The sequence below is a fragment of the Diaphorobacter sp. MNS-0 genome (assembly GCF_019602835.1).
GTDB lineage: Bacteria > Pseudomonadota > Gammaproteobacteria > Burkholderiales > Burkholderiaceae_C > Diaphorobacter > Diaphorobacter nitroreducens.
The window spans coordinates 2,281,797-2,336,326 of the sequence record NZ_CP080761.1 but is presented as its reverse complement, the minus strand read 5'-3'; the positions used below and the strand labels follow the sequence as shown (position 1 = coordinate 2,336,326).

General features: G+C 68.2%; 56 protein-coding genes and 1 tRNA gene (2 of these 57 cut by a window edge). 33 read left to right on the top strand and 24 right to left on the bottom strand.

Annotated elements, in window-relative coordinates:
* From K2L43_RS11120 to K2L43_RS11110, 3 genes are all read right to left on the bottom strand, one after another.
* On the bottom strand, window positions 1–34 hold the beginning of the coding sequence (locus K2L43_RS11120; RefSeq protein WP_011804964.1) for an ABC transporter substrate-binding protein. Its footprint begins 1,100 nt before the window's first position; only the first 34 of its 1,134 coding nucleotides appear in the window; the start codon lies at window positions 32–34; its stop codon lies off the left edge, out of view.
* A gap of 185 nt (window positions 35–219) precedes the next feature.
* Entirely contained in the window at window positions 220–417 is a 198-nt protein-coding gene (locus K2L43_RS11115) for a hypothetical protein (RefSeq protein ID WP_220637564.1), read from the bottom strand.
* Between the two features lie 187 nt (window positions 418–604).
* On the bottom strand, window positions 605–1,072 hold the full coding sequence (locus K2L43_RS11110) for a nucleoside deaminase (RefSeq protein WP_015913504.1): 468 nt from the start codon (window positions 1,070–1,072) through the stop codon (window positions 605–607).
* 215 nt (window positions 1,073–1,287) lie between these two features.
* Between K2L43_RS11110 and K2L43_RS11105 the strand changes: the two genes are divergently transcribed.
* From K2L43_RS11105 to K2L43_RS11080, 6 genes are all read left to right on the top strand, one after another.
* A complete protein-coding gene (locus tag K2L43_RS11105; RefSeq protein WP_011804965.1) occupies window positions 1,288–2,079 on the top strand; it encodes an SDR family oxidoreductase in 792 nt (263 codons plus the stop codon).
* 72 nt (window positions 2,080–2,151) lie between these two features.
* On the top strand, window positions 2,152–2,559 hold the full coding sequence (locus K2L43_RS11100) for a PaaI family thioesterase (RefSeq protein ID WP_015913503.1): 408 nt from the start codon (window positions 2,152–2,154) through the stop codon (window positions 2,557–2,559).
* 87 nt (window positions 2,560–2,646) lie between these two features.
* Window positions 2,647–3,663 carry an NADP-dependent oxidoreductase gene (locus K2L43_RS11095; protein WP_220637563.1) on the top strand — a complete coding sequence of 339 codons (1,017 nt, stop codon included), beginning with the start codon at window positions 2,647–2,649 and terminating at the stop codon, window positions 3,661–3,663.
* Window positions 3,660–4,124 carry a GNAT family N-acetyltransferase gene (locus K2L43_RS11090; RefSeq protein WP_220637562.1) on the top strand — a complete coding sequence of 155 codons (465 nt, stop codon included), beginning with the start codon at window positions 3,660–3,662 and terminating at the stop codon, window positions 4,122–4,124. The genes K2L43_RS11095 and K2L43_RS11090 overlap by 4 nt, the downstream gene beginning before the upstream one ends.
* A gap of 46 nt (window positions 4,125–4,170) precedes the next feature.
* Window positions 4,171–5,097, top strand: coding sequence for a glutathione S-transferase family protein (locus tag K2L43_RS11085; RefSeq protein ID WP_220637561.1), 927 nt, complete (start codon window positions 4,171–4,173; stop codon window positions 5,095–5,097).
* Between the two features lie 34 nt (window positions 5,098–5,131).
* Window positions 5,132–6,037, top strand: coding sequence for an SDR family oxidoreductase (locus tag K2L43_RS11080; RefSeq protein WP_088886548.1), 906 nt, complete (start codon window positions 5,132–5,134; stop codon window positions 6,035–6,037).
* A 110-nt stretch (window positions 6,038–6,147) separates the two neighbouring features.
* Here the strand turns inward: K2L43_RS11080 and K2L43_RS11075 are convergent, their stop codons facing one another.
* A complete protein-coding gene (locus tag K2L43_RS11075) occupies window positions 6,148–6,786 on the bottom strand; it encodes a DUF1566 domain-containing protein (protein WP_220637560.1) in 639 nt (212 codons plus the stop codon).
* Window positions 6,787–7,017: 231 nt separating this feature from the next.
* Here K2L43_RS11075 and K2L43_RS11070 point away from each other — a divergent pair, with 231 nt between their 5' ends.
* Together K2L43_RS11070 and K2L43_RS11065 are read left to right on the top strand one after the other, a co-directional pair.
* Window positions 7,018–8,256: a multidrug effflux MFS transporter gene (locus tag K2L43_RS11070; protein WP_047351372.1), complete on the top strand. Its 1,239-nt coding sequence runs from the start codon at window positions 7,018–7,020 to the stop codon at window positions 8,254–8,256.
* Window positions 8,253–9,659, top strand: coding sequence for an MFS transporter (locus tag K2L43_RS11065; protein WP_220637559.1), 1,407 nt, complete (start codon window positions 8,253–8,255; stop codon window positions 9,657–9,659). Before K2L43_RS11070 ends, K2L43_RS11065 begins: the two co-directional genes overlap by 4 nt.
* Window positions 9,660–9,804: 145 nt before the next feature.
* Here the strand turns inward: K2L43_RS11065 and K2L43_RS11060 are convergent, their stop codons facing one another.
* From K2L43_RS11060 to K2L43_RS11050, 3 genes are read right to left on the bottom strand one after another with little or no spacing between them, the layout of a single operon-like run.
* A complete protein-coding gene (locus K2L43_RS11060; RefSeq protein WP_220637558.1) occupies window positions 9,805–10,902 on the bottom strand; it encodes a DUF72 domain-containing protein in 1,098 nt (365 codons plus the stop codon).
* A 3-nt stretch (window positions 10,903–10,905) separates the two neighbouring features.
* Window positions 10,906–11,313 (bottom strand): hypothetical protein, encoded by a 408-nt coding sequence (locus K2L43_RS11055; protein WP_220637557.1) that lies wholly within the window; start codon window positions 11,311–11,313, stop codon window positions 10,906–10,908.
* Window positions 11,310–12,794: an NYN domain-containing protein gene (locus K2L43_RS11050; RefSeq protein WP_255580436.1), complete on the bottom strand. Its 1,485-nt coding sequence runs from the start codon at window positions 12,792–12,794 to the stop codon at window positions 11,310–11,312. Before K2L43_RS11050 ends, K2L43_RS11055 begins: the two co-directional genes overlap by 4 nt.
* A gap of 90 nt (window positions 12,795–12,884) precedes the next feature.
* On the opposite strand from K2L43_RS11050, the gene K2L43_RS11045 reads away from it, so the two are divergent.
* The 3 genes from K2L43_RS11045 (at window position 12,885) to K2L43_RS11035 (ending at window position 17,352) form a co-directional block, all read left to right on the top strand.
* The gene (locus tag K2L43_RS11045; protein ID WP_220637555.1) at window positions 12,885–15,281 is read left to right on the top strand and encodes a Tex family protein; all 2,397 of its coding nucleotides are present in this window, start codon (window positions 12,885–12,887) and stop codon (window positions 15,279–15,281) included.
* Between the two features lie 72 nt (window positions 15,282–15,353).
* Window positions 15,354–16,178 (top strand): HDOD domain-containing protein, encoded by an 825-nt coding sequence (locus K2L43_RS11040; RefSeq protein WP_047351366.1) that lies wholly within the window; start codon window positions 15,354–15,356, stop codon window positions 16,176–16,178.
* 28 nt (window positions 16,179–16,206) lie between these two features.
* Window positions 16,207–17,352, top strand: coding sequence for a phospholipase (locus K2L43_RS11035; protein ID WP_220638993.1), 1,146 nt, complete (start codon window positions 16,207–16,209; stop codon window positions 17,350–17,352).
* Between the two features lie 30 nt (window positions 17,353–17,382).
* Here the strand turns inward: K2L43_RS11035 and K2L43_RS11030 are convergent, their stop codons facing one another.
* The gene (locus K2L43_RS11030; RefSeq protein ID WP_220637554.1) at window positions 17,383–18,834 is read right to left on the bottom strand and encodes a PAS domain-containing protein; all 1,452 of its coding nucleotides are present in this window, start codon (window positions 18,832–18,834) and stop codon (window positions 17,383–17,385) included.
* Window positions 18,835–18,938: 104 nt separating this feature from the next.
* Window positions 18,939–20,075, bottom strand: coding sequence for an iron-containing alcohol dehydrogenase (locus tag K2L43_RS11025; protein ID WP_047351363.1), 1,137 nt, complete (start codon window positions 20,073–20,075; stop codon window positions 18,939–18,941).
* 62 nt (window positions 20,076–20,137) lie between these two features.
* Between K2L43_RS11025 and K2L43_RS11020 the strand changes: the two genes are divergently transcribed.
* From K2L43_RS11020 to K2L43_RS11010, 3 genes are all read left to right on the top strand, one after another.
* Window positions 20,138–21,013, top strand: coding sequence for a 2-keto-4-pentenoate hydratase (locus tag K2L43_RS11020; protein WP_047351362.1), 876 nt, complete (start codon window positions 20,138–20,140; stop codon window positions 21,011–21,013).
* 79 nt (window positions 21,014–21,092) lie between these two features.
* A complete protein-coding gene (locus K2L43_RS11015) occupies window positions 21,093–22,019 on the top strand; it encodes an alpha/beta hydrolase (protein WP_172209278.1) in 927 nt (308 codons plus the stop codon).
* 21 nt (window positions 22,020–22,040) lie between these two features.
* The gene (locus K2L43_RS11010; RefSeq protein WP_103737937.1) at window positions 22,041–22,904 is read left to right on the top strand and encodes a YbgC/FadM family acyl-CoA thioesterase; all 864 of its coding nucleotides are present in this window, start codon (window positions 22,041–22,043) and stop codon (window positions 22,902–22,904) included.
* 59 nt (window positions 22,905–22,963) lie between these two features.
* Here K2L43_RS11010 and K2L43_RS11005 read toward each other — a convergent pair whose 3' ends face one another.
* Window positions 22,964–23,899 (bottom strand): folate-binding protein YgfZ, encoded by a 936-nt coding sequence (locus K2L43_RS11005; protein WP_172207072.1) that lies wholly within the window; start codon window positions 23,897–23,899, stop codon window positions 22,964–22,966.
* A gap of 45 nt (window positions 23,900–23,944) precedes the next feature.
* Here K2L43_RS11005 and mltG point away from each other — a divergent pair, with 45 nt between their 5' ends.
* The 6 genes from mltG (at window position 23,945) to K2L43_RS10975 (ending at window position 28,530) form a co-directional block, all read left to right on the top strand.
* Entirely contained in the window at window positions 23,945–24,946 is a 1,002-nt protein-coding gene (gene mltG / locus K2L43_RS11000; protein ID WP_255580435.1) for an endolytic transglycosylase MltG, read from the top strand.
* Window positions 24,943–25,596, top strand: a complete 654-nt coding sequence (gene tmk / locus K2L43_RS10995) for a dTMP kinase (RefSeq protein WP_220637552.1) — start codon at window positions 24,943–24,945, stop codon at window positions 25,594–25,596. Before mltG ends, tmk begins: the two co-directional genes overlap by 4 nt.
* Window positions 25,593–26,588, top strand: a complete 996-nt coding sequence (locus K2L43_RS10990) for a DNA polymerase III subunit delta' (protein WP_220637551.1) — start codon at window positions 25,593–25,595, stop codon at window positions 26,586–26,588. The genes tmk and K2L43_RS10990 overlap by 4 nt, the downstream gene beginning before the upstream one ends.
* Before the next feature lie 16 nt (window positions 26,589–26,604).
* On the top strand, window positions 26,605–26,964 hold the full coding sequence (locus K2L43_RS10985) for a PilZ domain-containing protein (RefSeq protein WP_088886564.1): 360 nt from the start codon (window positions 26,605–26,607) through the stop codon (window positions 26,962–26,964).
* Between the two features lie 73 nt (window positions 26,965–27,037).
* Window positions 27,038–27,847, top strand: a complete 810-nt coding sequence (locus K2L43_RS10980) for a TatD family hydrolase (RefSeq protein WP_123675730.1) — start codon at window positions 27,038–27,040, stop codon at window positions 27,845–27,847.
* Entirely contained in the window at window positions 27,844–28,530 is a 687-nt protein-coding gene (locus K2L43_RS10975) for an ankyrin repeat domain-containing protein (RefSeq protein WP_103738948.1), read from the top strand. The genes K2L43_RS10980 and K2L43_RS10975 overlap by 4 nt, the downstream gene beginning before the upstream one ends.
* A gap of 124 nt (window positions 28,531–28,654) precedes the next feature.
* Here the strand turns inward: K2L43_RS10975 and msbA are convergent, their stop codons facing one another.
* Complete coding sequence (gene msbA, locus K2L43_RS10970) at window positions 28,655–30,439, bottom strand: lipid A export permease/ATP-binding protein MsbA (RefSeq protein WP_220637550.1); 1,785 nt, start codon at window positions 30,437–30,439, stop codon at window positions 28,655–28,657.
* A 121-nt stretch (window positions 30,440–30,560) separates the two neighbouring features.
* Here msbA and tolB point away from each other — a divergent pair, with 121 nt between their 5' ends.
* The 6 genes from tolB (at window position 30,561) to K2L43_RS10940 (ending at window position 34,954) form a co-directional block, all read left to right on the top strand.
* Entirely contained in the window at window positions 30,561–31,883 is a 1,323-nt protein-coding gene (gene tolB / locus K2L43_RS10965) for a Tol-Pal system beta propeller repeat protein TolB (protein ID WP_088886568.1), read from the top strand.
* Between the two features lie 39 nt (window positions 31,884–31,922).
* Window positions 31,923–32,465, top strand: a complete 543-nt coding sequence (gene pal, locus K2L43_RS10960) for a peptidoglycan-associated lipoprotein Pal (RefSeq protein WP_220637549.1) — start codon at window positions 31,923–31,925, stop codon at window positions 32,463–32,465.
* Window positions 32,465–33,250 (top strand): tol-pal system protein YbgF, encoded by a 786-nt coding sequence (gene ybgF / locus K2L43_RS10955; protein ID WP_011804995.1) that lies wholly within the window; start codon window positions 32,465–32,467, stop codon window positions 33,248–33,250. Before pal ends, ybgF begins: the two co-directional genes overlap by 1 nt.
* Window positions 33,247–34,029, top strand: coding sequence for a ThiF family adenylyltransferase (locus K2L43_RS10950; RefSeq protein WP_220637548.1), 783 nt, complete (start codon window positions 33,247–33,249; stop codon window positions 34,027–34,029). Before ybgF ends, K2L43_RS10950 begins: the two co-directional genes overlap by 4 nt.
* Window positions 34,030–34,077: 48 nt before the next feature.
* Window positions 34,078–34,153: transfer RNA gene (locus K2L43_RS10945), tRNA-Lys, on the top strand.
* 648 nt (window positions 34,154–34,801) lie between these two features.
* Entirely contained in the window at window positions 34,802–34,954 is a 153-nt protein-coding gene (locus K2L43_RS10940) for a DUF3096 domain-containing protein (RefSeq protein WP_011805007.1), read from the top strand.
* Window positions 34,955–34,960: 6 nt separating this feature from the next.
* Here the strand turns inward: K2L43_RS10940 and K2L43_RS10935 are convergent, their stop codons facing one another.
* Together K2L43_RS10935 and gloB are read right to left on the bottom strand one after the other, a co-directional pair.
* On the bottom strand, window positions 34,961–36,475 hold the full coding sequence (locus tag K2L43_RS10935; RefSeq protein WP_172207045.1) for a transglycosylase SLT domain-containing protein: 1,515 nt from the start codon (window positions 36,473–36,475) through the stop codon (window positions 34,961–34,963).
* On the bottom strand, window positions 36,472–37,251 hold the full coding sequence (gloB, locus tag K2L43_RS10930) for a hydroxyacylglutathione hydrolase (protein ID WP_220637547.1): 780 nt from the start codon (window positions 37,249–37,251) through the stop codon (window positions 36,472–36,474). The genes K2L43_RS10935 and gloB overlap by 4 nt, the downstream gene beginning before the upstream one ends.
* Here gloB and K2L43_RS10925 point away from each other — a divergent pair.
* Window positions 37,250–38,029, top strand: coding sequence for a class I SAM-dependent methyltransferase (locus tag K2L43_RS10925; RefSeq protein ID WP_011805010.1), 780 nt, complete (start codon window positions 37,250–37,252; stop codon window positions 38,027–38,029). The genes gloB and K2L43_RS10925 overlap by 2 nt on opposite strands.
* A gap of 36 nt (window positions 38,030–38,065) precedes the next feature.
* Complete coding sequence (gene rnhA, locus K2L43_RS10920; RefSeq protein WP_015913473.1) at window positions 38,066–38,512, top strand: ribonuclease HI; 447 nt, start codon at window positions 38,066–38,068, stop codon at window positions 38,510–38,512.
* A 26-nt stretch (window positions 38,513–38,538) separates the two neighbouring features.
* Here the strand turns inward: rnhA and K2L43_RS10915 are convergent, their stop codons facing one another.
* The 4 genes from K2L43_RS10915 to moaA all read right to left on the bottom strand — a co-directional run bounded on the left by K2L43_RS10915 (window position 38,539) and on the right by moaA (window position 42,173).
* Window positions 38,539–38,874: a thioredoxin family protein gene (locus K2L43_RS10915; RefSeq protein WP_011805012.1), complete on the bottom strand. Its 336-nt coding sequence runs from the start codon at window positions 38,872–38,874 to the stop codon at window positions 38,539–38,541.
* A gap of 82 nt (window positions 38,875–38,956) precedes the next feature.
* Window positions 38,957–40,315 carry a gephyrin-like molybdotransferase Glp gene (gene glp / locus K2L43_RS10910; RefSeq protein ID WP_220637546.1) on the bottom strand — a complete coding sequence of 453 codons (1,359 nt, stop codon included), beginning with the start codon at window positions 40,313–40,315 and terminating at the stop codon, window positions 38,957–38,959.
* 26 nt (window positions 40,316–40,341) lie between these two features.
* Window positions 40,342–40,977 carry a molybdenum cofactor guanylyltransferase MobA gene (gene mobA, locus K2L43_RS10905; protein ID WP_220637545.1) on the bottom strand — a complete coding sequence of 212 codons (636 nt, stop codon included), beginning with the start codon at window positions 40,975–40,977 and terminating at the stop codon, window positions 40,342–40,344.
* 59 nt (window positions 40,978–41,036) lie between these two features.
* Window positions 41,037–42,173 (bottom strand): GTP 3',8-cyclase MoaA, encoded by a 1,137-nt coding sequence (gene moaA, locus K2L43_RS10900; protein ID WP_220637544.1) that lies wholly within the window; start codon window positions 42,171–42,173, stop codon window positions 41,037–41,039.
* A gap of 146 nt (window positions 42,174–42,319) precedes the next feature.
* Here moaA and K2L43_RS10895 point away from each other — a divergent pair, with 146 nt between their 5' ends.
* Entirely contained in the window at window positions 42,320–43,162 is an 843-nt protein-coding gene (locus K2L43_RS10895) for a type IV pili methyl-accepting chemotaxis transducer N-terminal domain-containing protein (RefSeq protein ID WP_220637543.1), read from the top strand.
* A 411-nt stretch (window positions 43,163–43,573) separates the two neighbouring features.
* Here the strand turns inward: K2L43_RS10895 and K2L43_RS10890 are convergent, their stop codons facing one another.
* From K2L43_RS10890 to K2L43_RS10880, 3 genes are all read right to left on the bottom strand, one after another.
* The gene (locus K2L43_RS10890) at window positions 43,574–44,134 is read right to left on the bottom strand and encodes a DUF2889 domain-containing protein (RefSeq protein ID WP_220637542.1); all 561 of its coding nucleotides are present in this window, start codon (window positions 44,132–44,134) and stop codon (window positions 43,574–43,576) included.
* Window positions 44,135–44,209: 75 nt separating this feature from the next.
* Entirely contained in the window at window positions 44,210–45,643 is a 1,434-nt protein-coding gene (locus K2L43_RS10885) for an aldehyde dehydrogenase family protein (RefSeq protein WP_220637541.1), read from the bottom strand.
* 107 nt (window positions 45,644–45,750) lie between these two features.
* Window positions 45,751–47,835 carry a sodium-translocating pyrophosphatase gene (locus K2L43_RS10880; protein WP_220637540.1) on the bottom strand — a complete coding sequence of 695 codons (2,085 nt, stop codon included), beginning with the start codon at window positions 47,833–47,835 and terminating at the stop codon, window positions 45,751–45,753.
* A gap of 240 nt (window positions 47,836–48,075) precedes the next feature.
* Here K2L43_RS10880 and ppa point away from each other — a divergent pair, with 240 nt between their 5' ends.
* Together ppa and K2L43_RS10870 are read left to right on the top strand one after the other, a co-directional pair.
* A complete protein-coding gene (gene ppa / locus K2L43_RS10875; RefSeq protein WP_015913465.1) occupies window positions 48,076–48,606 on the top strand; it encodes an inorganic diphosphatase in 531 nt (176 codons plus the stop codon).
* A gap of 214 nt (window positions 48,607–48,820) precedes the next feature.
* Entirely contained in the window at window positions 48,821–49,327 is a 507-nt protein-coding gene (locus K2L43_RS10870) for a chemotaxis protein CheW (RefSeq protein WP_047351342.1), read from the top strand.
* Window positions 49,328–49,394: 67 nt separating this feature from the next.
* On the opposite strand, the gene K2L43_RS10865 is transcribed toward K2L43_RS10870, so the two are convergent.
* On the bottom strand, window positions 49,395–50,615 hold the full coding sequence (locus K2L43_RS10865) for a GNAT family N-acetyltransferase (protein ID WP_220637539.1): 1,221 nt from the start codon (window positions 50,613–50,615) through the stop codon (window positions 49,395–49,397).
* A 305-nt stretch (window positions 50,616–50,920) separates the two neighbouring features.
* Here K2L43_RS10865 and K2L43_RS10860 point away from each other — a divergent pair, with 305 nt between their 5' ends.
* The gene (locus K2L43_RS10860) at window positions 50,921–52,585 is read left to right on the top strand and encodes an NAD+ synthase (protein ID WP_220637538.1); all 1,665 of its coding nucleotides are present in this window, start codon (window positions 50,921–50,923) and stop codon (window positions 52,583–52,585) included.
* A gap of 69 nt (window positions 52,586–52,654) precedes the next feature.
* Entirely contained in the window at window positions 52,655–52,993 is a 339-nt protein-coding gene (locus K2L43_RS10855; protein ID WP_011805026.1) for a P-II family nitrogen regulator, read from the top strand.
* Window positions 52,994–53,043: 50 nt separating this feature from the next.
* Here K2L43_RS10855 and K2L43_RS10850 read toward each other — a convergent pair whose 3' ends face one another.
* The 3 genes from K2L43_RS10850 to K2L43_RS10840 all read right to left on the bottom strand — a co-directional run.
* A complete protein-coding gene (locus tag K2L43_RS10850; RefSeq protein WP_220637537.1) occupies window positions 53,044–53,637 on the bottom strand; it encodes a TIGR00730 family Rossman fold protein in 594 nt (197 codons plus the stop codon).
* Complete coding sequence (locus K2L43_RS10845) at window positions 53,630–54,031, bottom strand: diacylglycerol kinase (protein ID WP_220637536.1); 402 nt, start codon at window positions 54,029–54,031, stop codon at window positions 53,630–53,632. Before K2L43_RS10845 ends, K2L43_RS10850 begins: the two co-directional genes overlap by 8 nt.
* A 96-nt stretch (window positions 54,032–54,127) precedes the next feature.
* Window positions 54,128–54,530, bottom strand: partial view of an RDD family protein gene (locus tag K2L43_RS10840; protein WP_220637535.1) — the 3' portion only. The gene runs 158 nt beyond the window's last position; only the last 403 of its 561 coding nucleotides appear in the window; its start codon lies beyond the right edge, outside the window; the stop codon is at window positions 54,128–54,130.

Sequence of the window (54,530 nt, the reverse complement as noted above, 5' to 3'; positions counted from 1 at the left end):
AGGCGCGCAGGCGCCCATGGGGTTTCTGGTTCATGGTTCCTCCCTGTGCCCGCGTTGCACCAAGTGGGTGCATGGGCTGTGGTTTCGCACTGGCAGCGGGTGGCTGCAGTCCCTCAAAAGGTGCATGTTGTGACCGCGATGTGGCACGGCCGGCGTACGTGGTGCGCGTGCCGCGCCAGAAAGGTCACATACCGGAACGCACATCCCCGCATCACGCACCTACCGTTGTGAAGCCAGCGCGGCCGCCGGCGATGCTGCCAGCCGCACGGCGCGATAACCTGCGGCGGTGGCCAGGTGCAATGGGCGCGCCTGCACGGCGGCGAGCGCAGCCCGGCGACGCATGCCGGCGCGCCGGTGGCCGTGGCCGTGGCCGTGGCGCGCGCGCCCAGGCGCCGCAGCGCCGTGGGGGCCAGCCATGCCCCGCGCCCATCAGCGCCATGGGCCGCAGGGTGGGACATGCAGGCGCCGAGAATCCCCATGCCGGCCCGGCGATCCCATGGCCGTGAGGAAGTGCCCCCGGTTCAGCGTGGCCAGCGCCACCGTCGCCAGGCATTCCAATACGCAGGGGCCGGCACCGGCTTCAGCGGCGCTGTGGTCGGGGGTGTCAGGGGCCGTCCGTGGGCCAGGGCGCGTCGCCGTAGAGCTGCTCCACGCCAATGCCCGTGGCCAGGCGTTGCAGCGGCAGGGGCGGCGGGTCCAGCGGCAGCCGCAGGCGCTGGTAGGCGCCTTCGCTGGACAGGCCGTAGGGCGCGGCGTCGCGGTTGTCGAAGGCGTAGAACACCCTGTCCGCGCCGGCCATGACCAGCGCCGCCAGGCACATGGGGCAGGGGTGGCCGCTGGCGTAGACCGTGCAGCCCGCCAGGCTGGGGTTCGCCCGCTGGCGTGTTGCGGCGCGCAGGGCCTGCATCTCGGCGTGGGTACTGGGGTCGTGGCTGTGCACGATGTCGTTCACGCCGGTGGCGATCACCTCGCCGCCGCGCGCGATCACCGCGCCGAAGGGCCGGCCCCCGCGGGCCCGGTTGTCATGGGCCAGGTGCACGGCCCGGCGCAGCAGGGCGGTATCGGTGGACATGGGAACTCCTGAAAAATGAGCGGCCCCCGCTTTCCCCGCGGGCTCCGCGCCCGGATTGTCCTTTGGACACAAAAACCTTGCCCGCGAATCACGCATGTGACATGTGCGGCGCGGGCCGCTCGCCACAATAGCCGCTCAAAATCCTGCCGCCGCGCCTCCGTTGCCCACTGTGGGCGATGGCACGGCGTACCACAGACTCTTGGGGAGACACCTTCATGGCCCGTACCGCGCAACAACTCTTCGACCTCTCGGGCAAGACCGCCCTCGTCACCGGCGGCTCGCGCGGCTTGGGGCTGCAGATGGCGCACGCACTGGGCGAGGCGGGCGCGCGCATCATGCTCAGTTCGCGCAAGGCCGAAGACCTGGAGCAGGCCGCCGCCGAGCTGCAGGCCGCCGGCATCGACGCGCGCTGGGTCGCCGCCGACTGCGCGCGCGAGGAAGACATCCACCGCCTGGCCAGCGAGACGCTGCAGCGCATGGGCGACGTGGACATCCTGATCAACAACGCCGGCGCGAGCTGGGGCGCGCCGGCCGAGGACCACCCCGTGGCCGCATGGGACAAGGTCATGAACCTGAACGTGCGCGGCTACTTCCTGCTGTCGCAGGCGATCGGCAAGCACAGCATGATCCCGCGCAAGAGCGGTCGCATCATCAACGTGGCATCTATCGCGGGGCTGGCGGGCAACCCGATCGAGATGAAGACCATTGCCTACAACACATCCAAGGGCGCGGTGATCAACTTCACGCGCGCGCTGGCCTGCGAGTGGGGCGTGCACGGCATCGGCGTGAACGCGATCTGCCCGGGTTTCTTCAAGACCAAGATGGCCACCGTGCTCATCGAGACGCTGGGCGAGGAAAAGATGGCCGCGCACGCGCCGCTGCGCCGCCTGGGCGACGACGAAGACCTCAAGGGCATCACGCTGCTGTATGCCAGCGAGGCGGGCAAGCACATCACCGGCCAGTGGCTGGCCGTGGACGGGGGCGTGAGCGCGGTCATCGGCGGCTGACGGCAAGGGCGAACCACCGCGCCAGGGGCACTATCCTTTCGGTCTTTTTTTACCTTGAGCAAGGAGCTTCCCGTGCTGGATTTTGGTGCCGACATTCCCTTCGTCAAAGAGCTGGGCTTCACCCTGCATCACATGCAAGGCGGAACGTCCGAACTGCACTTTGAGGCGCGGCCCGAGCACATGAATTCCTACGCCGTCACCCATGGCGGCGCCACCATGACGCTGCTGGACGTGACCCTGGCCACGGCCGCGCGCAGCGATACGCCGGACATGGGCGTGGTCACCATCGAGATGAAGACCAGCTTCATGCACCCGGCGCGCGGCCCGCTGGTGGCCAAGGGGCGGCTGCTGCACCGCACGCGCTCGCTGGCCTTCGTCGAAGGGGCGGTGTACGACGCCGAAGGGCGCGTCTGCAGCCATGCCACGGGCACCTTCAAATACGTGCCCAAGGCCGTGCCCGGCGGCGTGTCCACCGACTGAATTTGAAATGAAAAGTGGCTCTGGCGCTTATGTATCAAGCGCTAGAAGCTATTGAAACAATAGCAAAATTTAACCTGGAGATTTCGCATGCCACGCAACCAACAGATCCTCCTCGACAACCGCCCCCAGGGTGAAGCCACGGTGGACAACTTCCGCCTGGTCACCACCGATACGCCTGCACTGCAGGACGGCCAGGTGCTGGTGCGCCACCATTACCTGAGCCTGGACCCCTACATGCGCGGGCGCATGAACGACAGCAAGAGCTACGCCGCCAGCCAGCCGCTGGGCGAGGTGATGATCGGCGGGACGGTGGGCGAGGTCGTCGAGAGCCGCCACCCGGCCTATGCCGTGGGCGACAAGGTGGTCGGCATGGGCGGCTGGCAGGAGTACAGCGTGGCCGACGGCAACACGCCCGGCATGCTGCGCAAGGTCGATACCACCCACGTGCCGCTGTCGGCCTACCTGGGGGCCGTGGGCATGCCCGGCGTGACCGCCTGGTACGGCCTGGTGAAGATCATCGCCCCGAAGGCGGGCGAGACCGTGGTGGTGAGCGCCGCCAGCGGCGCCGTGGGCAGTGCCTTCGGCGCGCTGGCCAAGGCGCGCGGCTGCCGCGTGGTGGGCATTGCCGGCGGCCCGGACAAATGCCGCTATGTGACTGAAGAGCTGGGCTTTGACGCCTGCATCGACCACCGTGCGAACGGCGATTTGAAGAGCATGGCCCGCGCGCTCAAGGAAGCCTGCCCGGACGGCATCGACGGCTACTTCGAGAACGTGGGCGGCTACATCCTGGACGCCGTTCTGCTGCGCGCCAACGCGTTCGCCCGCGTGGCCATGTGCGGCATGATCGCCGGCTACGACGGCCAGCCGCTGCCGCTGCAGAACCCCGCGCTCATCCTCATCAACCGCATGAGGGTCGAGGGCTTCATCGTCAGCGAACACATGGAGGTGTGGCCCGAGGCGCTCAAGGAACTGGGAGGCCTGGCGGCCAGCGGCAAGCTGCGCCCGCGCGAGACCATCGCCCAGGGCCTGGCCGCGGCGCCCGAGGCGTTCCTGGGCCTGCTCAAGGGCAAGAACTTCGGCAAGCAACTGGTGAAGCTGGTTTGACGGTGCAGTGGAGCTGGGCACGGTTTGACGACCTGGGCGTGCACGCGCTGCACGATGCCCTGGCCCTGCGCTGCCGGGTGTTCATCCTGGAGCAGGGCCCCTACCAGGACCCGGACGGTGCGGACAAGCACGCCTGGCACCTGCTGGGCCGCGCGCAGCCGCAGGGGCCGCTGCTGGCCACGCTGCGCGTGGTGGACCCCGGCGTGAACTACGCCGAGCCCTCGATCGGCCGCGTGGTCTGCGCGCCCGAGGCGCGCGGAAGCGGCCTGGGCCGCGCGCTGGTGGCTGAAGGGCTGGCGCAGTGCCAGCGGGTATGGCCGGGGCGCCCGGTGCGCATCAGCGCGCAGGCGCACCTGCAGCGCTTGTATGGCAGCCTGGGGTTTGCTACGGTGTCCGATCCCTATCTGGAAGACGACATCCCGCATGTCCAGATGCTGTGGAGCCCGCCGCCACAGGCCTGAAAGGGCGCAAGGCAGGGGCCGTCTTTCGCACCGCACCGGAGAGCGCATGACCGAACTCATCCTGCACCACTATCCCGCCTCGCCGTTCGCACACAAGGTGCGCTGCGTGCTCGGCTTCAAGCAACTGGCGTGGAAGTCGGTGATCGTGCCCAGCGTCATGCCCAAACCCGACGTGGCGGCACTCACCGGCGGCTACCGGCGCACGCCCTTCCTGCAGATCGGGGCTGACATCTATTGCGACACGGCGCTGATCTGCGATGTGCTGGAGCATCTGCAGCCCGAGCCCGTGCTGTACCCGCCGCACCTCAAAGGCGTCTCGCGCGTGTTCGCGCAGTGGGCGGACATGGTGCTGTTCGGGGCCGCCATGGCTTACTGCCTGCAGCCGCGCGGTGCACAGGCGCTGTTCGCCGGCCTGCCCGATGGTGCGGCCGAGGCTTTTCGCAACGACCGCCGCGCCATGGGCACGGCCCGCACCCACCCGGCGGACGCCACGGCGGCCTACCGCTCGTACCTGCGGCGCATCGCCAACATGGTGGAAGAGCACGACTTCCTCTTCGGCGCCGAGCCCTGCGTGGCCGACTTTGCCGCCTACCACCCGCTGTGGTTCACGCGCGAATGCGTGCCGGTGATGGCCGACATTCTCTCGGCCACGCCGGCGGTGCTGGAGTGGATGGATCGCATGGCCGCGCAGGGCCAGGGCCGCGCGGAGAAGTTCAGCGCCCAGGACGCCGTCACCGTTGCCGCAGGCGCGCTACCCCAGCCGCTGCCCGCCGAGGCCTTCCAGGACGAGCATGGCATCCCCCTGGGCAGCCGCGTGACGATCACCGCCGAGAGCTTTGGGCCCGAGCCCACCGAAGGCACGCTGATCGCTGCCACGCGCACGCGCTACACGCTGGCGCGCACCGATCCGCGCGCGGGCGACGTGCATGTGCACTTCCCACGCGTGGGCTATGTGCTGCGCCGCGCCGCATGAGATTTCCATTCATAGACCGCAGGAGACACACAGCATGATCGACAACTTCGCCGGCAAGACCGCCGTGCTCACGGGGGCGGGCTCGGGCTTTGGCCTGGAGTGCGCCCGCATCGGCGCGCGCCTGGGCATGAACCTGGTCCTGGTGGACGTGCAGCAGGACGCGCTGGAGCGCGCCGCCGTGGAGCTGGCCGCCGCTGGCGCCCCCGTGCTGGCGCGCCGGGTGGACGTGTCCAGCGCCGCGCAGATGGAGCAGCTGGCGCAGGACGTGGTGCAGCACTTCGGCGCGCCGCACCTGGTGTTCAACAACGCGGGCGTGGGGTCGGGCGGGCTGGTGTGGGAGAACTCGGCCCGCGACTGGGAATGGGTGCTGGGCGTGAACCTCATGGGCGTGGTGCACGGCGTGCGCCTGTTCACCCCGCTGATGCTGCAGGCCGCCAAGGACGACCCCGCCTGGCGCGGGCACATCGTCAACACCGCCAGCATGGCCGGCTTGCTGGCCCCGCCCAACATGGGCATCTACAACGTCAGCAAGCACGCCGTGGTGGCACTGAGCGAGACGCTGTACCAGGACCTGGCGCTGGTCACCGACCAGGTGGGCGCCAGCGTGCTGTGTCCGTATTTCGTGCCCACGGGCATCAGCCAGAGCGAGCGCAACCGCCCGCAGGTGCTGGCGGACGAGCGGCCCACCAAGAGCCAGCTCATCGGCCAGGCCATGATCGGCAAGGCCGTCACCAGCGGCAAGGTGACGGCCGCCGAGGTGGCGCAGAAGGTCTTCGATGCCGTGGCGGCGGGGCAGTTCTACATCTACAGCCACCCGCAGGCGCTGGGGGCCGTGCGCACGCGCATGGAAGACGTGGTGCAGGCTCGCAACCCCACCGACCCGTTCGCGGACAAACCCGAGCTGGGGGCGCAACTGCGGGCGGCGTTGCGCGCGCAGTGACCGGATTTTGAATCGAAATGGCTTCTGGCGCTTGCTGGATAAGTGCTAGCAGCTATTGAAAATGTAGCGTTTGCGCGTCCACCCAGGTGCAGGGTGCGCAGAGCGTCCGCTCAGGGCGCCGGGCGCACCAGCCGTATGGGCAGGCGCGTGCTGCGGCCCACGTCGCCGCGGGCCTCGCCGCTGGTCATGTCCACGGCCCAGCCCTGCTGCACCGACAGGCTGCTCTCGCCCGCGCCGCCGCGCGCCACATTGCCGTAGGCGTAGGGGTTCACGCTGAGGGTGTTGACGCTGGCGGTGCCGGTCCAGTGCCATTCCAGGGGCGCATTGGGAAAGAGTTGGGGGTCGACCGAGGGCGGCTGCGCGTTGCGGTTGACCAGTCGGCGCAGCTCGGGCACGCGCGGCAGGCGCCAGCGCAAGCCCTCGTCCTTCCAGCGCTGGCGCACCAGCGCCTGGGCCTCGCCGTAGGTGTAGCGCAGGGCCACGCCGGTGCAGGTGGCGCCTGTCCATTGCATGCCCTGCGCGCAGCGCGGCCAGGCCAGCCGTGCCTGCGTATCGATCACCAGCGCGCCGTCGGGCGACGGCACCAGCACCGGCTGGGCGGGCGCGACCGGAACGGGCGGGGCGTCGTCGGCCTCGTCCTCACGGTCCGTGGCGGCGAGGGCGGGCGCGGCCAGGAGCAGGGCGCCAGCGCACAGGGCCAGGGTGGCGGCCCAGCCGCGCAGGGCGGGGGCGATCGGGGGCAGGGGCATGCGGTGTCTCCGGGCGAGGCAGTACAGGACGGCAGGAACAGTGCGGCCGAGCCGCGCACGCGATTGTCGGGCGGCGGCAGGGCCAGGCAACCCCTGAACAGCGGGTTGGAAGGGCGGCTTTTGCGGCCATCGAACGCACGCGGGTGCCGGCCGCGGCGCTGCATGGGAGGCGATGTGGGCCTTCGCGCAGCGCGCCAGCACGATCCGGCCAGTGTGGCGACAATCGCCCGAATGCCCTTTTCCCCGTTCTTCCGCATGGCCCTGATCCTGGGCCTGCTCTCTGCCATCGGCCCATTTGCCATCGACATGTACCTGCCGGCGCTGCCGGCCATCGGCGCGGCGCTGCGGGCCGACGTGGGGGCGGTGCAGTGGAGCCTGACGGCCTTCTTCCTCGCACTGGGCGTGGGCCAGTTGGTCTACGGCCCGGTGTCCGACATGGTCGGGCGCAGGCCGCCACTGTTCTTCGGGCTGGGCCTGTTCACGCTGGCCAGCGTGGGCTGCGCGCTGGCGACAGACGTGCACACGCTCGTGCTGCTGCGCTTTGTGCAGGGGCTCGGTGCGGCGGCGGGCATGGTGATTCCGCGCGCGGTGGTGCGCGACCTGCACACGGGCACCGAGGCGGCCCGGCTCATGTCGCTGCTGATGCTGGTGTTCAGCGTGTCGCCCTTGTTGGCGCCATTGGTGGGCAGCGGCGTGATCGCGCTGGCCGGCTGGCGCGGCGTGTTCTGGGTGGTGGCGGTGGCGGCGCTGGCCGGGCTGGTGTTGGTCCAGCGGGCGCTGCACGAGACACGGCCCGCCGGCCAGCGGGTGCGCAGCTCCGTGGGCAGCGCGGCCGCGGCCTACACGACGCTGCTGCGCGACTGGCACTACCTGGGGCTGGTGGGCATCGGCGGCTGCTCCATGGCGGGTTTCTTCGTTTACCTGGCGGGCTCGCCTTTCGTGCTGATCAACCACTACGGGTTGTCGCCCGTGCAGTACAGCGTGGCGTTTTCGGTCAACGCGGCGGCCTTCTTCGCCAGCGCGCAGCTCACGGCGCGGCTGGGGCGGCGCTACGGCATGGCGCCGGTGGTGAAGGCGGCCGCCAGCGGCGCGGGCGCGGTCATGCTGGCCCTGCTGGCGCATTACCTGCTGGGCGGCGACCGGCTGGCCGTGCTGCTGGTGCTGTACTTCGTCGCCAGCGCGCTGATGGGGCTGGTGATCCCCACCACCTCCGTGCTGGCGCTGGAGGAGCACGGCACCATTGCGGGGACGGCGTCCGCCCTCATGGGCACGCTGCAGATGCTGATCGGCACCCTCGCCATGGCGGCGGTGGGCCTGTTTGCCAGCGACGCGCCCCTGCCCATGGTGGTGGGCATGGCCACAGGGGCGCTGACGGGGGTGGCGCTGACCTGGATCACGCTGGGGCCGGCGGGCGCGCAGCGCATCGCGCACGGCGCCGCGAAAGACATCGCCCCGGAGCGCCGGCCATGAGCGGCTTACCCGTGGGTGCGCCGCCCCTGGCCGACGGCCTGCCGCAGCCCGCACGCCGCCAGGCGATGCTGGTGATCGTTCTCGGGCTCACGCTGGCGGTGCTCGACAGCAGCATCGTCAACCTGGCGCTGCCCGACATCGCACGCCAGTTGCAGTCGGGCGCGGCGCAGAGCGTGTGGGTGGTCAACGCCTACCAGCTCGCCACGCTGGTCGTGCTGCTGCCGCTGGCCGCGCTGGGCGAGCGCGTGGGCTATCGGCGCGTGTACTTGGTGGGCATGGCGCTGTTCGCGCTGGCGTCGGTGGGCGCCATGCTGGCGGCCAGCATGCCCGCCTTGATTGCCGCGCGGGCGTTGCAGGGCCTGGGCGCCGCGGGCGTGATGGCCGTGAACGCGGCGCTGGTGCGCCTGATCTATCCGCGCGCGCAGCTGGGCCACGGCATGGCCATCAATTCGCTGGTGGTGGCCACCGCGTCCATGGCGGGGCCGTCGGTGGCGGCGGCCATCCTGTCGGTGGCGTCGTGGCCCTGGCTGTTTGCCATGAACCTGCCCTTGGGCGTGGGCGTCTGGTGGCTGGGGCGGCGCGCGCTGCCGGCCAATCCTCCATCCGCCAACCATGCGCCGCGCTTTTCCGCCATCGACGTGCTACTCAACGGCGCCATGTTCACGCTGCTGTTCCTGGGCGGGGAGCAACTGGGCGTGCGCAGCGCGGCGCAGGGCGGCAGCGCGGCCACGGGTGCGATCCTGCTGGCCGTGGGTGTGGCCGTGGGGGCGGTGTTCCTGTGGCGCCAGCGCGGCCTGGCGGCGCCGCTGTTTCCGGTGGACCTGCTGCGCATTCCGGTGTTCGCCCTGTCGATGGGCTCGTCCGTGGGGGCGTTCTGCGCGCAGATGCTGGGCTTTCTGTCGCTGCCCTTCCTGCTGTTGGAGGCGCAGGGCCGCACCCATCTGGAGGCCGGGATGCTCATCACGGCCTGGCCCCTGGCCACCGCCGTGGTGGCGCCGCTGGCGGGCCGGTTGATTGGCCGCTACCCGGACGGCCTGCTCGGCGGCATTGGCATGGCGGTGTTTGCTGCCGGCCTGGTCTCGCTGGGCCTGATGCCCGCGCAGCCCGCGGACTGGAACGTGGCCTGGCGCATGGCGCTGTGCGGTGCCGGCTTTGCGCTGTTCCAGTCGCCCAACAACCACACCATCGTCACCTCGGCCCCGCTGCACCGCAGCGGCGCGGCCAGCGGCATGCTGGGCACCGCGCGCCTGACGGGCCAGACACTGGGCGCCGTGTCGCTCGCGGCCATCTTCGCCCTGCGGCCTGGGCACGATGGAAGCGCGGAGTCGCTGGCACTGCTGGTGGCAAGGGCGTGCGCGGTGGTGGCGGGGGTGTGCAGCTCGCTGCGGGTGAGGCAGCGGTAACAGAGGCAGAGCCGTGGCGCTTGTGCGCCCCATCTGGGCGGTGTTCTTGGCCTCCCTTTGGCGCAAGAAGAACGTCGTGCGGGCGCGCAGTCCGTGATCGTCATATCGTCAGAAAAGATAGCTGCCAGCGCATGCCAGATAAGCGTTAGAGATGTTTTTGATCATAAAAAACCACCTGTTCCGCCAGCCGCTGTGCCGTCAGCGGCGCACAGCCTTCCGCGTGGTTGCTGATGGTCACGAAGGCGTTTTGGCCCCGTCCGCAGATGCCCGCCACCGTGCGCGCCAGCAGCGCCAGGTTGTCGGGATCGGGGTCGTGAATGCGGTCGTAGGGCGCGTAGCCCTTTTCAGCGGCTTCATACCCCTGCGGGCCGTGCACGGGGTTCAGGTTCCACCGGCAGACCAGTGGGCCGGGCCAGAGCAGGCGCAGCAGCGGTAGTTGCTCGGCCAGGGGCGACAGGCGCGCGTGCAGGCCCAGGCAGTAGGTAGCGCCGCTGCTGCGCAGTACGTCGGCGAAGTGGGGCAGGTGCGCGGGCGCCAGCCATTCGGGGTCGCGCACCTCGACGGCCAGCACGGCGTCGGGCGCCGTGGGGCATAGCGCCGGTTGGGCCTGCAAGAGCGTGCGCAGTCGCTCCAACACCTCGGGCAGGCGGTCCAGCAGGTTCCAGGGCAGCGGGCTCAGCTGAAACACCAGCGCGCCGGTGCGCTGGCCCAGCCCCTCCAGTGCGGGCGCCACGAACTCCTGGGCGGTCAACTGCGCATCCAGGAAGGCCGGGTTGGGCTCGCGTCCACGGCCGTCCTCGCTGCGCACCAGCGCGTCGGTGACCAGGCTGGGCGCCTTGACCACAAAGCGGAAGTCCGCCGGCACCTGGGCCGCGTAGCGCGCATAGTCGCTGGCCGTGAGCGGGCGGTAGAAGCTCCGGTCGATGCTCACGGTGCGCATCAGCGGATGCTGGGCCAGCACGGGCAGGCCTTTGCGGGCCAGCAGCTGTTCGGAATGCGCCCCCTCCCACACCAGGCCCTGCCATCCAGGGTAGCTCCAGGAGGAGGTGCCCAGGCGCAGCGTGGGCGGCAGCCGGTTGGCGAGTGCGTGCAGATCGTCGCCCCAGGCGGCGGGATGCACGCCGGTGCGGCGGGTGGGCGACTTTTCCCGTGGGCGGGCGGGGGTGTCTTCCGGTGGTCGTGGCGGTGCTGAGGGCGATGCTGAGGGCGATGGCGGCGCACCGCCAAACAGATCGTCCTGCATGGATCACAGGCCCTCGAACAGGCCGCCCGCGTTGAGCAGTGCGTAGACGATCTCGGGGTGCCGGTCCATGCTTTTCTTGATGGCCGCAGGGATGGCCTGGCGCGTCTTGCGGCACAGGCCCGGCTGGTCCTGGACCAGCACGGTGATGCCACGCAGGCTGCGCACCTCGTTGGGGCTGGTGCCGATGGTCAGGCGCACGCCGAGCTGCTCGAACAGGCGCTGCTCCATGTGGCGCAGGTCGGCCAGGCTGGTGAGGCTCTCCAGGCGCTGCACGAGGCGCTTTTCCTCGTCGCGCGTGAGGCGCAGGATACGCACATCACCGCCGGGCGTGCGCATCAGCGCGTCGCGCTCGCACACGCAGGCGCCGGGCGGGCATTCGGTGCGGAGTGGGAAGGGAGGGGCGGGAGTCACTGCGGTGGTGCGCCACGCGTGGCCCAGTCACGCAATTGCTCTTTCTGTGCGTCGTCCAGGGTCAGCTGCTCGGTCTGGCACAGATCGAGAATGCTGTTCACGAACCGTGTGCCCAGCGCATGCGCATCATTAGTGTGTTCTCCGAACATGTGGCCTCCGAGCAAGATGCCCTTGAGCACGAAGCTCACTGTGCTGCGGTTGATGGGCAGTCCAGCATCTCGGCAGCGGTCGCGCACACGCTTGCCGGTTTCGGTGAGGGAAAAGGGGTGGTGGGTGGCGTCGGCGGCAATCTGGGCCAGCAGGGCCTGGAAGGCGGGCGGTGGCAGAAGCGGCATGCCGGTGGCGGCGTTGACCTGCCTCAGCAGTGGCAATAGATCGCCATCGCGGCCCCACTCCACCAGCCCATTGTTCTGTTGTTGCGGGTGCAGAACGTGGCCGCCGCCATTGGTCCAGTCGACACGCAATGGTGCCAGCGAGAGCGCCTCCAGCAGCTTGCGAAACGATCCCTTGCCGCACCAGTCGGATGCAGCCACTCCATACTGGTCGATGATCGCCTGGGCCAGCCGCCCGCAGGGCACGGGCGCCTTCGCCTTGACCACTTCGGCGCGCACCAGTTGGGCGATGGCGGCCAGGGTGTTTTGGTCCGGGACGGGTAGGGCGCCCGTGGGTACAGAAGGGGTGTGGCGTGCGGGGTCGAGCACCACGCCTGATTCCCAGTCCACAACGAGTGGGGCCAGGCGCAGTGAATCCACCAGCTTACGAAAACTGCCCAGCCCAGCCCAGGTGACAGCATCCAGCCCGACCACTTGGATTGGCGCCTTGCTGGCCAGCCATGGCAGGGCGACAGGCCTGTCCGAATGGGCCACGGACTGGCTGATGAAACGGGCCGCAGCCTGGATGAGGCTGGCCTGCGATGGAGCGGGTGACATGGGTGGCGCTGATACGGCGGCGGGTGTTTCGGTCTCCTCGCGGCGCAGCGCTTCGCGCAAAAAGGCATCTTGGTCGATCAGCAGGTCAGCACTGGCCTGGTATGCCGCCGAGGGAAATCCGATTGCCAGCACAGTCGTGCGCCTGTCCCAGCGGCGCAGCTTGCGCAGCACGGGCGTGAAGTCGGCGTCCGCTGACAGCACGATGAACTCGTCGTAGTGCACCTGGTGCTGCAGCAGATCCACGATATCCAGCACCATGTGGATGTCGGTGCTGGTCTTGCCGCCGCTGGTCATTGCGGGGCAGTCGATGATCTCAAAGCCGGCGCGGTTGAACGCGGGGCGAAAACGTTGGTACACCTGCGGGTTCAAGTAGCAGCGGCGCACCAGCAGGCGCCGCGCGCCAGCTGTTGCGTGTGGTGGAGGCTCTAGCGATTGGGCAATCCAGTGCATCCATGACTGTGGTTGGGAGGCGAAATGGTCGGCCGCTATGGGATCCAGCCGGCGCAGGCCGGAGAAAACATTGTCGAAATCGACGAACAGGGCGCTTTTCATGCGTGGGACAACGAGTTGGACGCGGCCATTTTGGCCCATGGCCCTGTGGCAAACTGCGCGCTTCGTGTTTTGACCCGTCTCAGAAGGCACATGCAGCAGATCGTTCGGCAGTTGGCCGCAGAAATCAAAGTCACCGAATCCCAGGTCCGCGCAGCGGTGGAGTTGCTCGATGGCGGGGCCACCGTGCCCTTCATCGCGCGCTACCGCAAGGAGGTGACCGGCGGCCTGGACGATGTGCAACTGCGCGAGCTCGAAGCGCGCCTGGCCTACTTGCGCGAACTGGAAGACCGCCGCGTGGCCGTGTTGAAAAGCATCGACGAGCAGGGCAAGCTGACCGACGCATTGCGCGCTGCCATTGCTGCTGCTCCAACGAAGCAGGAGTTGGAAGACATCTACCTGCCGTTCAAGCAAAAGCGCCGCACCAAGGGCCAGATTGCCCGCGAGTTCGGCATCGAGCCCCTGGCCGACAAGCTGCTGGCCGACCCCACGCTGGACCCGCACGCCGAGGCCCAGGCCTTCTGCCAGCCCGCCACCACGCTCGATGACGGCAAGCCGGGGCCCGACTTCTCGACCACCTTCGCCGTGCTCGACGGCGTGCGCGACATCCTGTCCGAGCGCTGGGCCGAGGACGCCGTGCTGGTGCAGTCGCTGCGCGAATGGCTGTGGGCCGAGGGGCTCTTGCGCAGTAAGAAGGTGGATGGCAAGAACGAGAACGACCCCGAGGTGGCCAAGTTCCGCGACTACTTCGAGTACGACGAGCCCATCGGCCGCGTGCCCTCGCACCGCGCGCTGGCGGTGTTCCGCGGCCGCGCGCTGGAGATTCTGGAGGCCAAGCTGGTGCTGCCTGAGCCGCAGGTGAATTCCACGTTCAAGCCCGAGCCGGGCCAGCCCAGCCTCGCCGAGGGCAAGATCGCCCTGCACCTGGGCTGGAGCCACCAGGGCCGCAAGAGCGACGACCTGCTGCGCAAGTGCGTGGCCTGGACCTGGCGCGTGAAGCTCAGCCTGTCCACCGAGCGTGACCTGTTCTCGCGCCTGCGCGAGGAGGCCGAGAAGGTGGCCATCAAGGTGTTTGCCGACAACCTGCGCGACCTGCTGCTGGCCGCGCCCGCCGGCCCGCGCGCCGTGATGGGGCTGGACCCCGGCATCCGCACCGGCGTGAAGGTGGCCGTGGTGGACCGCACCGGCAAGCTGGTGGAGACCGCCACCGTCTACCCGCACGAGCCGCGCCGCGACTGGGACGGCAGCCTGGCCACGCTGGGCCGCCTGTGCATGAAGCACGGCGTGCAGCTCATCGCCATCGGCAACGGCACCGCCAGCCGCGAAACCGATAAGCTGGCGGCCGAGTTGATCAAATTAATGCAAGAACAGGCGGTAGACCAGGCGGGTCAGGCGCTACCAGCTATTGAAAAGATAGTGGTGAGCGAGGCCGGCGCCTCGGTGTATTCCGCCAGCGAGTACGCCAGCCAGGAAATGCCCGACGTGGACGTGAGCCTGCGCGGCGCCGCCAGCATTGCGCGCCGCCTACAGGACCCGCTGGCCGAGCTGGTGAAGATCGAGCCCAAGAGCATCGGCGTGGGCCAGTACCAGCACGACGTGAACCAGAGCGAGCTGGCGCGCACGCTGGACGCCGTGGTCGAGGACTGCGTGAACTCCGTGGGCGTGGATCTGAACACCGCCAGCGCGCCGCTGCTGGCGCGCGTGTCGGGCCTGTCGGGCAGCGTGGCCAAGGCCGTGGTGCGCTGGCGCGAGCAGCACGGCGCCTTCAAGAACCGCAAGCAGCTCATGGAGGTCAGCGGCCTGGGCGCCAAGACCTTTGAGCAGGCGGCGGGCTTCTTGCGCATCCGCGATGGCGACAACCCGCTGGACATTACCGGCGTGCACCCCGAGACCTACCCCGTGGTCGAGCAGATCATGGAAAAGACCGGCAAGCCGGTGGCCGAGCTCATGGGCCGCGCCGAGATGCTCAAGACGCTCAAGCCCGAGCTGTTCGCCAACGAGAAGTTCGGCGTGATCACCGTACGCGACATTCTGGGCGAGCTGGAAAAACCCGGCCGCGATCCGCGCCCCGACTTCAAGGTGGCGCGCTTCAACGAGGGTGTGGAAGACATTGCCGACCTGCGCGAGGGCATGGTGCTGGAGGGCACGGTGAGCAACGTGGCCCAGTTCGGCGCCTTCGTGGACCTGGGCGTGCACCAGGATGGGCTCGTGCACGTGAGCCAGCTCAGCCACAAGTTCGTTCAGGATGCGCGCGAGGTGGTCAAGACCGGCGACATCGTCAAAGTGAAGGTGCTGGAGGTGGATGCGGCGCGCAAGCGCATCAGCCTCAGCATGAAGCTGGACGCCGCACCCGCGCGCCGCGACGGCCCGCGCGACAACCGCTTCGAAGGCGCGGGCCGCGGCTACGCCGCGCCGCGCCGCGCGGCCGAGCCGGCGCAGCCCTCGGCCATGGCCTCGGCCTTCGCCAAGCTGCAGCAGGGCAAGCGCTGAAGCGCTGCCCGTAAACAACCGTAAGAGTTGCATGGATAATGGCCCGACTTTCCTGTCTGGGCGATCCGATCCATGGAGTTGAACGCACTGCTGGAGCAGCCCATCACGCTGCCCAGCCTGCCACGCGCGGTGGCGCTGCTGATGAACGAGCTGAGCGCGGTCGAGCCCAACCTGCGGCGCCTGAACCAGCTCTTCGGCACCGACCCTGCACTGGCCGCACGCCTGCTGGAAGAGGCGAACACGCCTCCATTCGCCGCGCAGCGCCAGATCGGCGGTATTCCTGAGGCGCTGGCGCTCCTGGGGGTGTCCCAACTGCGCGCGCTGGTGGCGTCCGCGCCGCTGGGGACCACGTCGCGCTCGGTGCCGGGGATGAACCTGCAGCACTTCTGGCGCTACAGCCTGCACACGGCCAAAGTGGCACGCGCGCTCGCCGGGCTGGTGCACCACAACCAGATCGCCGCCTACACGGCCGGCCTGCTGCACGGGGTGGGCGAGCTGGCCATGCACCTGGCCGACGCGGGCCGCATGCAGACCCTCAACAGCCTGGTGGGCCCGCTGGACCTGCGCCGCGCCCGGCTGGAGCAGCACCTGTGCGGCTACTGCTACGCCCATGTGAGCGCAGGGCTGGCCTGGCGCTGGCAGTTGCCCGAGACCGTGGTGGACGCGCTGCGCCACCACCATGCGCCGTTCGACAACGATGTGTACGAGCCGCTGGCGGGCGTGCTGCACCTGGCTGCGTGGCGCGCCCGCGCGCGCGAGGCAGGGCTGGATGCGCGCGAGCTGGCGGGGTCTTTCCCCGGCGAAGTCGGTATCGCGCTGGGGTTGGACATCGACATGGTGCTGCAGCAGGACCCGATTGACTGGAAGGTCCGCCCCGACGCGGGCGATTACGTGTGAGCCGGCGCATGCGTGGGGCGGGGGCGTGATGAAGGCGCTGTGCATCCATGCCGGTCCGCAGGCGCTGCAGCACATCGGGCGCCATGGCCTGGCGCCGAGCGACGTGGCCGTGATTCCCGCGGCCGCGGGCGGCCCGAAGGGACTCATCCTCGGCCCGCTGGACCGGTTTGTTTTTGGTGAATGGCTGCCGCAGTCGGCGCAGCCGGTGGACCTGATAGGTGCGTCGATCGGCGCGTGGCGCATGGCCACGGCTTGCCTGGACCACAGCCTGGCCGCCTTCGTGCGCCTGGAGCACGACTACATCCACCAGGAGTACGAGCTGCCCCCCGGCGCGCGCCGCCCGACGGCGGACGCGGTGAGCGCGCAGTTCGGGCAGAACCTGCAGGCCTTTTTTGGCGGCCGTGTGGACACGGTGCTGGGCCATGCGCGCTACCGGTTGCACATCGTCGCCGCGCGCGGGCGCCACCTGCTGGCGCGCGAGCACCGCTGGGGCACGCCGCTGGGCTACCTGGGCGCTTTCGCCAGTAATGCGCTGCACCGCCGCGCGCTGGCGCTGTGGCTGGACCGCGTGGTGTTCTCCACCGCTGCGCCGGGCGCACTGCCGTTTGACGTGCGCGACTTCCGCACCCACCAGGTGGCCTTGACCGCGCAGAACTTCATGCCCGCGCTGCAGGCCAGTTGCTCCATTCCCTTCGTGCTGCGCGCCGTGCACGACATCGCCGGCGCACCGCGCGGCGCCTACTGGGATGGGGGCATCACCGACTACCACCTGCACCTGCGTTATCAGGCGCCAATCGCTATTAAAAATATAGCTGATACCGCTTTACCCGCGGGTGTTGCAGGCCAAAACGGCTTAGAAAGTGCACCGGGGATCGTGCTCTACCCGCACTTCCAGCACCGCGTGGTACCCGGCTGGATGGACAAGGGGTTGCCCTGGCGCCACCGCGCCACGCCGGCGCTGGACCGCATGGTGCTGCTGTCGCCCCATCCCGACTGGGTGCGCAGCCTGCCCGGCGGCAAGCTGCCGGACCGCACCGATTTCACCCGCTACGGCACCGATACGGCCGCGCGCGCCCGTGCCTGGAGCACCGCGGCGGCGGCGGCGCAGCAGCTGGCGGACGAGTGGGCGCAGTGGCTGCGGCGGCCTGAGCCCGCCCGCGTCCAGCCGCTGTGAGCGTGTCCGCCGCGGCGTGCCGCGGCAACGTCACCGGGGGCGAAAGACCAGTACGTGGCCCGCGGCGGTGCCGTCGGGCGCGTGCACGGCCGCCACGGAGTAGTCCACCGTGCGCGGCGCACCCGAATGGCAGGCGAGGATCGCGGTGGCCGCGGCGCCCGCGCCGTGCGCAGCATGCCCCTGCGCTGCCGCGGCGGGGAGCACGGAGTGCGGTGGCTCCAGGCGAAAGACCTCATCGACGTGGCGGCCGACCGTCTGCCCCAGCGCGAGCCCGATGACCCGTTGGGCCGCGCCGTTGATCGTGCGCACGAGGCCCTGCGCGTCGATGGTGATGACGCCATCGGCCACGGCGTCCAGCGCGGCCTCCGCACACGCGCGGCCGGCGCGCTCTGCCTGCAGTGCCTGGGTGTGCTCCGTCATGTCCACCAGCACGCCGATGGTGCCGGCGGGTACGCCATCGGGCGCGGTGAAGGTGGCGTGGTAGCAGGTCATCTCGTGCGGCACGCCCTGCAGGGGGCGGACGGTGGCCTGCCATCCCGAGGGCCGGTCGGACAGCCGCTGGGCCAGGACGATGGAGGAGTCCACGCCGTCGGCCCAGAGCTGGTCCAGCGTGCCCGCGACGGTGGAAGGGCGGGAGGCATTGAGCAGTTCGCGCCAGGCTTTGTTGGTCTCCAGGTGCGCGCCATCCGCGCCCAGCACGAACAAAGGCAGGGGCAGGGCGTTCACCAGCTGGCGGCGAAAGTGCAGCTGCTCGTTCTGCTGCCGCTGGGTTTCCTGCAGGGACAGCACCAAGGACTGGACCTTGCCCGCCATGTCGTTGAAGGTGTCGGCGATTTCGCGCGCCTCCAGCGTGCCCGTGCGGCGTATGCGCGCGTCCAGGTGGCCTTGCTTGAAGCGCTCCGCTGCGTGCCGCATGCGGTCCAGCATGCGGTCGTTCGCGCGCAGGATCAGGGTCAGCAGGAGCAGGATGGTGAAGATGTTCAGCGCCGTGATGCGCAACTGTGTGGCCATAGCGCTCCAGGCGCGGTCCACGTAGTGCTGGGGCCACAGCGCCAGCGCCAGCTGCCCCGTGCGGCCGTCCGCCAGCCGGTGCGCCACCGTGTGGCGCGGCGTGGGCAGGTCCAGCAGCTGCACGAACCACGGCGGCGCCTTGGTGGGCGGCATCGCGTTGCGCAGGTCGACGGCCGGGCGGGAGGGCAGTTCCCAGCGGATGGACTGGATCGGTGCGTCCGCGACCTGCGCGGCCTGGCGCAGGCGCTCCTGCGCTGCGGCATTGCCGGCAGGCTCGTCCAGCACCTGTAGCACGGCGTACGAGGCTGCCTGCAGCTCCGCGCGCATGCGCAGCTGCGCCTCCTCACGCTCGGCGCCCACCAGCGCGTGGTAGCGCACCAGCGTGACCGCCACCATGATCAGCACAATGGGAACGTACAGGCGCGGGTAGGTGCCTTGCGTCAGCCATTTGGAAAGCGGGTGTGTGCGCATGCGGTACGCGGCCCCGCCGAACGGGCGGAATGCGTGTTAATAAATGTTAAGCGCACCAGTGTAGCGAGGCCGCCGGGCGCCTGCTCGGCGGACGCTGCCGCGGGTCAGAGCGACTGGACCAGCATCTCCCGGTAGTCGTCCGGCGTGGCCAGGCGGGGATTGGTCTTGTGGCAGTGGTCGGCCAGGGCGCCCTTGATCACGTCGTCGAACACGGCGTCGGTCACGCCCATGGCCGCCAGGCCCGTGGGCAGGCCCAGGCGTGCGCTCATGTCGCGGATGGCATCGGGGATGTCGCTGGCGGAGGCCAGGCCCATGGCATGGGCCATGCGCTCCAGGCGGCGCTCTTTGCGCACCGATTCGGCTTGCGCGTTGAAACGCACCACGGCGGGCAGGAACACGGCGTTCAGCGTGCCGTGGTGCAGGCGCGGGTTCAGCCCGCCCAGGCTGTGGCTCAGGGAGTGCACGCAGCCCAGGCCCTTCTGGAAGGCCATGGCGCCCTGCATGCTGGCGCTCATCATGGCCAGGCGCGCGTCGCGGTCCTGGCCGTCGCGCGTGGCGGCCTCGATATGGTGCCAGCCGCGCTCCAGACCATCGAGCGCAATACCGTCCGCCGGCGGGTTGAACGCGGCGGACATGAAGGTTTCCATGCAGTGCGCGACGGCGTCCATGCCTGTGGCGGCCGTCAGCAGGGGCGGCAGGCCCAGCGTGAGGCCGGGGTCGCAGATGGCGGCCTTGGGCACCAGGTGCCAGGAGTGAAAGCCCAGCTTGCGGTGGTCATCCACGATGATGATGGCGCCGCGCGCCACCTCGCTGCCGGTGCCGCTGGTGGTGGGCACGGCGATCAGCGGCGCGGCGCGCTCGGTGATGCGCGGCGAACCCCCCTCGATGGTGGCGTAGTGCGTGAGCGGGCCGTCGTGCGTGGCGGCGATGGCGATGCCCTTGGCGCAGTCGATGGCGCTGCCACCGCCCACGGCGATCAGGCCGTCGCAGCCCTGGGCCTTGTAGAGTTCCACGGCCGCGCGCACGGCCGCTTCGGTGGGGTTGGAGGGCGTCTGGTCGAACACGGCGACGTTCAGGCCGGGCAGGGCGTCCAGCGCCTGCTGCAGCACGCCGGCGGCCTTCACGCCGGGGTCGGTGACCACCAGGGGGCGGGTGATGCCGATGCGCTCGCATTCTGCTGCGAGCAGGCGCACGGCGCCGAATTCGAACTGGATCTGGGTGACGTAGTAGATGAAAGCCATGGTGTGCGAAAGAGAGGGAGTGCCAGTAGGATCGCCCGACACACTACAACCAGGAGACACGCATGACCATGAAGCAAACCCTCATCGCCCTGTGCGCGGGGGTCACCTTGGCGACCGGCCTGGGCGCCCAGGCCGAGTGCCTCAGCGACGCTGCGGTGGGAGCGATGGCCTCGCACTACGCCGCCAAGACCCCCGCGCCCAACTTCCCGGCGCTGTCTGACGCCGACGGCGCCTGCACCCGCGCCAAGTTCAATGCGCTGCTGGGCGCCCGCCTGGGCAAGGTGGTGGGCTACAAAGCCGGCCTCACCAACCCCGCGGTGCAAAAGCGCTTCAACACCGACAAGCCGGTGTGGGGCAAGCTGTACGAGGGCATGGTGCGCCCCGGCGGCAGCACCGTGCCCGCCGCGTTTGGGGCGCGCCCGCTGTACGAGGCCGACCTGCTGGTACGCGTGAAGGACGCCGCCGTCAACCACGCGCGTACGCCCGAGGAGGTGCTGCAGCACATCGACCAGGTGATCCCCTTCATCGAGCTACCCGACCTGGTGGTGCAGGCGCCGCCCCAGCTCAACGGCGCCGGCGTAGGCGCGATCAACGTGGGCGCGCGCCTGGGTATCGCCGGGCAGCCTATCGCCGTGCCAGCGACGCGCGGCGAGCGCTATGCGCTGCTGGACGCGCTGGAGCGCATGACCGTGCAGCTCACGGACCATTCCGGCGCGCTGCTCGCCAGCGGCAAGGGCAGCGATATCCTCGGGCATCCGCTCAACGCCGTGGTCTGGCTGGCCCAGGCGCTGCAGCAGGAGGAGATCACGCTGCAGCCCGGCGACCTGGTGAGCCTGGGGTCGTTTTCTCCGCTGCTGCCCCCGCGCGCCGGCCTGAGCGTCACGGCAACCTATCTGGGCCTGCCCGGCGCGCAGCCGGTGCAGGTGCACTTCCAATAACCCAAGGACTTTTCCGTTGACGACGCCCGGTTCCGCTTCCCATGTGCCTTCCCCCCACCACGCGCGGCTCACGCCGCAGATGCGCAACGTCATCGACGGCATGGCGCGCGCCGGGCGCCCCCCACTGCACACCCTGAGCCCTGCACAGGCCCGCGCTGCCTATGAACTGGGTGCCGGGGTGCTGGAGCTGCCCAAGGCGGCCTTGCCGCGCGTGGAAGACCTGCGCATCCCCGCACGCGACGGCACCCCGCTGCCCGCGCGCCTGTATGCACCCACGGCCTCTGACGCGCAGGCGCTGCCGTTGCTGCTGTACCTGCACGGTGGCGGCTTCACCATCGGCAGCATTGCCACCCACGACGTGCTGTGCCGCGAGTTGGCGCGGCTGGCCGGCTGCATGGTGGTGTCGCTGGAATACCGGCTCGCGCCCGAGCATCCGTTCCCCACGGCCAGCGACGATGCGTGGGACGCGCTGGCCTGGCTGGCGCAGCACGCCACCACGCTGGGCGCCGACCCGTCGCGCCTGGCGGTGGGCGGCGACAGCGCAGGCGGCACGTTGGCCGCGGTGTGCGCTCTGCAGGCGCGCGATGCCGGGCTGCCCCTGGCGCTGCAGTTGCTCATCTACCCCGGCACCACGGCGCACCAGGACACGCCCTCGCACACCGAGTTCGCGCACGGCCTGGTGCTCGAACGCGCGGCCATTGGCTGGTTTTTCGACCAGTACATCCCCAGCCGCGCCGAGCGCGAGGACTGGCGCTTCGCCCCCTTGCTCGCGCCCGACGCCGAGGGCGTGGCGCCGGCCTGGATCGGTCTGGCCGAGTACGACCCGCTGGTGGACGAGGGCGTGGAGTACGCGGACAAGCTGCGTGCCGCGGGCGTGCCGGTGCAGCTCGAGATCTACCGCGGCGTGACGCACGAATTCATCAAGATGGGTCGCGCCCTTCCCGAGGCGCGCCAGGCCCATGCCGATGCTGCCGCCGCGCTGCGCAGCGCCTTTCAACTCGACTGATCCCTTCGACGGAAACACGCCATGCAACGCTCTGACTTTCGCTGTTTTCACCGCCTGCGCGTGCGCTGGTCAGAGGTGGACATCCAGAAGATCGTCTTCAATGCCCACTACCTCACCTACGCTGATTGCGCCATGACCGAATACTGGCGCGCGCTGGCGTTGCCGTACGAAACCGGCATGCAGGCGCTGGGCGGCGAGGTGTACCTCAAGAAAGCCAGCGTCGAGTACCACGCCTCGGCCCGGCTCGACGACCTGCTGGACGTGGGCATGCGCTGCGCGCGCGTGGGCACCACGTCGCTGGTGTTCGAGGCCAGCATGTTCGCTGGCGATCGGCTGCTGGTGACCGTGGAACTGGTCTATGTGTTTGCCGACCCCGCTACGCAGACCAAGCGCGCGGTGCCGCCCGCGCTGCGCGCGATGATCGAGCACTTCGAGGCCGGCGGCGAGATGGTGGAGCTGCGCATGGGCGACTGGGCCACGCTGGGGCGCGACGCCACGGCGCTGCGCACGGCGGTGTTCGTGCAGGAGCAGGGGATTGCGCCCGAGATCGAGCTGGACGCGCTGGACGCCACCGCCGTGCACGCCGTCGCCTACAACCGCCTGGGTCTGCCCGTGGCGACGGGCCGACTGCTGCAGGATGCGCCGGGCGAGGCGCGCATTGGCCGTATGGCAGTGGACCGCGTGTTGCGCGGCCAGCGTTGGGGCCGCATGGTGCTGGACGCATTGGTGCAGGCGGCGCGCGCGCGCGGCGACGCGCAGGTCACGCTGCATGCCCAGTGCAGCGCCGAGGCGTTCTACCGCCGCGCAGGTTTTGAGGCCGTAGGCCAACCGTATGAGGAGGCGGGCATTGCCCACATCACCATGCGGCGCAGTCTGCAGGGCTGACTGCTTCTTTATTGATAGCTGCTAGCGCTTGTCAAATAAGCGCTAGCGCCTGTTTTTGCTTAAATGTCTTCCAGCAGCGCGTAGGGCAGCGGCAGCAGCGTGAGCGCCACGCCATCCGCTGCGCCCACCTGCAGGGCACCGCTGGTGGCTGCGATCTGCAGCGACACCAGCGCATCCACGCCGCCGGTGGGTGCGGCCGCAACCTGCACCACCGTGCCCACGGGCTGTTCGGCGTCACCGTCGGCAAACACTTCAGCACCCACGGCCACGGCCGACGGAGCGTGCGCCAGGTAAGTGCGCCGCTTGAGCGTGCCGCGGAACTGGCTGCGCGCCACGACCTCCTGGCCGGGGTAGCAGCCCTTCTTGAAGTTCACGCCGCCCACGGACTCATAGTTCAGCATCTGCGGCACGAAGGCCTCGACCACGGGCGCGGTCAGGGTGGCGATACCGCTGCGCACCTCGCTCCACAGCCACAGCGCTTCGGTCAGGGCTGCGCCGGCGGGCGCAGCGCTGCCAGCGGGCGCTACCCACAGCGCGCGCGGCTGCCCTTCGGCGGGGTAGAGCTGCACCACGCTGGCATCCCCCACATCGGCCTTGGCCCAGGGCTCGCCAGCGGGTAGCACGGCGCGGGCGGCGTCGCCCAGCAGGCCGTACAGCGCAAAGTCGCCGGTGGCATCGGTCAGCTTGGCCTTGGCGCGCATCACGAACATCGACAGGCGCTTGAGCGCGGGCGCCAGCAGGTCGCGGGCGCAGACCAGTAGTACCTCGGCCTCGCTGCGCTTGAAGGCGATGAAGCTGGCCTGCATGCGGCCTTTGACGGTCAGGAACGCCGCCAGGCGGGCGTGGTGCAGATCCAGCAGCGCGAAGTCCTGCGTCAGCTGGCCGTGCAGGAACTTGGCGGCGTCTTCACCGGCCACGCGGATCACGCCAAGGTGGGACAGGGGGACTACGCCGTCCGCAGGCAGGGACGGGGGCACTGGCATGGAGTCGGTCATGGCTGAATTATGATGCCCGGCTTCTTTCATACAGGCTGCAGGGTTGTGCGTCGTTTCCTCGCATTGGTGTTGCTCATCGTGATCGCCGTGGGCGCTGTGGCCGCCTGGTGGCTGCAGGCGCCGTTGCCGGTGCGCGCGGACGTGCCCGCCGGCCAGCCGCTGGAGCTGGAGATCGAGCCTGGCACCACGCCACGCAGCGTGGCCCGCGCGGTGGTGCGGTCGGGCATGGCCACGGATGCTGACGTGCTGTTCCTGTGGTTCCGGCTGTCGGGCAAGGACCGCGAGATCAAGGCCGGCAACTACGAGATTCCCCAGGGCACCAGCCCCTACGCGCTGCTGCAGAAGCTGGTGCGCGGCGAGGAGGCATTGCGCGCCGTCACGCTGGTGGAAGGCTGGACCTTCCGCCAGGTGCGCCAGGCGCTGGCGCGGGCCGAGCAGCTCAAGCCCGACAGCCAGGGCCTGAGCGACGCGGACATCATGGAGCGCCTGGGCCGCGCGGGCGTGCCGGCGGAGGGGCGCTTCTTTCCCGACACCTACACCTATGCCAAGGGCAGCAGCGACATTGCCGTGCTGCGTCGCGCGCTGCACGCCATGGACCGGCGCCTAGACGCGGCCTGGGCGCAGCGCGCGCCGGACACGCCGCTCCAATCCGCCGACCAGGCGCTGATCCTGGCGAGCATCGTCGAGAAGGAAACCGGCCGCGCCGAAGACCGCGCGCAGATCGCCGGCGTGTTCAGCAACCGCCTGCGTGTGGGCATGCTGCTGCAGACCGACCCCACGGTGATCTACGGCCTGGGTGAGAAGTTCGACGGCAATCTGCGCCGCCGTGACCTGACCGCCGACACCCCCTACAACACCTACACACGTGCGGGCCTGCCGCCCACGCCGATTGCCATGCCCGGCAAGGCGGCGCTGTTGGCCGCGGTGCAGCCCGCGCCCACCAAGGCGCTGTACTTCGTGGCGCGCGGCGACGGTTCCAGCCACTTCAGCAGCACGCTCCAAGACCACAACCGTGCGGTGAACCGCTGCCAACGCGGCCAGAAATGACCAACGGCGCATTCATCACCTTCGAGGGCATCGACGGCGCGGGCAAGTCCTCGCACATCGACGCGTTGGCCCAGGCGCTGCGCGCTGCGGGGCATACCGTGACCCTGACGCGCGAGCCCGGCGGCACGCCGCTGGCCGAGAAGCTGCGCGAGATGCTGCTGCACGACAGCATGGACGCGCTGACCGAAGCGCTGCTGGTGTTCGCCGCGCGGCGCGACCATCTGCGCTGCGTGATCGAGCCGGCGCTGGCACGCGGCGAGGTGGTGTTGTGCGATCGCTTCACCGATGCCACCTTTGCCTACCAGGGCGCAGGGCGCGGCTTCGATCTGGAGGTGCTATCGTATATGGAGCGCCTTGCGCAGACTGGTGTTGGTCTGCAGCCCGATTTGATGCGAAGCCCGGACCTCACGCTGTGGTTCGACGTGCCACCTGAGGTGGCCGCGCAGCGCCTGTCCGCCGCGCGCGCGCCCGACCGCTTCGAGTCGCAGCCTGTGGAATTCTTCACCCGCGTGGCGCGCGGCTATGCCGACCGCGCCGCGGGAGCGCCGCAGCGCTTTGCGCGCATCGACTCGTCGCAGCCGCGCGAGCAGGTTGCCGCGCAGCTGCGTGCCGTAGTGGCCGCACGCGGCTGGCTGGCGCAGACGCCATGAGTGCGGTCGCCCCCTGGATTGCCGCGCAGCGCCAGGCGCTGCTGGCCCAGCGCGGCCACGCGTGGCTGCTGCAGGGCCCGTCCGGCCTGGGCCAGTACGCGCTGGCGCTGGAGCTGGTGCGCGCCTGGCTGTGCGATGCGCCCACCGCGCACGGCGCCTGCGGCCAGTGCGCCAGCTGCCATGGCATCGATGTGCATACGCATGCCGACCTGTGCGTGCTCATGCCCGAAACGCAGGCGCTGGCCCTGGGCTGGCCGCTGCCCGAGAAGGCGCAGGCCGAGATCGAGGACAAGAAGCGCAAGGCCAGCCGCGAGATCCGCGTCGAGGCCATGCGCGACGCGGTGGAGTTCGCCCAGCGCACCAGCGGGCGCGGCCGCGGAAAGGCCGTGCTGGTCTACCCGGCAGAGCAGATGAACCATGTGACGGCCAACGCGCTGCTCAAGACGCTGGAGGAGCCTCCGGGCGACGTGCGCTTTGTGCTGGCCACCGAGGCCGCGCACGAACTGCTGCCCACCATCCGCAGCCGCTGCCTGGGGCACACCCTGCAGTGGCCCGATCCGGCCCAAAGCCAGCAATGGCTGGTAGAGCAGGGCGTGCCCGCTGACGCGGCCGAGGCCCTGCTGCGCGCCGCCGGCGGCCGGCCTGACGACGCACTGGCCCTGGCGCGTGCGGGCCGAAGCCCGCAGACCTGGGCGCTGCTGCCCAAGGCCGTGGCGCGCGGCGACGTGTCGGCGCTGGCCGGGCTGGAACCCGCACAGGCCGTAGATGCCTTGCAAAAGCTCTGCCACGATCTGCTGGCGCAACGCGTGGGTGCACAGCCGCGCTATTTCTCGCCCGCCGACTTGCCCGCGCCGCCCGGCGTGGGGGCGCTCACGCGCTGGTCGCGCGCCCTCGCCAAGGAGGCGCGTACGGCCGAGCACCCCTTCAACGCCGGCCTGATGCTGGAGTCGCTTGTGGCGCAGGCGCGCCACACACTAAACTCGCGCCATTGAAAGCCTTCTACGACCTATGAGCAGTCCCTCCACAGCGCCGCGCCCCAGCGTCATGCAGCTGAACATCAAGGAAAAGGCCGCGCTGTACGCGGCCTATATCCCGTTCTTCGAAGAGGGCGGCATCTTCGTGCCCACGGCGCGCGAATACAAGCTGGGCGATGATGTGTACGTGCTGCTCACGCTGCCCGACGACCCGCAGCGCTACCCCGTGGCCGGCCGCGTGGCCTGGGTGACACCCGCGCGCGCCGCGGGCAACCGCACGCAGGGCGTGGGCATCCAGTTCCCCAAGGACGAGAAGTCGCGCCAGCTCAAGCACAAGATCGAGGAAGTGCTGGGCACGGCCCTGGCGTCTGAACGGCCTACGCAGACCATCTAAGGGCAACCCTTCGCGGGCCCCGCAGGATGCCGACCGCGCCCGCCGGTCGGCATTTTTGTTTTTCGAGACCACCATGTTTGTCGATTCCCACTGCCACCTGAACTTTCCCGAACTCATCAGCCAGTTGCCGCAGATCCGCCAGGCCATGGCCGAGGCGCAGGTGGACCGCGCGCTGTGCATCTGCACCACGATGGAGGAGTTCTCCGCCGTGCACGCGCTGGCGACCGGCTATGACAACTTCTGGGCCACGGTCGGCGTGCACCCGGACAACGAAGGCGTGGCCGAGCCCTCCGTGCAGGACCTGCTGGAGCGCGCAGCGCTGCCGCGCGTGGTGGCCATCGGGGAGACGGGGCTGGACTACTACGGCATGGACGACCGCAAGGGCGGCCGCAGCATCGCCGACCTGGAGTGGCAGCGCGAGCGCTTTCGCACGCATATCCGCGCCGCGCGCGCGGCGGCCAAGCCGCTGGTGATCCACACGCGCAGCGCTTCGCAGGACACCCTGGCCATCCTGCGCGAAGAGGGCGAGGACGGTGCGGGCAACCGTGCGGGCGGCGTGTTCCACTGCTTCACCGAAACCGCCGAGGTGGCCCGCGCTGCGCTGGACCGGGGCTACTACATCTCGTTCTCGGGCATCGTCACGTTCAAGAACGCGCAGGACCTGCGCGACGTGGCTGCCTTTGTGCCCATGGACCGCCTGCTCATCGAGACCGACAGCCCGTATCTGGCGCCGGTGCCTTACCGGGGCAAGACCAACAACCCGTCTTATGTGCCCTATGTCGCCCAGCAGCTGGCACAGGTGAAAGGGCTGAGCGTCCAGCAGGTGGCCGAGGCAACCAGCCGTAACTTCGAGCAACTTTTCTTGAGCAAGGAGGCCGTATGAAGAGCCTGTTGCAGCGTCGCAGCGCCCTGGCGTGGCTCGCCGCGGTTGCCGCCGGCACCGCGGGGCTGGCGCATGCCGGCGCGTACGACGATTTCCTGCGTGCCATCGCGCGCGACGATGCCGCCACGGTGGCTTCGCTGCTGCGCCGCGGGTTTGACCCCAACGCGCGCGATCCCAAGGGGCAGCCCGCGCTGATCCTGGCCCTGCGCGAGGAAGCGCGGCAGGTGGCCGAGGTGCTGATCGCCGCCAAGGGGCTGAAGGTGGAGGAGCGCAATGCCAAGGACGAAAGCGCGCTGATGATGGCCGCGTTGCGCGGCAATCTGCCCGCTGCGCGCGGCCTGATCGCGCGCGAGGCGGACGTCAACAAGACCGGCTGGGCGCCGCTGCACTATGCCGCCGCGAGCACCACGGCCGATGCCGCGGCCATGGTGGCGCTGTTGCTGGAGCATCACGCCTACATCGACGCCGCATCGCCCAACGGCACCACGCCGCTGATGATGGCCGTGCGCTACGGCACGGCGGATGCGGCGCGCCTGCTGATCAGCGAGGGGGCCGACCCATCGCTGAAGAACCAACTGGGCCTGTCGGCCGTGGATTTCGCCATGCGCGCCGACCGGCAGGACATGGTGCAACTGGTGGCGGAGGCCGTACGCCGCCGCCAGCCGGACCGCGGGAAATGGTAGCCCCCTGGGCGCGTACGCTATGAATAACGGAGCTGCTGGCGCTTGTCAGCTGGCAGTTGTAGACCAAAAGAGTGCCGAATCGCTTACAGGGTAAGCGCAAGCAGCTATTGTTTTTTGGTAGTCGTCACGCGCCGCCATGTGCGCGCAGGCGCGCGTACAGGCCGCCCCGGGCCAACAGCTCCGCGTGGGGGCCCTGCTCGACGATGCGCCCTTGCTCCATGACCACCACGCGGTCCGCGTGTTCGATGGTGGAGAGGCGGTGGGCAATCACCAGCGTGGTGCGCCCTTGCATGAGACGCTGCAGGGCCTGCTGTACCAGGCGTTCGGATTCGGTATCCAGTGCCGAGGTGGCCTCGTCGAGGATGAGCACCGGAGCGTCGCGGTAGAGCGCCCGCGCGATGGCCAGCCGCTGCCGCTGTCCGCCCGACAGCTGCGTCGCGTTGTGTCCCACCACGGTGTGCATACCCTGCGGGAGGCTGGCCACGTACTCGGCGAGGTTCGCTGCGTCCAGACAGTGCTGCACACGTTGCTCGTCCACGGCAGCGCCCAGCGCCACGTTGGCGGCGACGCTGTCGTTGAACATCACCACGTCCTGGCTCACCATCGCAAATTGCGCGCGCAGGCTGGGCAACGCCCACTGGTCGGTCGCCACGCCGTCCAGTAGCACCTGGCCGCTGCTGGGGCTGAGAAAGCGCGGCAGCAAGTTCACCAGCGTGGTCTTGCCGGCACCGGAGGGGCCGACGAACGCCACCACTTCGCCCGGGCGGATGTCCAGGTTCACGGCGTCCAGTGCGGGCGCCTGGTCGGGCCGGAAGGACACGGTCACGTTGCGCAGGGCAATTGCCCCCTGGGCGCGCTGCGCGGTGTGCGTGCCGCCTGTCTCGGCCGGCGCCTCGTGCAGCAGGGCCAGGCCTCGTTCCAGCGCCGCCACGCCGCGCGTGATGGGGTTGGCGATGTCGGCCATGCGGCGGATGGGCGCTATCAACATCAGCATCGCCGCGATGAACGAGGCGAAACCGCCCACGGTCACGTCCTTGGCACCGTTGCCATGGCTTTGCCACAGGGCGATGCAGATCACGGTGGACAGCGCGCCCGCGGACAGCAGCTGCGTGGTGGGCGTCATGGCGGCCGAAGCGATCGTGGATTTGATGGCCAGGCGGCGCAGGCGCTGGCTCAGCGTGTCAAAGCGCGCGGCCTGCTCGGCCTGGGCGCCGTGCAGGCGTACCACACGGTGGGCCAGCACGTTCTCTTCGACCACATAGGCCAGATCGTCGGTGGCCTGCTGGCTGCTTTTAGTGATCTTGTACAGGCGCCGCGAGAGCGTCTTCATCACCCAGGCCACCCCCGGCACCAGCACGGCCACGATCAGCGTGAGTTGCCAGTTCAGGTAGATGAGATAACCCAGCAGGGCGACCAGCGTGAAACCGTCGCGCGACAGGCCCAGCAGCGCCTGGACCAGCGAGGTGAACCCGGTCTGCACCTCATACACCACGGTGTTGGACAGTGCGCTGGCCGACTGGCGATGGAAAAGCCCCATGTCCGCTGCCAGCAGCCGCTCGAACAGCGCCGTGCGCAGGCGCAGCATGCCCTCGTTGGCGATGCGCGTGAGGGCATACTGTCCCGTGAACTGGGCCAGCCCACGCACCAGGAAGACGCCGATGATGGCCACGGGAACCATCCACAGCTCCAGCGATCCTTCTGTAAAACCCTGGTCCAGCAATGGTTTGAGAAGCGCGGGAATCAATGGCTCGGTGGCGGCCGCGACGATCGTCGCCAACACCGCCATGGTCCATGCCAGCCGCTGGTAGCCGAAGTACGGATGGAGCCTGCGCAACCGCTCCCACAGCGAAAGAGACTGCGGAGCTTGCTGCAAAGTGGTCTTTGGCGCGCTATGATTCGAATCTTGCATGAGGGGCGGATTCTACGTTTCGGCTATTGCAGACCGGCACAGTTTGTCACATGGCACGCTACGCTATGTGTAACATGCGAGGCTCTGTTTGCCGGCATTTGACGGTTATTCGATGGTTCCAATGACTATTGACCGCATCCCCAATACCCCTTCCTTTCGCACGGCTCTGCCGCAGCTTTCGCGGCGCCACGCCGTTGCAGCCTTGGCTGCCAGTTCCTCCCTTTCAGCGCTTGCGCAGTTCCGTGTGGAAATCACGGGCGTAGGCCTGACGCAACTGCCCATTGCGATTGCACCGTTCCGTGGCGAACCGCAGTCGCCGCAGAAAATATCCGCCATCGTCCAGGCTGACCTGGAGCGCAGCGGGCGTTTTTTGGGCGTGGACGCGTCGGGTGTCGCGCTGGATGAATCATCCCGTCCCGATCTGTCCCTGTGGCGTCAGCGCAAGGCCGACGCACTCACCTCCGGCAGCATCACGCGCTTGGCCGACGGCCGTTTCGACGTGCGATTCCGCTTGTGGGACGTGGTCAAGGCGCAGGACCTGGGCGGCCAGAGCTTCGTGGTCACGCAGGCCGACCTGCGTCTGGTGGCGCACCGCATTGCCGACTTCGTCTACGAAAAACTCACGGGCGAGCGCGGTATCTTCTCCACGCGCATTGCGTATGTGACCAAAGCCGGCTCGCGCTACAGCCTCTGGGTGGCCGATGCGGACGGCGAGAACGCGCAGTCAGCGCTTTCCAGTCCTGAGCCGATCATTTCTCCCGCATGGGCGCCCACCGGGACCCAGCTGGCTTACGTATCGTTCGAGTCGCGCAAGCCGGTGGTGTACGTGCATGACGTGGCCACAGGCCGCCGCCGTTTGATCGCCAATTTCCGTGGCTCCAACAGTGCCCCTGCTTGGTCGCCCGATGGCCGTACTCTGGCAGTGACCCTCAGCCGCGACGGGGGCTCGCAGCTCTACACCATCGACGCTAACGGCGGTGAGCCGCGCCGCCTGATGCAAAGCAGCGGCATCGACACGGAGCCCGTGTTCTCCAGCGACGGCCGCAGCATCTACTTCGTCAGCGACCGTGGAGGCTCGCCCCAGGTGTACCGCGTGGCAGCCAGCGGGGGAGGCGCGGAGCGCGTGACCTTCAATGGGTCCTACAACATTTCGCCCAGCATCAGTCCCGATGGTCAGTGGTTGGCCTACATTTCCCGCGTGGGCGGCGCCTATAAGCTGCACGTGATGGATTTGAAGTCGGGCAGCGTGACGGCTGTGACCGACACCTCCGCCGATGAAAATCCCAGCTTTGCTCCCAATAGCCGCCTGATCGTCTATGCCACGCAGCAGCAGGGTCGCGAAGCCCTGATGACCACCACGCTGGACGGCAAAATCAAAGCGCGTCTGGCGGGGCAGGGTGGAGATATTCGCGAGCCCGACTGGGGCCCGTTCCAGAACAAATAAGTTTCCGTTTTTCGAACAACTGCTCTTCAGGAGTTATTAATGAACCGTTTCCCCTTCAAGCGCGTGTCTCTGGCGCTCTCCATTGTCGCCCTCATGGCAGGCTGCAGCTCCGGCGTCAAGCTGGACGATGTGCCGGTCGAAGACCGCGGCGCTACGTCCACCGCACCGGGCGCCAACTCGGGCAGCACGGGCCAAAGCGGCGTGGCTCCTGTGGACCTGTCCCAGTCGGGGCGCGACGCCGCGGGTCCCGTTGGCGTGGCGCGCGTCATTTACTTCGACTTTGACAGCTTCATCGTCAAGCCTGAGTTCCAGTCCGTGCTGGAGGCCCATGCTCGCTTCATGAAGGCGTCTTCCGCCCGCAAGGTCGTGCTGGAGGGCCATACCGATGAGCGCGGTGGCCGCGAGTACAACCTGGCGCTGGGCCAGAAGCGCGCGGAAGCCGTGCGCCGCTCGTTGGGGCTGCTGGGCGTGCCGGACGCGCAGGTGGAGGCGGTGAGCTTTGGCAAGGAAAAGCCGGCGGTGCAGGGCCACACGGAAGACGCGCACTCGCAAAACCGCCGCGTTGAGCTGTCGTACCGTTGATGCCGCGCATGTCCTTGCTCCTGCGCCCGCGGGCGCTGGGCGCGGCGGCGCTGGCCGCCGCTGCCTGCTGGTCGACCCCCAGCTATGCATTGTTCGAGGACAGCGAGGCGCGCCGCGCCATCCTTGAGATGCGCCAGCGTGTCGATGCATTGACGCAGGCCAGCCAGCGTGCGGGTGAACGGTCCGGTGATGAGGTCTCGCAACTGCGGCGCAGCCTGCTCGACCTACAGATGCAGATCGAGGCATTGCGCACCGAACAGGCGACACTGCGTGGTCAGAACGAGCAGCTATTGCGCGATGTCGCAGAGTTGCAGCGCCGCCAGAAGGACATGGCGCAGGGTGTCGATGAGCGGTTGCGCCAGTTTGAGCCCGCGACGGTGACGCTGGACGGGCGCGAATTCCGGGCTGATCCTGCAGAGAAGCGTGATTTCGAGGCGGCTTTGGCGCTCTTCCGTGCAGGTAAGTTCGGTGAAGCGTCCAACGCTTTCAGCGGCTTCGTGCGCCAGTATCCACAGTCCGGTTATGTACCGTCTGCCCGTTTTTGGCTGGGCAACGCACAGTACGCCACGCGTGATTACAAAGAGGCCATTAACAATTTCAAGGCTCTGTTGTCGGCGGCGCCAGACCATGCGCGCGCTCCCGAGGCGGCCCTCTCGATTGCCAATTGCCAGATCGAATTGAAAGATACGCGGGCTGCGCGCAAGACCCTGGAAGACTTGCTGCGCGTTTATCCGCAGTCGGAAGCAGCAGCCGCTGCGAAGGAACGCCTGGCGCGCCTGAAGTGATCACACCCGTTCACGACACGCCAGACTTGGAGCGGCGCTTCGCAGGGCTGGAACGCCTGTTCGGGCAGGAGGGCGCCGCACGCATTCGGTGCGCGCATGTTGCTGTGGTCGGAATTGGCGGCGTGGGTTCTTGGACAGCAGAGGCACTCGCGCGCAGCGGCGTCAGAGCGCTCACGCTGATTGACCTGGACCATGTGGCCGAGTCGAACGTCAATCGGCAAATTCACGCTCTGACCACAACCATAGGCCAAGCCAAGGTACGCGCCATGGCAGAGCGCATTGCCCTGATCAATCCGGCATGTCGGGTGGACTGCGTTGAAGAGTTCGTGGATGCACAGAACTGGCCCACTCTGTTGCCATCTTCGGTAAATGCATTGGTGGATGCATGCGACCAGGTAAACGCCAAGGCCGTAATGGCAGCTTGGGCCGTCTCCACACGGCTGCCTTTCGTCACGGTAGGTGCTGCCGGGGGCAAGCGTCACGCCTATAAAGTCGAGGTAGAAGATCTGGCGTTTACCACGCACGACCCGCTGCTGGCCCAGCTGCGCTATCGCTTGCGCAGGAACCACGGCGCGGCCCGAGAAGGCCGCAAAATCGGCGTCACCTGCGTCTATAGCAAGGAAGCGGTATCAAAGCCACACGCGTCTTGCGGCGTCGGTGAAGGCGACGGATCCCTGAATTGCCATGGTTATGGCTCATCGGTCGCCGTCACGGCCACATTTGGTCAGTGTGCAGCAGGATGGATTCTCGACAAGTTGGCAGAAAGGTCGAAGACCTGAAAACCACGCTATAATCTTTAGCTTTGCTACCGAGAGGCGGCAAAGGTTGGGACGTTAGCTCAGTTGGTAGAGCAGCGGACTTTTAATCCGTTGGTCACAAGTTCGAATCTTGTACGTCCTACCAAGTTTCAAAGGCTCTGTAGCGATACAGGGCCTTTTTTGTTTTTGCTTGGCCAATTGTGAGGGTAGGGGTGCGCCAACGTTTTGCCCCCCCAATAGCTCCGTGATCAGCATAGAAGGCACCCATGACCTGACTGCTTACCTTTGTCGCTGTGCTAGCGATGAGTGGTACAGCGTCGTATTACTCCACCGTACGAGTTTCAATCAGTCCGGGAACAATGGGGCGCTTCTAAAATGCCTCGACGTCCATCCACATTTTCAGCCATGAAGACTATGCTTGCCATTGTGGTTGCTGCATTCACGCTTTCCGGTTGCGCGGTCTATCACGACCATTACGACCGCCGTGGAGCGGGTCCCAAGAGCCACCCGCACGGGTGCCCTCCCGGCCAGGCGAAAAAAGGCAACTGCTGATGTGACGCAGAGCTTCGCGCCGTATCGGACCTTTTTTGGGAAAGCTCGGTGTGGCGCAAGAGGGGGCAAAAATGCAGGCCCCCGGCCCTCTGCGGCAGATTACGGCGTGCCCAGGCGTTGGTTCAGTCGGTCAGGGCGCGCCAAGTGCGCCTTGCGCCCCGGGATCACCGCTAAAGTGGTGGGCTAGGCGGCGCGCTCAGCGCGAGTGCTTTCCTTCCTCCCGCATCCCGGCAAAGTTCCCATGACACTTCACCTCAGCATTGGCCCCCTGGTTTCCCTCATCGCAGGCATCCTGATTCTGATCATGCCCAAACTGCTCAACGTGATCGTTGCGCTGTACCTGATCGTGATGGGCATCCTCGGCCTGTTGGGTATGCACACGCTGCGTTTCTAGCCGGGCTTACCGTTTGCGTTTCGACGGTGTGCCGCCCTTGCGTGCGGGCGCACCGGCCTTTGCCGAGCGGACTGTCGCCCGGCTGATGGGTTGTTTCGCGCTGGTGCGTGCCAGCGATGTCGCGGCAAGCCGCACGGGCAGGTACATCACGACCTGTTCTCCGGGCTTGAACTTGCTGGAGGTCTTCACGTCGTTCCAGTCGGCAACGTCTGCGGTGCTGACCTTGTAGCGCCGTGCGATGCTGGCTACGGTGTCGCGCTTGCCCGCGCGCACCGTGGTGCGCCGCGTCACGATTTCGGGCGTGAAGCTGACTTGGCCGTTGTCGGCCAGATGACCCGGGACGTCTGCGCGCATGGTGGCCGCGCGGGGCACCATGAGGGCCGAGCCGGCCTTGATCATCATGCGTGGTGGAATGCCATTCACCTGACGCAAATCGTTTTCGCTCATGCCCGTGCGTTGCGCCGCGGTGGAGACGCTCATCGTGTTGGGCACCGTCCATACCGTCCAACTGGCGTATTGGCCTTCGGTGTAGGCCTCCAGGTTCTTGCGGAACACCTGGGCGTTGTCCCAGGGCAGCAGGATCTGCGGCATGCCCGCCGCAAGGATCACGGGCTTGTGCAGCGACGGGTTCAGGGCGCGGAAATCCTCGATGCGTACGCCGGCGAGACTGGCTACCAGGGTGACGTCCATGTCGCGCGTGATCTCCACGCTCTGGAAGTACGGGTGGTTCTCGATCAGCGGCAGCTCGGTGCTGAACTTGTCGGGATTGGCCACGATGTTCTTCACGGCCTGCAGCTTGGGCACGTACATGCGGGTTTCGGCGGGCATCGTCAACTCGGTGTAGCGCGTGCCCAGACCCTGTTTCTCGTTGCGCGCGATCGCGCGGGCCACGCTGCCTTCTCCCCAGTTGTAGGCGGCCAGGGCCAGATGCCAGTCGCCGAACATGCCGTAGAGCTTCTGCAGGTAGTCCAGTGCCGCGCGCGTGGACGCCAGCACATCGCGCCGGTCGTCGCGGAAGGCGTTCTGCTTCAAGTCGAAATAGGTTCCCGTGGCCGGCATGAACTGCCACATGCCCGCGGCCTTGGCGCTGGACACTGCCTGAGGGTTGAAGGCGCTCTCGATGTAGGGCAGCAGCGCCAGTTCTGTGGGCATGCCCCGGCGTTCTAGCTCTTCGACGATATGGAACAGGTACTTGCTGGAGCGCTCGGTCATGCGCTGCATGTAGTCGGGGCGCGTGGCATACCACTGTTCCCGGTCGCGTACCAGATCGGTGTCCAGGTCGGGCATGGAAAAGCCGCGCCGGATGCGGTCCCACAGATCGGCTGGCGCACTGACGCCAGCCACTGTGTGGCCGCTGGCGGCGCTCGCCGTGATGGGCTGCAATGGTCCCGACGGATACAGCGGCGTATGGCTGGCAGTAGTGGGGTCGGTGGTGGATGCGGCGTTGTCCGTAGGGGCAGTGGTCGCGCAACCGGTCAACCACAGCAGGCTTGCCAGCCCCAGGATGTGCAGAAGTCTCATCGAAATTCGTTTTTCCATTGGCGCAGCGCGGCCAGTACGGCTGCGGGTTCGCGCGGGTCTATGAGGGCGTCGAAGCCGTGGGCGGCTTGGGCTACCGTAGCAACGCGCGTGCGCAGAAAAGGGTTGATGTCGCGCTCGATGGCAATGCGCGACGGCAGTGTGGGCTGCTCCGCGCGGCGCCGGGACTCGCATTCGGTGATGTACTGGAGTAGCGCAACGTTATGGGGTTCCACCGCGCGGGCGAACTTCAGGTTGGACAGCGTGTATTCATGGGCGCAGCATACGCGGGTGTTGCCGGGCAATGCGGCCAGCGTATCCAGCGAGGCCTGCATTTGCGTGGGCGTGCCTTCGAACAAGCGGCCGCATCCACCTGAGAACAGCGTGTCCCCGCACAACAGCAGGGGCTCGCCTTCCATGTCCGCACAGTAGTAGGCGATATGCCCCGCCGTATGCCCCGGCACGTCCAGCACGGAAAACGTGAGGCCTAGCACCTGAAGAGTGTCGCCGCCCGACAGGCGGATGAGGGGCTCGGGCATGGGCTCCGTGGCAGGGCCATACACGGTTGCGCCCGTGGCTTCGCGCAGGGCGTTCACCCCGCCCACGTGGTCGCCATGGTGGTGCGTGACTAGAATCGCTTCCAATGGCAGCCCCATGCTGCGCAGCGCCTGCAACACGGGTTCTGCATCGCCGGGATCCACAACGACCGCACGCTGCGCGTCGTACATCATCCAGATGTAGTTGTCGGCGAAGGCGGGCAATGGCAGCAAGTTCTTCATGACCGGCGAAATTATAGGTTTGCACCACTGGTTCGATACTGCCCCTGGCCGCTACCTGCTGGCCTGGGAGCAGGAGCGTTACGACGAGCTGGTGGCGGACATCTTCGGCTACCACGCGCTGCAGCTGGGCATGCCGGGCCTGCAGGCATTGCGCAGCAACCGCATGCCGCACCGCTGGCTGGCCGTGATGCCGCCGGAGTTGCTGCTAGAGCGTAGCGATGCGCAGGAGCCACCGGCGCTGCTGGCGGATGCGGTCGCGCTGCCGTTTGCCGAGGCCAGCCTGGACCTGCTGGCGCTGCCCCACACCCTGGAGCTGAGCGTGGACCCGCACACGGCGCTGCGCGAGGTGCACCGCGTGCTGGTGCCGGAGGGCAAGGTGGTCATCAGTGGACTCAACCCGCTCAGTCTGTGGGGGTTACGGCAGCGGCGATCGCGCCTTTACCAGCGCTGTGGCGCAGGGGGGCGGTTGTTCCTGCCGGACGTGGGGGAGTTCATTTCGCCCGGGCGCCTGCGCGACTGGCTGCGCCTGCTTGGCTTTGAGCTGGAATCCATGAGCTTCGGCTGCTACCGGCCCGCCGTGGCCGGCGACCGCTGGCTGCAGCGCTACGGCTGGATGGACGCGCTGGGTGCGCGCTGGTGGCCGATCTTCGGGGCCGCGTATGTGATCGTCGCCGTCAAGCGCGTGCAGGGCATGCGCCTGCTGGAGCCTTCGTGGCGCAAGGCGCCGCAGGCGGCTGCCGCGCAGGTGCAGGTAGCGCGGCGCCATGGCCCGGGCTGAGGCGACGGGACATTTTTTTATTTCTGGGAGCTATTTTTGAATCAGGTGGTGATCTATACCGACGGTGCGTGCAAGGGCAATCCGGGCCCCGGCGGTTGGGGGGCAGTGCTGCGTTCAGGCACGCTGGAGAAAGAGCTGTTCGGTGGCGAACTGGGAACGACCAACAACCGCATGGAACTGATGGCCGTGATCCAGGCGCTGGGCGCGCTCAAGCGCCCCTGCCAGGTGGCGTTGTACCTGGACAGCCAGTACGTCCGCCAGGGCATCACCGAGTGGATCCACGGCTGGAAGAAAAAGGGCTGGCGCACGGCGGCCGGCCAGCCGGTGAAGAACGTGGAGCTGTGGCAGCGCCTGGACGAGCTGGCCCATCAAGCGGGCCACCGCATCGAATGGCACTGGGTGCGCGGCCATGCAGGCGACCCCGGCAACGAGCGCGCTGACATGCTGGCCAACAAGGGTGTGGAGCAGGCGCTGGGCCGCTGAGACCGGGTTCCGGGCCTTGCGGGTGATCAGCCGGTGGTGGCGGTGATGCCCTGCACCGCTTCATGGATGCTCTGAGCCGTCTGCGGGCGCACCAGCCGTGCCGTTTCGCGCCCGTCGCGCAGGAACACGAGCGTGGGCCAGAGTTTCACGCCAAAACTGCGGCCCAGGCGCTGGCCGGGGCCGTCCTCCACCTTGACGTGGCGCACATCGTCCCGGTCTTCGAGGGCCTGCTCGATGAGCGGCTGGGCGCGCTGGCAGTGGCCGCACCAGGGCGTACCGAACTCCAGCACGGTGGGGCCCAGCCACTGGTCCACCGTTTCACGCGAAGGCGGCTGAGCGAGATGGGTGGCGGCAAACGGCATGGCGGCTCCTGCAAGGATGGCGATGGGGGCAGGGTAGGGCTGCGGCGCACGCGGCCAAGCCGGCCGCCGCTGCGCGGGCGTGTCAGATCACGCCGTCAAACATCATCACATCGACCATGTCGCCAGGTGCCACGTTGCCCTGGCCGTGGTGCAGCACGATGAGGCCGTTGGCTTGCACCATGGAACTGAGCACCCCTGAGCCCTGGTTGCCCGTGGTGCGCACCTGCAACGTGCCGTCCGCTGCCGTGGTGACCAGGCCGCGCTGGTATTCGGTGCGGCCGGGTTTCTTGCGCATGGCCTCGGTGCTGACGGCGCGCAGCAGCGGCGGTGCGCTGCGCGTGCAGCCCATCATGCGCAGCAGTGCGGGGCGGACGAAAGCCAGGAAGGTGACCATCACCGCCACAGGATTGCCCGGCAGGCCGAACAGCACGCTGCTGCCGTCTGCACTCTGAATGCTTCCATCTTGATAGCTGTTAACGCTTGATGGACCAGCGTTAGGGCCGGATTTGGCTTGTAATTCGGGCCGAAGGCGGCCCACCGCCATCGGCCGGCCCGGGCGCATGGCGATGCGCCAGAACGCCACGTCGCCCAGCTGCTTCATCATGGTGCGCGTGTGGTCGGCCTCGCCCACGCTCACCCCGCCGCTGGTAATGATGGCGTCGGCCTCGGCGGCGGCACGGCGGAAGGCGGCTTCCAGCAGTGTGGGCTCGTCGCGCACCACACCCAGGTCGATCACCTGGACGCCCAGACGTGTCAGCAGGCCAAAGACCGTGTAGCGGTTGCTGTCGTACACCGCGCCCTCGCGCGGTGGCTCGCCCAGGCTGAGGATCTCGTCGCCCGTGGAGAAATAGGCCACGCGCACCCGGCGGTACACCGTCACCGTTTTTAGGCCCAAACTGGCCACCAGGCCAATAGCAGCAGGCGCTAGCAGCTCTCCTTTTGCTAGCGCTACGCGGCCTTGCATGAGGTCTTCCCCCAGCAGGCGGCGGTTGTCGCCGCGGCGCAGCACGTCGGGTGCAATGCGGATGTGGCCGTCGGGCTCGGCAGTGGTGAACTCCTGCGGCACCACGGTGTCCAGCCCTGCCGGCATGATGGCGCCGGTCATGATCTTCACGCACTCGCCAGCGGCCACGGTGCCGGTCCAGGCGGCGCCGGCAAAGGCTGTGGAGCCCACCGGGCGCAGCACCAGCGGTTGGCCGGGCTGCAGTTGGGCGCCGTCGAAGGCGTAGCCGTCCATGGCCGAGTTGTCGTGCGGCGGCACGCTGACGGGCGAGACCACGTCCCGCGCCAGCACGCGGCCCAGGGCGTCGAAGATGCCGACTTCTTCGGTGCTGGTGACGGGCGCGACCAGGCGCTCCAGGAAGGTGTTCACATCGGCGGCGCGCAGCGCCTGCGGGTCGTAGCCCTGCAACTCGGCGGCGATCTGGTCAATGGTTTTCATGCGGTACGGGCAAGGAGGGTTGCAGCTCAGCGGAGGCCCAGGCCTTCCAGGGCGTGCAGCTCGGCCAGGGTGTTGGCGTTGTAGAAAGCATGCGGGTCGTCGCCCGGCTGGTCGAACGGAACCACGGCGCAGGCGTGCTGTTCGGTCCAGCGGTCGATCTTGCGCCCGCCGCCCTGCGTGAAGCGCACCAGGCTCTCCAGCAGCGTCACGCGCAGCAGGCAAAACACCGGCTGGGTGCGCACGCGCACGGTGCCATCGCGCTCGTCGGCCTCGGGTGCCGCTGCCATGGCAATGTCGGCGCCCTCGCGCATGGCGCCCTGGGCCAGGCGTGCGGCAAGGTCTGGCGGGAACAGCGGTGTGTCGCAGGGCACGGTGAGCAGCCAAGGGGTCTCGCAGCGCTCCAGCCCTGTGAGAAAGCCCGCCAGCGGGCCGGCGTAGTCGGCAAGGCCATCGGGCCACACGGGCACTCCGAATGATTCATAGGCCGCCAGGTTGCGGTTGGCGTTGATCATCACGTCGCCCACCTGCGGCTGCAGCCGCATCAGCGTGTGCAGCGCCAGCGGCAAGCCGCGGAAGTTCTGCAGGCCTTTGTCCACCCCGCCCATGCGGGAGCCGCGGCCGCCGGCGAGGATGAGGCCTGTGATGTCGTGGGTGTCGATCATGGGAAAGAAGAAGGGTGGTGAACGGCGCGCCGGGGCCGGTCCCGCGGCGCGGCGGCGGCTCAGCCGCCGATGTAGCTCATCTCGATGCGCCGCTGGCCGCTGCCCGTCTCGGATGGCAGGCTGGCGCGCAGCTCGGAATAGCGGTCGCCGCGCCCCTGCCAGATGTGGGCGATGGCGGCGCTGATCTGCGCGTCGCTGGCATTGCCGCGCAGCAGGCTGCGCAGGTCCCAGCCTTGCGAGGCAAACAGGCACAGGTACAGCCGACCCTCCATGGACAGGCGCGCGCGGTTGCAGTCGCCGCAGAAGGCCTGCGTGACGCTGCTGATCACGCCCACTTCGCCCAAGCGCGGGTCGTGGCGACCGTCGGGGCCGGCGTAGCCCCAACGCTTGGCGGTCTCGCCGGTGGACTGCGCGGCCAGCGGCACCAGCGGCAGCTCGGCCTGCAGCTGCGCGATGACCTCGGCGGAGGGCAGCACCTCATCCATGCGCCAGCCGTTGGTGGCGCCCACGTCCATGTATTCGATGAAGCGCAGCGTGATGCCGGTGCCGCGAAAGTGGCGCGCCATCGCCGGGATCTCGTGGTCGTTGGTGCCGCGCTTGACCACCATGTTGACCTTGATGTGCTCCAGGCCCACCGCCTGCGCGGCCTCGATACCGGCGAGTACGTCGGCCACCGGAAAGTCCACGTCGTTCATGCGGCGGAACACGTCGTCCTGCAGGCTGTCCAGGCTCACGGTGACGCGCCGCAGGCCCGCGGCCTTGAGGGCGCGCGCCTTGCGCGCCAGCAGCGATCCATTGGTGGTCAGCGTGAGGTCGGGCACGCGGCCCTCCAGCGTGCGCAGTTCCGCCAACTGGGCAACCAGGTTCTCCAGGTCCTTGCGCAGCAGCGGCTCGCCGCCGGTGAGGCGGATCTTGCGCACGCCATGCGCCATGAACAGGCGCGCCAGCCGCGTGATCTCTTCAAAGCTCAGCAGGTCGCTGTGCGGCAGGTAGCGGTAGTGCTTGTCGAACACTTCCTTGGGCATGCAGTAGCCGCAGCGGAAGTTGCAGCGGTCCGTCACGCTGATGCGCAGGTCGCGCAAGGGACGGGAGAGCGTGTCCTGCAGCAGTCCGGTAGCGGGTGCCGCGGCCAGGAGCGCGGGGGGCTGCAGCACCTTGCTGCGCTGGTCCACGAGGGGAATGACACGTTCAGCCATGGCGAAATTGTGCCCCATCGGCGTCGTAGGGGTATGGCGGCTGCCCGCTAAATTGATGTTGATCAATTTGCTGTCACGGCAGCGACATGAGGTGCCTTTGACCAGTGTCATAGGGGGCGCGGGAGGGCGATTTGAGAATACGGCGCATGCAGAACCAACGCCCAGTCCCCACCCCTTCCTCCGTCGCCGCCTGCCGGCGCGGCCGCCGCACCGCTGTGCGCGCGCTGGCCACCGTGTTGCTGGTGCCGGCCCTGCCGCTGTCGGCCCAGGCGCGCATGGCCCTGGCCACGGCCATCAACCGCACGGCGCGCTTTCGGGCGCTGTCCCAGCGCACCGCCAAGGTCTACGGCCAGCTGTACCTGAACGTGGGTGCCGCGCGCGCCCGCGATGCGCTGGAACACACCCGCCGGCAGGTGCATTCCGGCTTTGAGGACATGGACCGCCAGAGCTGGCCGCCCGAGGTGGCGCGGCTGCTGGCGGACGTGCGCCGCAACGCGGACCGCCTGGACGCGCTCACGGCCCAGGCGCCGACGAAGGAGGGCTTTCAGGCCGTGTCGGCCCAGGCCGACCAGATGCTGGCTGCCGCCAACACCACCACCGAGGCCCTCGAGCGGCTGGCCCAGGCGCCCACGGCACGCCTGGTCAATACCGCCGGGCGCCAGCGCATGCTGTCGCAGCGCCTGGCCAAGAACTATGAGCTGTTGGCCGCTGGCCTTGACAGCCGCACGGTGCGCGAGCAGATGACGGGCGACGCCGATGAGTTCCAGCGTGCCCTCGCGCAGTTGAACAAGGCGCCCATCTCCACCCCGGCCATCCGCTCGGCACTGGAACTGGGCCAGGCGCAGTGGGTGTTTTTCGAGGCCGCCCTCAAGCGCCAGCCAGACCCGCGCGGCCTGGAAAACGTGGCCACCACCAGCGAGCGCCTGCTGGAGGTTACGGACAGCTTGACTTCGCTGTACGAGGTGGCCCTGCAGGACGTGCTGGGCTGACCCCCTGCGGCCACAAGAGCAACTGCGTGTCTCATCGGCGCGGCGCGCGGCTGCACCGCCTTTCCCAGGGGAGGGAAGGCCGACGTGGCTGGGCTGGTTGCACCGCTGGGCAGCAGCTGTGGCGCGCGGGACACGGCCTTGGCTCGACCGCCCAGCCGCGAGTCCCCGGCGGATGTGCCACGCCACTCTCCACTCGCTCTACTAACCAGGGCTGGCTAACCAGGGGTTGGCGCAGGCCGTCCGTCGGGCCGAGCCGTTCAAGCGCTATTCATCCTCCGCGAGTGGCCGGATGGTGAACCTGAGCCGCGCGCCAGCACATGCTGTCGATCTCAATCAGGCCTATGGGCAAAAATTGCCTCTAGCGCCCGTGCAGCAAGCGCGGACAGCTATTGAATCGGGAGCGGTTGCCGATCAGGCTGCCTTCGGCGTGCGCGGCGCGCGGCCGTAGAACTGCGGGTAGTGCTCCTTCACTCCCTGACCGCTGAAGTCCCAACCCGTGCACTGGCCCAAGTGGCGTGGCGGCTCGTCGCCTTCATTCTGGAATGCGGCGTGAATCGTCTGGAACGTGGCCGTGGCCAGGTTGAACAGCAGTTCCCGCAGATGGGTGCAACCGGCCACGCCGCCCAGGTGGGTCTGGATGGACTGGCGCCAGCCGCGCGCCATGCTGCAGCCCACCATCGCCTGCAGGGCGCGCTGCGCTTGTGTGCAGCCCGCCAGGGGGTGGGCATCCATGGCGGATTCGATGGCGCGCACCACCAGGTCGCGGTCCACGGTGACGCGCAGCCACAGGTGGTGGATGGGTTCGCCCGCGCGGCGCACGCCGTCCGGGTAGCGCAGCGACGGCAGGTCCTGCGGCTTGCTGTCGTGCAGCTCGCCCTCGATGTCCCAGAGCCCGTCCTCGCGCTCGTAACCCTGGTAGGTGACGCGTCGGACATGGCGGGCAATGCGGGGGGCAGGGGATGACAGCGGCATGGGGTCGAGATGGGAAACGTATCAGCGGGCAAGCGAGCACTGGCGGGGCACCGCAGGGCACGCGGCTCGCAGGGATCAGCCGTGGCGGATGGCCACGGTCTTGAGGGTGGTGAAGCCGTAGAGCGCCTCGAAACCCTTCTCGCGTCCGTGTCCGCTGGACTTCACGCCGCCAAACGGCAATTCGACGCCGCCGGCTGCGCCGTAGTTGTTGATGAACACCTGGCCGCTGGCAATGCGCCGCGCCATGCGGAACTGGCGCGCGCCATCGCGCGTCCACACGCCCGCCACCAGGCCAAAGGGCGTGCCGTTGGCGAGCTCCACGGCGTGGTCTTCGTCGTCGAAGGGCATGGCGGCCAGCACGGGTCCGAAGATTTCCTCCTGCGCCAGGCGGTGCTGCGCCGGTACGTCGCGCAGCAGGGTGGGGGCCTGGTAGAAGCCCGTGTCGGGCGCTTCGTCCACCACGGTGCCCTGTGCGGCCAGGGGAATGCCAGCCACCTGCGCATCGGACAGGTAGTCCCACACGCGCTGCTGCTGGCTCTGGCGGATCAGCGGCCCCAGGTCCAGGTCCATGGCGGCGGGGCCCACGCGCAGCGCCTCGAAGGCCTTTGACAGGCGCTCCAGCAGCGGTTCGTAGATCAGGGAATCGATCAGCACGCGCGAGCCGGCCGAGCAGGTTTGCCCAGCGTTCTGCACGATGGCGTTCACGAGCACGGGCACGGCGGCGTCCAGGTCGGCGTCGGCAAAGACGATCTGCGGGCTCTTGCCGCCCAGCTCCAGCGTGACCGGGCAGTGGCGCTCGGCGGCGGCCTGCTGGATCAGCGTGCCCACCTTGGGGCTGCCGGTGAAGCTGATGTGCTGGATGCCGGGGTGGCGCGCCAGCGCGTCGCCGACCTCGTGGCCGTAGCCGGTCACGAGGTTCAGCACGCCGGCAGGGAAGCCCACCTCGACCGCCAACTGGGCCACGCGCAGCAGGGACAGGCAGGCGTCCTCGGCCGGCTTGACCACGCACACGTTGCCGGCCGCCAGTGCGGCGCCCACGCAGCGCCCGAAGATCTGCATGGGGTAGTTCCACGGCACGATGTGGCCGGTCACGCCATGCGGCTCGCGCCAGGTCAACACGCTGAAGCCGTCGGGGTAGGGAAGGGTCTCACCGTGCAGTTTGTCGCAGGCGCCGGCGTAGAACTCGAAGTAGCGCGCCAGGGCGTGTGCGTCGGCCCGTGCCTGCCGGGTGGGCTTGCCGCAGTCGCGCTGCTCGATGGCGGCCAACTCCTCGGCATGCTCGGTGATCTTGGCGGACAGCCGCATCAGCAGCCTGCCACGCTCGGCCGGGGCCAGCTTGCGCCACACGCTGTGGTAGCACTGCTGCGCCGCATGCACGGCGGCATCGATGTCCTCGGCCGTGCCGCGCTGGATTTCGTCGTACGGCTGGCCGTCGGAGGGGTCGATCACGGCAATGGTGCGGCCCGAAGTCGAGGCCACGCCGGCGTTGGCGATGTGGTGGAGCTGCATGGGCCTGATTGTGCGGCAGGCGCGCGCAGCGTGCTGGGCTACGAGCCGGAATGCCGTCCAGCGCCCAAGGGACGGGCGCTGGCAGCTTCTTTTTTGATAGTGCCGGGTCAGCCGGCGTGGAACTTCACCACCAGCGGCACGATGAGCAGTGCCACGATATTGATGATCTTGATGAGCGGGTTGACCGCCGGGCCGGCCGTGTCCTTGTAGGGGTCGCCCACGGTGTCGCCGGTGACGGCGGCCTTGTGCGCGTCGCTGCCCTTGCCGCCGTGGTGGCCGTCCTCGATGAACTTTTTGGCGTTGTCCCAGGCGCCACCGCCGGTGCACATGCTGATGGCCACGAACAGGCCCGTGACGATGGTGCCCATGAGCAGCCCGCCCAGCGCCTTCGGCCCCAGCGCCAGGCCCACGATGATGGGCACGGCCACGGGCAGCAGGCTGGGGATGATCATCTCCTTGATGGCGGCGCTGGTCAGCATGTCCACCGCGCGGCCGTACTCGGGCTTGGCCGTGCCTTCCATGATGCCTGGGATCTCGCTGAACTGGCGGCGCACCTCCACTACCACGCTGCCGGCGGCGCGGCCCACGGCCTCCATGGCCATGGCGGCGAACAGGTAGGGAATGAGCCCGCCGATGAACAGGCCCACGATGACCATCGGGTCGCTCAGGTCGAAGCGGATCGCCTGGCCGAAGCTCTCCAGCTTGTGCGTGTAGTCGGCGAACAGCACCAGCGCCGCCAGCCCGGCCGAGCCGATGGCGTAGCCCTTGGTCACGGCCTTGGTGGTGTTGCCCACGGCGTCCAGCGGGTCGGTGATGTCGCGCACACTGCTGGGCAGCTCGGCCATCTCGGCAATGCCGCCAGCGTTGTCGGTGATGGGGCCGTAGGCGTCCAGCGCCACCACGATGCCCGCCATGCTGAGCATGGACATGGCGGCCACGGCCACGCCGTACAGGCCCGCCAGCGTGTACGACACGATGATGGCCGCACACACGAAGATCACCGGCCAGGCCGTGGAGCGCATGGACACGCCCAGACCCGCAATGATGTTGGTGCCATGCCCCGTGGTGGACGCCTGCGCGATGTGGCGCACCGGGGAATACTGCGTGCCGGTGTAGAACTCCGTGATCCACACCAGTGCCGCCGTCAGCACCAGGCCGGTGGCGCAGGCGCCGAACAGCCGCATCTGCGCGCCCGTGCCGCCCAGCGCGTTGTCGGGGATGATCCAGGCCGAGACGAACCAGAACGCGACGAGCGACAACACGCCCGCGATGGCCAGCCCCCGGTACAGCGCGGGCATCACGTTGCGCATGCCCGGGCCGGCCTGCACGAAGAAGCAGCCGATGATGGAGGCGATGATGGAGACGGCCCCCAGCGCCAGTGGGTAGGTCACGGCCGCGACGGGCGCAGCACCCACCAGCAGCGCGCCCAGCACCATCGTGGCGATGAGGGTGACGGCATAGGTCTCGAACAGGTCGGCCGCCATACCGGCGCAGTCGCCCACGTTGTCGCCCACGTTGTCGGCGATCACGGCGGGGTTGCGGGGGTCGTCCTCGGGGATGCCGGCCTCCACCTTGCCGACCAGGTCCGCACCCACGTCGGCACCCTTGGTGAAGATGCCCCCGCCCAGGCGGGCAAAGATGGAAATCAGCGACGAGCCGAACGCAAAGCCGATCAGCGGGTTGAGCAGCGCCGGCAGGCTGGCCGTGGGGGTGAGCCGGCCATTGCCGACCAGGAACCACGCGAAGGCGGTCACGCCCAGCAGTCCCAGGCCCACCACCAGCATGCCCGTGATAGCCCCGCCGCGGAAGGCGACCTGCAGCGCCGGGCCCATGCCCTGCGTGGCGGCCTGGGCCGTGCGCACGTTGGCGCGCACCGAGACGTTCATGCCGATGAAGCCGCAGGCGCCGGAGAGTACCGCGCCGATGACGAAGCCCACGGCGGTGGTGCCGTCCAGGAACGCCGCAATGAGGATGGCCAGCACGATGCCGACGAAGGCGATGGTCTTGTATTGCCGTGCGAGGTAGGCCGCCGCGCCCATCTGGATGGCGCCGGCGATCTCCTGCATGCGGGCGTTGCCCGCGTCCTTGGAAAGGATCCAGCTGCGTGCCCACAGTCCGTAGGCCACAGCAATCAGTCCGCAAACCAGAGCCAGGATGAGAGGGGCAGTCAGCGCCGAGGTGGAACCAGCCATTCGTTATCTCCATCGGTTGTCAGTTGCACGGAGGGGGAAGCGCAACGCATGGGGGAAGTGCTTCCGCTGCGTTGCTTCCTCGTGCCCCGGTGGCGGGAGACGATTGGCCAACGCAGCCATTTAACGCGAAACCCCCGGTGCAAGCAAGCTGCAAGGGGCGTGCGCCTAAAATCACGGACCGCCTTGCGCACCGCCCCCGGGGCGAAGGCCGTGTCATTCCAACCACTCAACCCCCAAACCATGTCGCTGAACAACGTCAAGCCCGGCAAGAACATTCCCGAAACCTTCAATGTGGTGATCGAGATCCCGGCGGAATCCGATCCCATCAAGTACGAAGTGGACAAGGAGTCGGGTGCCGTCTTCGTGGACCGTTTCCTGACCACGGCCATGTACTACCCCTGCAACTACGGCTACGTGCCCCAGACCCTGTCGGGCGACGGCGACCCGGTGGACGTGCTGGTGATCACCCCGTACCCGCTGCACCCCGGCGTGGTGGTGCCCTGCCGCGCGCTGGGCATCCTGAAGATGGAAGACGAGGCCGGCGTGGACGGCAAAGTGCTGGCCGTGCCCACCACCAAGATCCTCAAGATGTACGAGCCCTGGAAGACCGTGGAGGATGTGAACCCCATGCGCCTGAAGGCCATCAGCCACTTCTTCGAGCACTACAAGGACCTGGAAGAAGGCAAGTGGGTCAAGGTGTTGGGCTGGGAAGGCATCGACGCCGCCCACAAGGAAATCCTGGACGGCGTGGAAAACTACAAGAAAGCCTGATGGTGGCGGGGTGCGGCCCGCATCGCGCCCACTCCCTCATCCAGCCCGCTGGCACATGCCCGCGGGCTTTTTTCTTGCAGGGATTTCGGCTTCTGGCAAAATTGTCAGCATAAGTAACCGATGACTGCTATGCTGCCAGGGCGTGCACGACGCTGGTGTGGCCGGCGGTGCCCGACCTGCGCGCAAGCGCGAGAACATTTCCCTAGGAGTTGCCATGTCGTCTTCCATCGCCCAGCGTCCTTCGTACGGCAACGCCAACGCCAGCGGTGCCGCGGAATACCTGACCTTCCGCCTGGGTGAGGAGGAGTACGGCATCGACATCCTGCGCGTGCAGGAAATCCGCTCCTACGAGCAACCCACCCGCATGGCGCACGCGCCGGAGTTCATCAAGGGCGTGATCGATCTGCGCGGCGTGATCGTGCCGATCGTCGACCTGCGCCTGAAGCTGCAATGCGCCAGCGCCGACTACACCGACTTCACCGTGGTCATCATCCTCAACGTGGGGGGCACGGTGCTGGGCGCTGTGGTGGATGCCGTGGCCGACGTGGTGGCTCTGCCGGCCGATGCCATCAAGCCCGCACCGCAGTTCCAGGGGCAGGTGGATTCGTCCTTTGTGCGTGGCATCGCGACCGTGGGCGAGCGCATGCTGATCGTGGTGGACATCGAATCGCTGCTCAGCAGTTCTGAGATGGGATTGGTGCAGTCGGTCGCGACGGCCTGAGGGCCTTCTCGCTGTATCTCTGCCAAGCGCGCCATGGGCGCGCTTTTTCATGGCCGCGTCCAGCACGTCAGCCTGCCCGGCGGAAGGGGTTGCGCGCGTGCAGATCCTCCAGGTACTGCTCCACGCCTTCGCCTTCACGCGCCAGGAACCGGTCCACGGCTTCGGCAAACGCCGGGTGCGCCAGCCAGTGGGCGCTCTGTGCGCGCACGGGCAGGAGGGCGCGCGCCATCTTGTGTTCGCCCTGCGCACCGCCTTCGAAACGGTGCACGCCCTGCGCGATGCACCACTCGATGGGCTGGTAGTAGCAGGCCTCGAAATGCAGGCAGTCCACCCGTTCTAGCGCACCCCAGTAGCGGCCATAGGCCACGGATTGCATGTCATTTGGGGAGTTTACGCAGTTGGAATAAGCGTCAACAGCTATCAAACTGGTAGCGATGGGGCGGCCTGCGCGCTCCGCCACGAAAAGCACCCAGGCCTCGGGCATGTGCTGCTGCATGGCGTGGAAGAAGGCCCGCGTCAGGTAGGGCGGATTGCCGTGCTCCAGGTAGGTGCGCTCGTAGCAGCGGTAGAAGAAGTCCCAGTCTGCTGTGGTGATCTGCGTGCCCCGCAGCACGCGAAAGCACACCCCCGCCTGGGCCACGCGCCGGCGCTCCTGGCGGATCTTCTTGCGCTTGTCCTGGTTCAGGGAGGCGAGGAAGTCCTCGAAATCCGCGAACCTTGCACCGTCCATGGGCCGCCGGTTGTGCCAGTGGAACTGCACGGTGCTGCGCAGCAGCATCCCCGCCTGGTGCGCTGCAGCCAGATCCTGCTGCGCGCCGAACAGCAGGTGCAGGGACGACAGCTCCGCCTGCTCCGCCCAGTCCAGCACGGCACGCAGCAGGGCGTCCCGCCCGGCATCGTCGCAGGCCATCAGCCGGGTGCCGGGCACCGGCGTGAACGGCACGGCGGCCACGGCCTTGGGGTAGTACGCCAGCCCGTGGCGGGCGTAGGCATCGGCCCAGGCCCAATCGAACACGTACTCACCGTACGAGTGCGCCTTGGCGTACACGATGCAGGCGGCCTGCAGGTCCGTGCCCGCCCACAGGGTGAACACAACGGGCGTCCAGCCCTGGGCGGGCGTGGCGCTGCCGCTGTCTTCGAGCGCGCACAGGTAGGCATGGCGCAGGAAGGGCGTGGGGTGGGGCTGGAGCGCCAGCAGTGCGTCCCATGCATCGGCGCCCACGCGATGGATCGAGTCGTGCAGGTGCAATGCGTAAGCAGGCGTGCTGGCAGGGCAGGGTGTGGTCATGCAGTGGGCGGTGCCGCAATCAGGGCAGAGCGCATCATCTCCCCAAAGCCCGGACCGCGTGGCCGTGGGGATTTCTCCGCGGTGACGCAGCCTGCTTAAAAATGAGGCGGTGCAGGGGCGGGCTTTACGAATCAACCGCTTAAGCCGCATGTGCCCGCCTCGCCCGCAGCTTATCCACAGGTCTGTCCCTGGCCTGTGGGGACAAGCGCGCAGCCGGGGCGTGCCGCAGGGGCAAGGCGCGGCTCGGGGCGGCGGCAGGGCCCGGGTGACATAATCGTCCGAGACCAACCCGCCCCGCTATTCCCATGCCGTTCGTCATCAGCATCGCCCAACTCAACTTCGTGGTGGGCGACGTGCCGGGCAATGCCCAGAAGATTCTTGCGGCCGCGCGCGATGCCCATGCTGCCGGCGCCCGGCTGCTCCTCACGCCCGAACTGGCGTTGTGCGGCTACGCGGCCGAGGATCTGTACCTGCGGCCAGCCTTCGTGCAAGCGTGCGAGCAGGCACTGGAAGGGTTGGCGGCCGCTACGGCGGATTGGCCGGGGCTGACGGTGGTCGTGGGGCACCCGCGGCGCGTGGCGCACGGGGCGGGCGAGGGCGGGCGCGGCCTGTGCCACAACGCGGCCAGCGTGCTGCGCGCGGGGCGCACCGAGCACACCTACGCCAAGCAGAACCTGCCCAACTACGAAGTCTTCGACGAACGCCGCTATTTCGTCCCCGGGGATGAGAACTGCGTGTTCGAGGTCGATGGCGTGCGCATGGGCCTGCTGATCTGCGAGGACGCGTGGTACCCCGGGCCGGCGCGCAGCGCGCGGGAGGCGGGCGCGCAGGTGCTGGTCACGCTCAATGCGTCGCCCTACCACCTGGGCAAGGCTGTCGAGCGCGAACAGGTGATGCGCGAGCGCGTGCTGGAAACCGGCCTGCCCCTGGTCTATGCGCACTTGGTCGGCGGGCAGGACGAGGTGGTTTTCGAGGGCCGGTCCTTCGCGCTGAATGCCGATGGCAGCGTGGCGGCTCGTGCGCCAGGATTTGAAGAAAAAACGCTGCTGATCAAGGTGCAGCAAGCGCAAGCAGCTATTGTTTTGGAAGCGCCAGTGGCGCCACACGAGGGCTGGGAGGCGGAGCTGTGGTCCGCCCTGGTGCTGGGCGTGCGCGACTACGTGGGCAAGAACGGCTTCCCCGGCGTGCTGCTGGGCCTGTCGGGGGGCATGGACTCGGCGCTGGTGCTGGCCATTGCCGTAGACGCGCTGGGCGCCGACAAGGTGCGCACAGTGATGATGCCCTCGCCCTACACGGCCGACATCAGCTGGATCGACGCGCGCGACATGGCCGGGCGGCTGGGGGTGCGCTATGACGAAATCGCCATCGCCCTGCAGTTCGAGGCTTTCAAGACTGCGCTGGCGCCGCAGTTCGCCGGCCTGCCCGAGGACACGACGGAAGAGAATCTGCAAGCGCGCATCCGCGGCATGCTGCTGATGGCGCTGTCGAACAAGTTCGGCAGCCTGGTGCTGACCACCGGCAACAAGAGCGAGCTGGCCACGGGCTACTGCACGCTTTACGGCGACATGGCCGGGGGCTTTGCCGTGATCAAGGACGTGGTCAAGACGCGCGTGTTCGCCTTGGCCCGCTGGCGCAACGCCAATGACCCGTATGGCACCGGCGCGAATCCCATTCCCGAGCGCATCATCACCCGTCCGCCCAGTGCCGAACTGCGTCCCGACCAGAAAGACCAGGACAGTCTGCCGCCCTACGAGGTACTGGACGCCATCGTCGAGCGCTACATGGAAAATGACGAGCCTCTGGAAGACATCGTGCGCGCCGGCTTTGAACGTGCCGATGTCGAACGTGTGACCCGGCTCATCAAGCTCAACGAATACAAGCGCCGCCAGGCGCCCGTGGGCGTACGCGTCACGCGCCGCAGCTTCGGCAAGGACTGGCGCTACCCCATCACCAACCGATTCAGGGCCTGAGCCCCTTGTGGCGGCCGCTGGGTCGCCGTGCCGTGCCCGCCGCTTTTTTAGATATTTGAGGAGTTCCCCATGCAAATGATCACCGCCGTCATCAAGCCCTTCAAACTGGAGGAAGTCCGCGAGGCCTTGGCCGAATGTGGGGTGACGGGGCTGACGGTGACCGAGGTGAAGGGCTTCGGCCGGCAAAAGGGCCATACCGAGCTGTACCGTGGTGCTGAATACGTGGTGGACTTCCTGCCCAAGGTCAAGATCGAGGTGGTGGTGCGCACCGAAGACGTGGACCGCTGCGTGGACGCGATCGTAGGCGCGGCGCGCACCGGCAAGATCGGCGACGGCAAGATTTTCGTCACCGCCGTGGAGCGCGTGGTGCGCATCCGCACAGGCGACCTGGACGACGCCGCGGTGTAACGAACGGCACGTCTGCCAATCCCGCGCACGCCAGCGCGGTGGGACAGCCGTCAGATCACGCTGCGCAGGGGGATGGCGCTGGCATTCGCGCCTGCGTCCTGTACCAGCGCGGTGAGCAGGGCATCGGGCTCCGTACCCACGCGGATCAGGCCCATCTGCCATTCCCCCATGAGCCCGCCATGTACCGCATGCCGCAGGAAGCCCAGCATGCCGCCGTAGTAGCCGTCGGTGTCCAACAGGCCGATGGGCTTGTCGTGGTAGCCCAGCTGGCGCCAGGTCCAGACTTCGAACAGCTCTTCCAGTGTGCCGATGCCGCCCGGCAGGGCGACGAAGGCATCGCTGCGCTCGGCCATCATGGCCTTGCGCTCGTGCATGGTCTGCACGATGTGCAGCTCATCGCAGAAGTGGTTCGCCAGTTCCTTGTCCACGAGAGCCTGCGGAATGATGCCCACGACCCGGCCGCCTGCCACGCGCGTGGCCTCCGCCACCGTGCCCATGAGGCCGCTGCGGCCGCCGCCGTAGACCAACTGGCCGCCGTGGCGGCCTATCCAGTGGCCCACGGCCGTGGCCGCTTCTGTGAACGAGGGGTTGTTGCCCGGGCGAGAGCCCAGGTACACGCAGATCGAAAAAGCGACATCAGCCATGTAGGAACCTTTGGTAGAGCGCGGCCGCCCACACGGCTGCGCACAGCAGCAGGCTGAGCAGCACCGCTGCGCTGCCCAAGTCCTTGGCGCGCTTGGACAGCGGATGCAGTTCATGCCCGACGCGATCGATGGCGGCCTCGATGCCGGAGTTGAGCAACTCGGTGATCAGCACCAACACCACCACCGCCGCCAGTACAGCGGTCTGCATCCAGTCTCGACCGACGTAAAAGGACGAAGGCAGCAGCAGGGCTGCCAGGCACACCTCCTGGCGAAACGCCTTTTCTTCCCAGCCTGCCCGCAGGCCCGTCAGGGAGTAACCCGTGGCATGCCACAGCCGGCGCAAGCCGGTGCGTTGCTTGTGGGGGTGTGGTGGAGAGGAGGTGGGATCAGGCATTCGGACGGTGATTGTCGCGCTATGGGAAGGCGAACTGCAGGGGTTGTGCGCATAGCTTGCGCGTCAGATGCACGCGTGCGTGGCCCAGTCCGCCCCTCAACCCTTGCGGCGGGGCGGCACTTCGTAATGCACCAGGCGGGTACCGGCGAGCGCGTCGTGCCAGAACTGGCGTTGCGGGTGAAATCGGCTGAGCAGGGCCCATACCGCGACCCAGCCCGTCACGATGACGGTCGCTTCGCCCGCGGACAGTTGAAAGGGCGCGATCACCGCCAATGGGGGCAGGAACCACAGCCAGCACAACAAGTAGCGCAGCAGCGCCCGTGGTTGCGAAAGGGAGCGCCCCTGCCGGTCTTCCACCCGGATGTGCCAGGTCTTCATGGCAAGCGTGTGTCCCTGGGACCAGAACCAGACGAAGTAGATGCCGAACACCACGAACAGAAAGGCCTGCAGCGCGTGGCGGTTGTCCAGCCCATGCCGCGTCTGTGTCAGGGTGCTGAAC

Coding starts and splice junctions, on each gene's coding strand:
- mobA (WP_220637545.1), bottom strand. CDS start 40,977: ATGATCGACACCCACGACATCACAGGCCTCATCCTCGCCGGCGGCCGC.
- K2L43_RS11085 (WP_220637561.1), top strand. CDS start 4,171: ATGACCGAACTCATCCTGCACCACTATCCCGCCTCGCCGTTCGCACAC.
- moaA (WP_220637544.1), bottom strand. CDS start 42,173: ATGGCTGAACGTGTCATTCCCCTCGTGGACCAGCGCAGCAAGGTGCTG.
- glp (WP_220637546.1), bottom strand. CDS start 40,315: ATGAAAACCATTGACCAGATCGCCGCCGAGTTGCAGGGCTACGACCCG.
- K2L43_RS10925 (WP_011805010.1), top strand. CDS start 37,250: ATGACCGGCGAAATTATAGGTTTGCACCACTGGTTCGATACTGCCCCT.
- K2L43_RS11110 (WP_015913504.1), bottom strand. CDS start 1,072: ATGTCCACCGATACCGCCCTGCTGCGCCGGGCCGTGCACCTGGCCCAT.
- K2L43_RS10850 (WP_220637537.1), bottom strand. CDS start 53,637: ATGGCTGATGTCGCTTTTTCGATCTGCGTGTACCTGGGCTCTCGCCCG.
- K2L43_RS10990 (WP_220637551.1), top strand. CDS start 25,593: ATGAGTGCGGTCGCCCCCTGGATTGCCGCGCAGCGCCAGGCGCTGCTG.
- tmk (WP_220637552.1), top strand. CDS start 24,943: ATGACCAACGGCGCATTCATCACCTTCGAGGGCATCGACGGCGCGGGC.
- K2L43_RS11020 (WP_047351362.1), top strand. CDS start 20,138: ATGACCATGAAGCAAACCCTCATCGCCCTGTGCGCGGGGGTCACCTTG.
- K2L43_RS11010 (WP_103737937.1), top strand. CDS start 22,041: ATGCAACGCTCTGACTTTCGCTGTTTTCACCGCCTGCGCGTGCGCTGG.
- K2L43_RS11105 (WP_011804965.1), top strand. CDS start 1,288: ATGGCCCGTACCGCGCAACAACTCTTCGACCTCTCGGGCAAGACCGCC.
- K2L43_RS11075 (WP_220637560.1), bottom strand. CDS start 6,786: ATGCCCCTGCCCCCGATCGCCCCCGCCCTGCGCGGCTGGGCCGCCACC.
- K2L43_RS11025 (WP_047351363.1), bottom strand. CDS start 20,075: ATGGCTTTCATCTACTACGTCACCCAGATCCAGTTCGAATTCGGCGCC.
- K2L43_RS11065 (WP_220637559.1), top strand. CDS start 8,253: ATGAGCGGCTTACCCGTGGGTGCGCCGCCCCTGGCCGACGGCCTGCCG.
- K2L43_RS10845 (WP_220637536.1), bottom strand. CDS start 54,031: ATGCCTGATCCCACCTCCTCTCCACCACACCCCCACAAGCAACGCACC.
- msbA (WP_220637550.1), bottom strand. CDS start 30,439: ATGCAAGATTCGAATCATAGCGCGCCAAAGACCACTTTGCAGCAAGCT.
- K2L43_RS10855 (WP_011805026.1), top strand. CDS start 52,655: ATGCAAATGATCACCGCCGTCATCAAGCCCTTCAAACTGGAGGAAGTC.
- K2L43_RS11015 (WP_172209278.1), top strand. CDS start 21,093: ATGCGCAACGTCATCGACGGCATGGCGCGCGCCGGGCGCCCCCCACTG.
- K2L43_RS11115 (WP_220637564.1), bottom strand. CDS start 417: ATGGCTGGCCCCCACGGCGCTGCGGCGCCTGGGCGCGCGCGCCACGGC.
- pal (WP_220637549.1), top strand. CDS start 31,923: ATGAACCGTTTCCCCTTCAAGCGCGTGTCTCTGGCGCTCTCCATTGTC.
- K2L43_RS10980 (WP_123675730.1), top strand. CDS start 27,038: ATGTTTGTCGATTCCCACTGCCACCTGAACTTTCCCGAACTCATCAGC.
- K2L43_RS10985 (WP_088886564.1), top strand. CDS start 26,605: ATGAGCAGTCCCTCCACAGCGCCGCGCCCCAGCGTCATGCAGCTGAAC.
- tolB (WP_088886568.1), top strand. CDS start 30,561: ATGACTATTGACCGCATCCCCAATACCCCTTCCTTTCGCACGGCTCTG.
- K2L43_RS10915 (WP_011805012.1), bottom strand. CDS start 38,874: ATGCCGTTTGCCGCCACCCATCTCGCTCAGCCGCCTTCGCGTGAAACG.
- K2L43_RS11060 (WP_220637558.1), bottom strand. CDS start 10,902: ATGCAGGACGATCTGTTTGGCGGTGCGCCGCCATCGCCCTCAGCATCG.
- ybgF (WP_011804995.1), top strand. CDS start 32,465: ATGCCGCGCATGTCCTTGCTCCTGCGCCCGCGGGCGCTGGGCGCGGCG.
- K2L43_RS11005 (WP_172207072.1), bottom strand. CDS start 23,899: ATGACCGACTCCATGCCAGTGCCCCCGTCCCTGCCTGCGGACGGCGTA.
- K2L43_RS10940 (WP_011805007.1), top strand. CDS start 34,802: ATGACACTTCACCTCAGCATTGGCCCCCTGGTTTCCCTCATCGCAGGC.
- K2L43_RS11030 (WP_220637554.1), bottom strand. CDS start 18,834: ATGCGCACACACCCGCTTTCCAAATGGCTGACGCAAGGCACCTACCCG.
- K2L43_RS10895 (WP_220637543.1), top strand. CDS start 42,320: ATGCAGAACCAACGCCCAGTCCCCACCCCTTCCTCCGTCGCCGCCTGC.
- K2L43_RS11050 (WP_255580436.1), bottom strand. CDS start 12,794: ATGAAAAGCGCCCTGTTCGTCGATTTCGACAATGTTTTCTCCGGCCTG.
- K2L43_RS11040 (WP_047351366.1), top strand. CDS start 15,354: ATGGAGTTGAACGCACTGCTGGAGCAGCCCATCACGCTGCCCAGCCTG.
- gloB (WP_220637547.1), bottom strand. CDS start 37,251: ATGAAGAACTTGCTGCCATTGCCCGCCTTCGCCGACAACTACATCTGG.
- K2L43_RS10870 (WP_047351342.1), top strand. CDS start 48,821: ATGTCGTCTTCCATCGCCCAGCGTCCTTCGTACGGCAACGCCAACGCC.
- K2L43_RS10890 (WP_220637542.1), bottom strand. CDS start 44,134: ATGCCGCTGTCATCCCCTGCCCCCCGCATTGCCCGCCATGTCCGACGC.
- K2L43_RS11095 (WP_220637563.1), top strand. CDS start 2,647: ATGCCACGCAACCAACAGATCCTCCTCGACAACCGCCCCCAGGGTGAA.
- K2L43_RS11070 (WP_047351372.1), top strand. CDS start 7,018: ATGCCCTTTTCCCCGTTCTTCCGCATGGCCCTGATCCTGGGCCTGCTC.
- K2L43_RS10880 (WP_220637540.1), bottom strand. CDS start 47,835: ATGGCTGGTTCCACCTCGGCGCTGACTGCCCCTCTCATCCTGGCTCTG.
- K2L43_RS10885 (WP_220637541.1), bottom strand. CDS start 45,643: ATGCAGCTCCACCACATCGCCAACGCCGGCGTGGCCTCGACTTCGGGC.
- K2L43_RS10865 (WP_220637539.1), bottom strand. CDS start 50,615: ATGACCACACCCTGCCCTGCCAGCACGCCTGCTTACGCATTGCACCTG.
- K2L43_RS11045 (WP_220637555.1), top strand. CDS start 12,885: ATGCAGCAGATCGTTCGGCAGTTGGCCGCAGAAATCAAAGTCACCGAA.
- ppa (WP_015913465.1), top strand. CDS start 48,076: ATGTCGCTGAACAACGTCAAGCCCGGCAAGAACATTCCCGAAACCTTC.
- K2L43_RS10860 (WP_220637538.1), top strand. CDS start 50,921: ATGCCGTTCGTCATCAGCATCGCCCAACTCAACTTCGTGGTGGGCGAC.
- K2L43_RS10975 (WP_103738948.1), top strand. CDS start 27,844: ATGAAGAGCCTGTTGCAGCGTCGCAGCGCCCTGGCGTGGCTCGCCGCG.
- K2L43_RS11035 (WP_220638993.1), top strand. CDS start 16,207: ATGAAGGCGCTGTGCATCCATGCCGGTCCGCAGGCGCTGCAGCACATC.
- K2L43_RS10935 (WP_172207045.1), bottom strand. CDS start 36,475: ATGAGACTTCTGCACATCCTGGGGCTGGCAAGCCTGCTGTGGTTGACC.
- K2L43_RS11080 (WP_088886548.1), top strand. CDS start 5,132: ATGATCGACAACTTCGCCGGCAAGACCGCCGTGCTCACGGGGGCGGGC.